The sequence below is a fragment of the Terrisporobacter othiniensis genome (assembly GCF_000808015.1).
Taxonomy (GTDB): Bacteria; Bacillota; Clostridia; order Peptostreptococcales; family Peptostreptococcaceae; genus Terrisporobacter; species Terrisporobacter muris.
Genome location: NZ_JWHR01000099.1, coordinates 1 through 57,671, shown reverse-complemented (window position 1 = coordinate 57,671; position 57,671 = coordinate 1). Strand labels below are relative to the sequence as shown.

At 27.7% G+C, this 57,671-nt stretch carries 64 protein-coding genes, 2 tRNA genes, 2 rRNA genes and 1 pseudogene (1 of these 69 running past the window's edge); 27 read left to right on the top strand and 42 right to left on the bottom strand.

Going from position 1 to position 57,671, the window contains the following annotated elements; all coding sequences use genetic code 11:
• Positions 1–377, bottom strand: the 5' portion of a protein-coding gene (locus QX51_RS11200; protein WP_039679994.1) for a YitT family protein. It extends 283 nt beyond the left edge of the window; 377 of the gene's 660 nt are visible here — the first part of the coding sequence; it begins with the start codon at positions 375–377; its stop codon lies off the left edge, out of view.
• A gap of 188 nt (positions 378–565) precedes the next feature.
• Here QX51_RS11200 and QX51_RS11195 point away from each other — a divergent pair, with 188 nt between their 5' ends.
• Positions 566–934 carry a zinc ribbon domain-containing protein gene (locus QX51_RS11195; protein WP_039679993.1) on the top strand — a complete coding sequence of 123 codons (369 nt, stop codon included), beginning with the start codon at positions 566–568 and terminating at the stop codon, positions 932–934.
• A gap of 65 nt (positions 935–999) precedes the next feature.
• Here QX51_RS11195 and QX51_RS21215 read toward each other — a convergent pair whose 3' ends face one another.
• From QX51_RS21215 to QX51_RS11175, 5 genes and pseudogenes are all read right to left on the bottom strand, one after another.
• Positions 1,000–1,422 (bottom strand): sensor histidine kinase, encoded by a 423-nt coding sequence (locus QX51_RS21215; RefSeq protein ID WP_278246225.1) that lies wholly within the window; start codon positions 1,420–1,422, stop codon positions 1,000–1,002.
• 227 nt (positions 1,423–1,649) lie between these two features.
• A complete protein-coding gene (locus QX51_RS19545) occupies positions 1,650–1,994 on the bottom strand; it encodes a histidine kinase dimerization/phospho-acceptor domain-containing protein (RefSeq protein ID WP_052233013.1) in 345 nt (114 codons plus the stop codon).
• Between the two features lie 170 nt (positions 1,995–2,164).
• Complete coding sequence (locus QX51_RS11185) at positions 2,165–2,761, bottom strand: PAS domain-containing protein (RefSeq protein ID WP_039679992.1); 597 nt, start codon at positions 2,759–2,761, stop codon at positions 2,165–2,167.
• Between the two features lie 180 nt (positions 2,762–2,941).
• Positions 2,942–3,283 carry a zinc ribbon domain-containing protein YjdM gene (locus QX51_RS11180; protein WP_039679991.1) on the bottom strand — a complete coding sequence of 114 codons (342 nt, stop codon included), beginning with the start codon at positions 3,281–3,283 and terminating at the stop codon, positions 2,942–2,944.
• Positions 3,284–3,664: 381 nt separating this feature from the next.
• Positions 3,665–4,024 (bottom strand): annotated as a pseudogene (locus tag QX51_RS11175) (hypothetical protein); the annotation flags it as partial.
• A gap of 70 nt (positions 4,025–4,094) precedes the next feature.
• Between QX51_RS11175 and QX51_RS11170 the strand changes: the two are divergent.
• The gene (locus QX51_RS11170; protein ID WP_242842731.1) at positions 4,095–4,301 is read left to right on the top strand and encodes a hypothetical protein; all 207 of its coding nucleotides are present in this window, start codon (positions 4,095–4,097) and stop codon (positions 4,299–4,301) included.
• Here the strand turns inward: QX51_RS11170 and QX51_RS11165 are convergent.
• The 4 genes from QX51_RS11165 to QX51_RS11150 all read right to left on the bottom strand — a co-directional run bounded on the left by QX51_RS11165 (position 4,298) and on the right by QX51_RS11150 (position 7,090).
• Entirely contained in the window at positions 4,298–5,041 is a 744-nt protein-coding gene (locus QX51_RS11165) for a hypothetical protein (RefSeq protein WP_039679990.1), read from the bottom strand. The genes QX51_RS11170 and QX51_RS11165 overlap by 4 nt on opposite strands.
• A gap of 71 nt (positions 5,042–5,112) precedes the next feature.
• Positions 5,113–5,868: an ABC transporter permease gene (locus tag QX51_RS11160; RefSeq protein WP_039679989.1), complete on the bottom strand. Its 756-nt coding sequence runs from the start codon at positions 5,866–5,868 to the stop codon at positions 5,113–5,115.
• Positions 5,868–6,524 carry an ABC transporter ATP-binding protein gene (locus tag QX51_RS11155; RefSeq protein ID WP_039679988.1) on the bottom strand — a complete coding sequence of 219 codons (657 nt, stop codon included), beginning with the start codon at positions 6,522–6,524 and terminating at the stop codon, positions 5,868–5,870. The genes QX51_RS11160 and QX51_RS11155 overlap by 1 nt, the downstream gene beginning before the upstream one ends.
• A gap of 260 nt (positions 6,525–6,784) precedes the next feature.
• A complete protein-coding gene (locus tag QX51_RS11150) occupies positions 6,785–7,090 on the bottom strand; it encodes a PadR family transcriptional regulator (protein ID WP_039679987.1) in 306 nt (101 codons plus the stop codon).
• A gap of 225 nt (positions 7,091–7,315) precedes the next feature.
• Between QX51_RS11150 and QX51_RS11145 the strand changes: the two genes are divergently transcribed.
• Positions 7,316–8,035: a tRNA 2-thiocytidine biosynthesis TtcA family protein gene (locus QX51_RS11145; protein ID WP_039679986.1), complete on the top strand. Its 720-nt coding sequence runs from the start codon at positions 7,316–7,318 to the stop codon at positions 8,033–8,035.
• Positions 8,036–8,123: 88 nt separating this feature from the next.
• Here QX51_RS11145 and QX51_RS11140 read toward each other — a convergent pair whose 3' ends face one another.
• Positions 8,124–8,756 (bottom strand): biliverdin-producing heme oxygenase, encoded by a 633-nt coding sequence (locus QX51_RS11140; RefSeq protein WP_039679985.1) that lies wholly within the window; start codon positions 8,754–8,756, stop codon positions 8,124–8,126.
• Between the two features lie 326 nt (positions 8,757–9,082).
• Here QX51_RS11140 and QX51_RS11135 point away from each other — a divergent pair, with 326 nt between their 5' ends.
• Positions 9,083–9,694: an acetate uptake transporter gene (locus QX51_RS11135; RefSeq protein WP_039679984.1), complete on the top strand. Its 612-nt coding sequence runs from the start codon at positions 9,083–9,085 to the stop codon at positions 9,692–9,694.
• Between the two features lie 88 nt (positions 9,695–9,782).
• On the opposite strand, the gene QX51_RS11130 is transcribed toward QX51_RS11135, so the two are convergent.
• A complete protein-coding gene (locus QX51_RS11130; protein WP_039679983.1) occupies positions 9,783–10,580 on the bottom strand; it encodes a MerR family transcriptional regulator in 798 nt (265 codons plus the stop codon).
• A gap of 118 nt (positions 10,581–10,698) precedes the next feature.
• On the opposite strand from QX51_RS11130, the gene QX51_RS11125 reads away from it, so the two are divergent.
• From QX51_RS11125 to QX51_RS19535, 6 genes are all read left to right on the top strand, one after another.
• The gene (locus tag QX51_RS11125) at positions 10,699–11,331 is read left to right on the top strand and encodes a GNAT family N-acetyltransferase (protein ID WP_039680033.1); all 633 of its coding nucleotides are present in this window, start codon (positions 10,699–10,701) and stop codon (positions 11,329–11,331) included.
• A 54-nt stretch (positions 11,332–11,385) separates the two neighbouring features.
• Complete coding sequence (locus tag QX51_RS11120; RefSeq protein ID WP_330376071.1) at positions 11,386–11,856, top strand: response regulator transcription factor; 471 nt, start codon at positions 11,386–11,388, stop codon at positions 11,854–11,856.
• Between the two features lie 55 nt (positions 11,857–11,911).
• Positions 11,912–12,907, top strand: a complete 996-nt coding sequence (locus tag QX51_RS11115) for an ATP-binding protein (protein ID WP_039679982.1) — start codon at positions 11,912–11,914, stop codon at positions 12,905–12,907.
• Positions 12,908–13,174: 267 nt separating this feature from the next.
• A complete protein-coding gene (locus QX51_RS11110; RefSeq protein ID WP_278246224.1) occupies positions 13,175–13,825 on the top strand; it encodes an ABC transporter ATP-binding protein in 651 nt (216 codons plus the stop codon).
• A 336-nt stretch (positions 13,826–14,161) separates the two neighbouring features.
• Complete coding sequence (locus tag QX51_RS19540; RefSeq protein ID WP_152607234.1) at positions 14,162–14,377, top strand: hypothetical protein; 216 nt, start codon at positions 14,162–14,164, stop codon at positions 14,375–14,377.
• Between the two features lie 608 nt (positions 14,378–14,985).
• The gene (locus QX51_RS19535; protein WP_052233009.1) at positions 14,986–15,525 is read left to right on the top strand and encodes an FtsX-like permease family protein; all 540 of its coding nucleotides are present in this window, start codon (positions 14,986–14,988) and stop codon (positions 15,523–15,525) included.
• Positions 15,526–15,615: 90 nt separating this feature from the next.
• Here QX51_RS19535 and QX51_RS21210 read toward each other — a convergent pair whose 3' ends face one another.
• The 6 genes from QX51_RS21210 to QX51_RS11080 form a co-directional block, all read right to left on the bottom strand.
• Positions 15,616–16,293 (bottom strand): glycerophosphodiester phosphodiesterase family protein, encoded by a 678-nt coding sequence (locus tag QX51_RS21210; RefSeq protein WP_242842730.1) that lies wholly within the window; start codon positions 16,291–16,293, stop codon positions 15,616–15,618.
• Between the two features lie 50 nt (positions 16,294–16,343).
• Positions 16,344–17,291: a glycerophosphoryl diester phosphodiesterase membrane domain-containing protein gene (locus tag QX51_RS21205; RefSeq protein WP_242842729.1), complete on the bottom strand. Its 948-nt coding sequence runs from the start codon at positions 17,289–17,291 to the stop codon at positions 16,344–16,346.
• A 340-nt stretch (positions 17,292–17,631) separates the two neighbouring features.
• Entirely contained in the window at positions 17,632–19,059 is a 1,428-nt protein-coding gene (locus QX51_RS11095) for a potassium/proton antiporter (protein WP_039679980.1), read from the bottom strand.
• Positions 19,060–19,274: 215 nt separating this feature from the next.
• Entirely contained in the window at positions 19,275–19,754 is a 480-nt protein-coding gene (gene rlmH / locus QX51_RS11090; RefSeq protein ID WP_039679979.1) for a 23S rRNA (pseudouridine(1915)-N(3))-methyltransferase RlmH, read from the bottom strand.
• 108 nt (positions 19,755–19,862) lie between these two features.
• On the bottom strand, positions 19,863–20,654 hold the full coding sequence (locus tag QX51_RS11085) for an MBL fold metallo-hydrolase (RefSeq protein ID WP_039679978.1): 792 nt from the start codon (positions 20,652–20,654) through the stop codon (positions 19,863–19,865).
• An 88-nt stretch (positions 20,655–20,742) separates the two neighbouring features.
• A complete protein-coding gene (locus QX51_RS11080) occupies positions 20,743–22,212 on the bottom strand; it encodes a M1 family metallopeptidase (RefSeq protein ID WP_052233008.1) in 1,470 nt (489 codons plus the stop codon).
• 93 nt (positions 22,213–22,305) lie between these two features.
• Between QX51_RS11080 and QX51_RS11075 the strand changes: the two genes are divergently transcribed.
• Together QX51_RS11075 and QX51_RS11070 are read left to right on the top strand one after the other, a co-directional pair.
• Positions 22,306–23,364, top strand: a complete 1,059-nt coding sequence (locus tag QX51_RS11075; protein WP_039679977.1) for a DnaD domain protein — start codon at positions 22,306–22,308, stop codon at positions 23,362–23,364.
• Positions 23,365–23,379: 15 nt separating this feature from the next.
• Positions 23,380–24,384 (top strand): ATP-binding protein, encoded by a 1,005-nt coding sequence (locus tag QX51_RS11070; RefSeq protein ID WP_039679976.1) that lies wholly within the window; start codon positions 23,380–23,382, stop codon positions 24,382–24,384.
• A gap of 48 nt (positions 24,385–24,432) precedes the next feature.
• On the opposite strand, the gene QX51_RS11065 is transcribed toward QX51_RS11070, so the two are convergent.
• The 24 genes from QX51_RS11065 to rpmH all read right to left on the bottom strand — a co-directional run bounded on the left by QX51_RS11065 (position 24,433) and on the right by rpmH (position 45,720).
• Positions 24,433–25,722, bottom strand: coding sequence for an adenylosuccinate synthase (locus QX51_RS11065; protein WP_039679975.1), 1,290 nt, complete (start codon positions 25,720–25,722; stop codon positions 24,433–24,435).
• 123 nt (positions 25,723–25,845) lie between these two features.
• A complete protein-coding gene (locus QX51_RS11060) occupies positions 25,846–26,151 on the bottom strand; it encodes a hypothetical protein (RefSeq protein WP_039679974.1) in 306 nt (101 codons plus the stop codon).
• A gap of 243 nt (positions 26,152–26,394) precedes the next feature.
• Positions 26,395–27,723: a replicative DNA helicase gene (gene dnaB, locus QX51_RS11055; protein WP_039679973.1), complete on the bottom strand. Its 1,329-nt coding sequence runs from the start codon at positions 27,721–27,723 to the stop codon at positions 26,395–26,397.
• A gap of 22 nt (positions 27,724–27,745) precedes the next feature.
• Positions 27,746–28,195: a 50S ribosomal protein L9 gene (gene rplI, locus QX51_RS11050; protein WP_039679972.1), complete on the bottom strand. Its 450-nt coding sequence runs from the start codon at positions 28,193–28,195 to the stop codon at positions 27,746–27,748.
• Positions 28,196–30,190: a DHH family phosphoesterase gene (locus tag QX51_RS11045; RefSeq protein ID WP_039679971.1), complete on the bottom strand. Its 1,995-nt coding sequence runs from the start codon at positions 30,188–30,190 to the stop codon at positions 28,196–28,198. It lies immediately after the preceding gene.
• A 10-nt stretch (positions 30,191–30,200) separates the two neighbouring features.
• Positions 30,201–31,151 carry a DUF2232 domain-containing protein gene (locus tag QX51_RS11040; RefSeq protein ID WP_039679970.1) on the bottom strand — a complete coding sequence of 317 codons (951 nt, stop codon included), beginning with the start codon at positions 31,149–31,151 and terminating at the stop codon, positions 30,201–30,203.
• A 6-nt stretch (positions 31,152–31,157) separates the two neighbouring features.
• Complete coding sequence (locus QX51_RS11035; RefSeq protein ID WP_039679969.1) at positions 31,158–31,478, bottom strand: MazG-like family protein; 321 nt, start codon at positions 31,476–31,478, stop codon at positions 31,158–31,160.
• A 221-nt stretch (positions 31,479–31,699) separates the two neighbouring features.
• Complete coding sequence (gene rpsR / locus QX51_RS11030; RefSeq protein ID WP_018590090.1) at positions 31,700–31,927, bottom strand: 30S ribosomal protein S18; 228 nt, start codon at positions 31,925–31,927, stop codon at positions 31,700–31,702.
• Positions 31,928–31,944: 17 nt separating this feature from the next.
• Positions 31,945–32,397, bottom strand: coding sequence for a single-stranded DNA-binding protein (ssb, locus tag QX51_RS11025; protein WP_039679968.1), 453 nt, complete (start codon positions 32,395–32,397; stop codon positions 31,945–31,947).
• A gap of 42 nt (positions 32,398–32,439) precedes the next feature.
• Entirely contained in the window at positions 32,440–32,718 is a 279-nt protein-coding gene (gene rpsF, locus QX51_RS11020; protein WP_039679967.1) for a 30S ribosomal protein S6, read from the bottom strand.
• Positions 32,719–33,110: 392 nt separating this feature from the next.
• Positions 33,111–34,331, bottom strand: a complete 1,221-nt coding sequence (locus QX51_RS11015) for an aminotransferase-like domain-containing protein (RefSeq protein WP_039679966.1) — start codon at positions 34,329–34,331, stop codon at positions 33,111–33,113.
• 79 nt (positions 34,332–34,410) lie between these two features.
• Entirely contained in the window at positions 34,411–34,596 is a 186-nt protein-coding gene (locus QX51_RS11010) for a DUF951 domain-containing protein (RefSeq protein WP_018590086.1), read from the bottom strand.
• Positions 34,597–35,052: 456 nt separating this feature from the next.
• The gene (locus QX51_RS11005) at positions 35,053–36,345 is read right to left on the bottom strand and encodes a helix-turn-helix domain-containing protein (RefSeq protein ID WP_039679965.1); all 1,293 of its coding nucleotides are present in this window, start codon (positions 36,343–36,345) and stop codon (positions 35,053–35,055) included.
• A gap of 303 nt (positions 36,346–36,648) precedes the next feature.
• Positions 36,649–37,518 (bottom strand): ParB/RepB/Spo0J family partition protein, encoded by an 870-nt coding sequence (locus QX51_RS11000; protein ID WP_039679964.1) that lies wholly within the window; start codon positions 37,516–37,518, stop codon positions 36,649–36,651.
• Position 37,519: 1 nt separating this feature from the next.
• Positions 37,520–38,293 (bottom strand): ParA family protein, encoded by a 774-nt coding sequence (locus QX51_RS10995; RefSeq protein ID WP_039679963.1) that lies wholly within the window; start codon positions 38,291–38,293, stop codon positions 37,520–37,522.
• Between the two features lie 56 nt (positions 38,294–38,349).
• Entirely contained in the window at positions 38,350–39,135 is a 786-nt protein-coding gene (gene noc, locus QX51_RS10990; RefSeq protein WP_039679962.1) for a nucleoid occlusion protein, read from the bottom strand.
• 149 nt (positions 39,136–39,284) lie between these two features.
• Complete coding sequence (gene rsmG / locus QX51_RS10985; RefSeq protein ID WP_039679961.1) at positions 39,285–40,004, bottom strand: 16S rRNA (guanine(527)-N(7))-methyltransferase RsmG; 720 nt, start codon at positions 40,002–40,004, stop codon at positions 39,285–39,287.
• Positions 39,997–41,892 (bottom strand): tRNA uridine-5-carboxymethylaminomethyl(34) synthesis enzyme MnmG, encoded by a 1,896-nt coding sequence (mnmG, locus tag QX51_RS10980; protein WP_039679960.1) that lies wholly within the window; start codon positions 41,890–41,892, stop codon positions 39,997–39,999. Before mnmG ends, rsmG begins: the two co-directional genes overlap by 8 nt.
• Positions 41,893–41,985: 93 nt before the next feature.
• Positions 41,986–43,365, bottom strand: a complete 1,380-nt coding sequence (mnmE, locus tag QX51_RS10975; RefSeq protein ID WP_039679959.1) for a tRNA uridine-5-carboxymethylaminomethyl(34) synthesis GTPase MnmE — start codon at positions 43,363–43,365, stop codon at positions 41,986–41,988.
• A 133-nt stretch (positions 43,366–43,498) separates the two neighbouring features.
• Positions 43,499–44,164: an RNA-binding cell elongation regulator Jag/EloR gene (gene jag, locus QX51_RS10970; RefSeq protein WP_242842728.1), complete on the bottom strand. Its 666-nt coding sequence runs from the start codon at positions 44,162–44,164 to the stop codon at positions 43,499–43,501.
• Entirely contained in the window at positions 44,100–44,849 is a 750-nt protein-coding gene (locus tag QX51_RS10965) for a YidC/Oxa1 family membrane protein insertase (protein WP_039679958.1), read from the bottom strand. The genes jag and QX51_RS10965 overlap by 65 nt, the downstream gene beginning before the upstream one ends.
• A 22-nt stretch (positions 44,850–44,871) precedes the next feature.
• Positions 44,872–45,114 carry a membrane protein insertion efficiency factor YidD gene (gene yidD, locus QX51_RS10960; protein WP_408645568.1) on the bottom strand — a complete coding sequence of 81 codons (243 nt, stop codon included), beginning with the start codon at positions 45,112–45,114 and terminating at the stop codon, positions 44,872–44,874.
• A 56-nt stretch (positions 45,115–45,170) separates the two neighbouring features.
• Positions 45,171–45,512 carry a ribonuclease P protein component gene (gene rnpA / locus QX51_RS10955; protein ID WP_039679956.1) on the bottom strand — a complete coding sequence of 114 codons (342 nt, stop codon included), beginning with the start codon at positions 45,510–45,512 and terminating at the stop codon, positions 45,171–45,173.
• A 73-nt stretch (positions 45,513–45,585) separates the two neighbouring features.
• On the bottom strand, positions 45,586–45,720 hold the full coding sequence (gene rpmH, locus QX51_RS10950; RefSeq protein WP_039679955.1) for a 50S ribosomal protein L34: 135 nt from the start codon (positions 45,718–45,720) through the stop codon (positions 45,586–45,588).
• Positions 45,721–46,367: 647 nt separating this feature from the next.
• Here rpmH and dnaA point away from each other — a divergent pair.
• The 15 genes from dnaA to QX51_RS10875 all read left to right on the top strand — a co-directional run.
• On the top strand, positions 46,368–47,687 hold the full coding sequence (gene dnaA, locus QX51_RS10945; RefSeq protein ID WP_039679954.1) for a chromosomal replication initiator protein DnaA: 1,320 nt from the start codon (positions 46,368–46,370) through the stop codon (positions 47,685–47,687).
• 241 nt (positions 47,688–47,928) lie between these two features.
• Positions 47,929–49,035 carry a DNA polymerase III subunit beta gene (gene dnaN / locus QX51_RS10940; RefSeq protein WP_039679953.1) on the top strand — a complete coding sequence of 369 codons (1,107 nt, stop codon included), beginning with the start codon at positions 47,929–47,931 and terminating at the stop codon, positions 49,033–49,035.
• 88 nt (positions 49,036–49,123) lie between these two features.
• Entirely contained in the window at positions 49,124–49,330 is a 207-nt protein-coding gene (gene yaaA / locus QX51_RS10935; protein WP_018590072.1) for a S4 domain-containing protein YaaA, read from the top strand.
• Between the two features lie 16 nt (positions 49,331–49,346).
• The gene (recF, locus tag QX51_RS10930) at positions 49,347–50,462 is read left to right on the top strand and encodes a DNA replication/repair protein RecF (RefSeq protein WP_039679952.1); all 1,116 of its coding nucleotides are present in this window, start codon (positions 49,347–49,349) and stop codon (positions 50,460–50,462) included.
• On the top strand, positions 50,463–52,367 hold the full coding sequence (gyrB, locus tag QX51_RS10925) for a DNA topoisomerase (ATP-hydrolyzing) subunit B (RefSeq protein ID WP_039679951.1): 1,905 nt from the start codon (positions 50,463–50,465) through the stop codon (positions 52,365–52,367).
• Between the two features lie 19 nt (positions 52,368–52,386).
• Positions 52,387–54,816, top strand: coding sequence for a DNA gyrase subunit A (gene gyrA / locus QX51_RS10920; protein WP_039679950.1), 2,430 nt, complete (start codon positions 52,387–52,389; stop codon positions 54,814–54,816).
• 70 nt (positions 54,817–54,886) lie between these two features.
• Positions 54,887–55,165 (top strand): YtxH domain-containing protein, encoded by a 279-nt coding sequence (locus tag QX51_RS10915; RefSeq protein WP_039679949.1) that lies wholly within the window; start codon positions 54,887–54,889, stop codon positions 55,163–55,165.
• Positions 55,165–55,422 carry a DUF948 domain-containing protein gene (locus QX51_RS10910; RefSeq protein ID WP_039679948.1) on the top strand — a complete coding sequence of 86 codons (258 nt, stop codon included), beginning with the start codon at positions 55,165–55,167 and terminating at the stop codon, positions 55,420–55,422. Before QX51_RS10915 ends, QX51_RS10910 begins: the two co-directional genes overlap by 1 nt.
• 23 nt (positions 55,423–55,445) lie before the next feature.
• Positions 55,446–55,763 carry an STAS domain-containing protein gene (locus QX51_RS10905; RefSeq protein ID WP_039679947.1) on the top strand — a complete coding sequence of 106 codons (318 nt, stop codon included), beginning with the start codon at positions 55,446–55,448 and terminating at the stop codon, positions 55,761–55,763.
• 2 nt (positions 55,764–55,765) lie between these two features.
• Positions 55,766–56,173 (top strand): ATP-binding protein, encoded by a 408-nt coding sequence (locus tag QX51_RS10900; RefSeq protein ID WP_139045081.1) that lies wholly within the window; start codon positions 55,766–55,768, stop codon positions 56,171–56,173.
• Positions 56,173–56,943, top strand: a complete 771-nt coding sequence (locus tag QX51_RS10895; protein WP_052233007.1) for a SigB/SigF/SigG family RNA polymerase sigma factor — start codon at positions 56,173–56,175, stop codon at positions 56,941–56,943. The genes QX51_RS10900 and QX51_RS10895 overlap by 1 nt, the downstream gene beginning before the upstream one ends.
• Positions 56,944–57,126: 183 nt before the next feature.
• Positions 57,127–57,243 (top strand): 5S ribosomal RNA (gene rrf / locus QX51_RS10890).
• Positions 57,244–57,252: 9 nt separating this feature from the next.
• Positions 57,253–57,342: transfer RNA gene (locus tag QX51_RS10885), tRNA-Leu, on the top strand.
• 8 nt (positions 57,343–57,350) lie between these two features.
• Positions 57,351–57,427 (top strand) — tRNA-Ile (locus tag QX51_RS10880).
• A 119-nt stretch (positions 57,428–57,546) separates the two neighbouring features.
• Positions 57,547–57,671 (top strand): 16S ribosomal RNA (locus tag QX51_RS10875); the annotation flags it as partial.

Sequence of the window (57,671 nt, the reverse complement as noted above, 5' to 3'; positions counted from 1 at the left end):
CCCGCTGCTATTACTACAGTACCCATTACAACTGCTAATAATAAATTATTCGTTAATGCATAAGAATGCATTACCTTCTCCATAAAGTCCATTACAAATGATAATGCAAAACTTGCATATATCGTTTTCATGCCAAAATCTCCACCTACTAGTACAAACGCTATTACAAATAATATTAAGTTACCTAAAAATATAATAGTTCCTACTGATAGTACAGGAACGAAGTTACTAATAACTAAAGCTAATCCACTTAAGCCACCACCTGCTATTTCATTTGGTGCATAAAAATATTGTATTCCAAATGCTACTAATATTACTCCAATTGTTATGGTAATGTAGTCTCTTATAGTTGATATTAAATTATTATTTTTTTTCATATTTTAAATTCCCTTTCATATTAAAAAAGTTATATATTTTTACAACTTAAGAATATATTATACTACATATTTGGATAAAATATATTAGTTTTTTAGTGGTAAATAGTCATTTTATTTACTGTTTTTCATTTTTATATAATTAATTAACAATTTTATCCTATGATATAATTGATATGGGAGTTGATAATATGTTTTTTATTGGTGGTATATCTAATGGAGAAAAGAAGTTAGATTATGTTCAAAGTATAGTTTGCCCTAGGTGTGGTGCCTTTGGAAAAATGGAAGTTTATATGACTTATATGTGTTTTAGTTTTTTCTTTATTCCCATTTTTAAATGGAGCAAAAAATACTTTGTAAAAAATACTTGTTGTAATAGTATTTATATTTTAGATAATGATATAGGAGTAAGAATAAACAGAGGAGATAACATATTAATTTCAGAAAATGATTTGCAACTAGTAAATTATAACCAACCTACTGTGAATAAATGCTCTAATTGTGGATACATAGGTAATGAAGATTTTCAATATTGTCCTAAATGCGGACAAAAATTATAGAATTAGAGTAATAAAAAGATAATGACAGTTGAACTTAATTTGTTCAATTGTCATTATCTTTTATTTTATAAAGAATATACATCTGAAAATTCTATATTGCATTTATCTATCTTTGAGTGATCCTCTATTGAGTGGACAACTACGTCTTCATTATTTATTGTTTTTATGGGAATGTAAAAAATAAATTCTACCCCACTCTCAACATCTGTATTTAACCATATTTCTCCATCATGCATTTCAATTAAGCGTTTAACTAGATATAATCCTATTCCACTACCTTCACTACTTCTTCTTAAATGATTGTCCACTTGAACAAATCTATCAAATATCTTTTTCGAATCTTCTTCTGATATAGCAGGACCATTGTTTTTTAAATGAACAAATAGTTTCTTTTCATTATGATTCACTTTTATATCAATATGAATTTCACCGTCTTCATTTGTAAACTTAAGGGAATTAGAAATTAAATTTAAAATTATTTTTTCTATAGCATCTGGATTACATGCTAGAATTAACTCTTCTTCTTCTGTATCAAATGTTATACTTTTATTTATATCTTTTATATAATCTGCTGTAGATAAGACTATATCTTCAATTATATTAATTATATTATGATTAGTAAGTTGTATTTTCTCATATTTGCTGTCAATCTTCGTTGTATCTAAAATATTATTTACTAGTCTTAATATTCTATATCCATTTTGTTTTAATGTTTTTAAATATTTAATTTTTTTTGTTTATCTAAGTTTATTCCATTATCTTCCATAGATGATATTAGTAGTTTTGCAGTCATCAAAATTATATTTATAGGTGTTCTAAACTCATGAGACATATTTTCTAAAAAGTCTACCTTTATCATTTCAACCCCTATAGCCTCTTCTAATTTTTCATTTTCACTTTGTAAATATTTAGCCTTTTCCTCAAACTTAGTTAATCTATGTCTTAATTTATTTTTATATTCTATATTTACAATTAATATACTAAGTTGACTACACAAATCATTTATAAATCCATCATAGTCACTTGTATATTTTTTTTCATCTTTATAATGTATATACATTAATCCTATTAGCTCTTCCCTAAACTTTAATGGAAATATTTTCAACTTTGACTCAGGATATAATTTATATTTTTCTATATAATTATCTTTAAATTCGTTATTTAAACTATTATCTACATTAATGTCTAATTTATCTTTGTATAGTTTAGAAAATTTCTTATAATCTATATTTATTGGGTATTTTCACAAAATATATCGTTTTCATTACTTAAGTAATTCTTTAAATTATCACCATTTTTATCTACTAAGAATAAATTTATACTTGTACATTTTATCATTGAATCTAGGTTTTTTAATATTCTACTTATAGCTTGAGTACACTCTATATCTTCTAATTCTTCCATATTACTAACAAATAAATTTTCTAATTCTTCATTGATTTTTTTACCATAGCTATATTCATTTGAAAATCCACTTATAAATTTTACATTTTCATCTTTATCTTTTATAGGAAATTTATATACCCTATAAAATTCATCCTTATCGCTATAGTATTCATGTTCATAAAATAGCTCTCTTTTCTCTTCTAAAACTATTTTATCTGTTTCATCACATTTACAACAAAATTCCTTAGGCCTAATTTCCTTATCTGATTTTCCTATTATATCTTCTTTATCTAGACCTATTTTATTAGCACCCCTTTTATTTATGTACACATGTTTTCCCTCTTTATCTTTTATCCAAACTTCATAAGGTATGTGCTCTAATATGCATTCTAAATCCTCTATTGTATATAACCTTTGGTCATCTTTAGATTTTTTGTCCATATTACTCTCCTTCAATACTTTTATATACGCCCTTTTTATTTTACATTTGTATGTTTGTTATTTAAATAATACCAAAATGCGCCTTTCATAAAAAGACTTTATTTTCATTATTTATACATATCAAGTGATTTTTTATAAAATAAAATAGAACTAGGTTTATACCTAGTTCTTATTTTTATACTATGCTTTTTTTACAACACTTGATTTTAGCTTCATAGCTCCAAAACCATCTATTTTACATTCTATATCATGTCCATCAGCAGCATCAGGAACTAAACGTATACTTTTAACTTTTGTTCCTATTTTTATAGAAGATGAAGCACCTTTTACTTTAAGATCTTTTATTACTGTTACAGCATCTCCATCATTTAATATATTTCCGTTTGCATCTCTTATTACATTCTCTTCTATAGCCTCTTCAGTTTGTGACCATTCATGAGCACATTCTGGGCAAACATATAAAGTTCCGTCTTCGTAAGTATATTCTGAATTACATTTAGGGCAATTTGGATAATTTTCCATAATATTATTTCCTCTCTTTCTTATGTCTAATTCTTAAATAGAATTTTTTATTTATATAATAGCTTTATAGCCTTTCATATTGTATCACATTTTTATAACTTAACAATATACCTCTATATAATTAGTTTATCTATTTTATCGTTTTTTATATAATTCCACATAGTTAAATAAGATTTTTATTTTTTAAATATAAATTAGTTTATCTATCTTTTTCATATATAAAAAGATTTATATGAACTTAGCATATTGATATAATTCTCCAGCCAAATCTTTTAATAATATCTGATTAATTACTTTATATTTTCCATTTTCTCGTTTTAATACACCCTTTTTACATAATGTGTTAAACGTTCTAAGCAGGTGTCTATAACTGCATCCTAATCACTCTGCTATATTAATTAAATTTTCATCAAAATCAATATATGTATTTTCTTCATAAACTAATGATTCATTTATATAGCTAGATAATCTATTTTCCAATGGATAAAGTAAATTGATAGATCTATTCATACTGACAGCTGCTAGTTTTTCTGCTAAACTTTCACAAGTAAATTTTAAAAACTTTCTATCTTTAGTTAATTCTAATCTTACCTTTTCCATAGATATAGCTAAACAGTAACAAGTACTAAAAGCTTGAATTGTACCTGTTGAACTTTGATTTTTTACAACCTCTATATCTCCTATTACTCTAAAAGGTTTATAAAAAGCAAGCAGTGAGTTTCTACCATTAGGCAATGTTTTAAATACTTTTGCTTTAAATGCTCCATGGTTTGTTTATACCGGTGGACTTTTAGGTGTTATTATAGTTACTATGCTCTCTTTTTTATCTTCAAAGATTTCATCTTTTTACTTAACTTTATTGTTATTTATTGGTCAACTTTTCACAGGAATAATTATAAATGCTTTGTCTACAGGTAAAATTTCTTTTTACCAAGTAATTGGTGGAACTTTAGTAGTATTAGGTTTAACTTATAATTTATATATTGATAAAATAAATAGCAAAACCGTATCAGCTTAAGATACGGTTCTTTTTATAAAATCTATCATACTTTCTTTATTTTCTTCCAACTGAACTAACCTATTAACATTGGCTCCTGATGGATGAGGAAATCCCATAAGTATCTGATTTTCTTTAATAAATTTTTCATCTTTTAATTTGCATAATACCTCTTCAACAGCTTTTCCTAGTGGTATTAATAATATATCTTCAAAGTCATTTAGTTCATGTATTTCATTTATAAAATTCTCATAGATATATTTCATTAAAAAATCACTTTTTAATAGCTTAGGTGTATGGCCTGTATAGTTTTGCTTTTTCACAAAAACAGGATAAGGTATTAATGACACAGTATGCATTAAATAATCTTTTTTATCAAATAATTCACTACAGCTTTCTAAGCTTAGAGCTTCATTTAATTTTATTTCATCTAACATTGATATAATATTTTTTCTTAAACTTCCACTAAATCTACCTGATACTTTGCACTTATACTGTATATCTTCTATGTCATCATTATTTTCTAATTCTTTTCTTGCAGTAGCTATTGACGTATTCATTTGTATAAATCCTGGTGTTATACCTATAATTAGTATTTTTGCCTTTGGGTTTATGTACTCATTATGTGGAGCGTAATATATTTCTATATTATTTTCTTTCTCTATTAAAAAATCTTCTATCAGCAATTCTTCTTTTGTATATTTATCTTTAATAGGAAGTTTTTCTATTTCCATTTTATAATCGTATAATGTTTTTTTCATGACATCTCCTAAATATATTAATAAATTATTTCCTTCTATTTAAATATTATATCAATAATCTATTAATATATTTAATCTACAATTGATTTTAACTGCTTTCTATCATTAAAGAATTTTTTATAACTTAAATAAGTTGCTATAATTGTAGCTATGGACGAAGATGATAAAATCATAAAAGTAACCATTATCTGAAATTTAACTGCAACCACTGGAGATGAGCCTGCCAGAATTAATCCTGTCATCATCCCTGGTAATGAAACTATTCCTAAAGTTTTAGCAGAATCAATAGTTGGCATTATGGATATTTTAATACTCTCTCTAATTATCTCAGCTGATGCTTCTTTTATGCTTGCTCCTAGGGATAACTTAACTTCGACTGCTATTGAATTATTTTTAAAATTATTAACTAAGTTTCTATAACTTAGTCCTATGGCAACCATTGAATTACTTATTATCATTCCTGCTACAGGTATTACTTCATTAGGAGTATGTTCTATTGCTTTTGATCCAATTAAAATACCTAAAGTAGCGACCGTTCCTATAGAAATAGATATAAATGATATTAAAACTTGATTTGCTATAAGAAATCCTTTTTTCCTTGTATTAATGGCTGCATTAAAAATCATTACTAAGACTAATACAGCTGTATAAATTAACTTGTCTAGCCCAAATATAAAATCTAATACATATCCAATTACTAATAGTTGAATTATTGCTCTTAACATACTAATTATAATATCTCTATTTAATTCTAATTTTTCTTTGTATGAAATCATAATAGGAATTATTAGTAATACTGATGATAAAATTAACGCCTCTGTTTTCATTAGTTAAACTCCTCTAATTTTTCAATTTTTCCTTTTGATACAGTTATCCTTTTATTGAATATAGTTTCACTTTGTTTCTCACTATGAGTAACCCATAATATAGTTACTCCTTCTTTATTTAGTTCTTCTATATAATCTTCTATAATTTTTGTATTTTCAATATCTAAAGCAGATGTTATTTCATCTAACAATAAAACTTCTGGTGTAAAAATAATATTTCTTATAAAAGCTATTCTTTGTTTCTCTCCTCCAGATAATAAATTTATATTTTTATTTATTATATCTTCTTTTAGTTTAAATCTCTTCAACAAATTAATTATTCTTTCATTGTCTATTTCTTTATTTCTTATTTTAAAAGGAAATTCTAAATTATCATAAACTGTATTTCCAAACAAATATGGTATTTGAATAGAATAACTAATTTTTTTCCTTAAGTCCGTTGATTCATAATAAGAGTATTCTTTTCCTTTAAACTTAATACTTCCTTCTTTTACTTCTATCAAATCTCCACATATTTTTAATAATGTACTTTTTCCACTTCCAGATTCACCTATTATAGATATACAATCTCCTTTATTTATATCTATTGTAATTCCATCTAAAATCACATTTTCATTATCTTCATATCTTATATTATCTAGCTGAATTATTTTCATATATTCCTCACTTACCAAACATTATAATGTACTTTTTTTCGTCTACTTTTCTTCTTTTTATATCTTTAGACTGAGCATATCATATTTCTACAAGAGATATTTGTATAATACATTTTCTTATACTCTGTCTATTTTCTATAATGTTCACTTATCCATCCTCTATCAATATCATCTTTCGATATCATAATTTGATATTAACATGTATAATAAATTTTTACAATAAAAAAGATAAGATATTGATTTACAATATCTTACTTCTTTTATAAAACTTCATTTACTAACTCTTTTAAATTTTCCTTTAAATCATTTAATAATTCATTACCTTTATCAGTATTCTTATAGTATTTTCTTATTTTCCCATTAACATTTTTCTCTTCTTTAAGTAAATATCCTTCATCTACCATTGATTTTAATGTTGGATATAATGTTCCAGGGCTTATATTATATCCATGTTCTTTTAATTCTTCAATCATCCAACTCCCATAAAAACATTGCTCATTACCATGATGCAGTATATGAATATATATTAATCCATTAAAAATTTTCCTAATTATTTGATCTTTCAAAAACTCAACTCCTTAGTTATATTTATATAATTCTATTTTAATCCATATATTTTCTCTATCCTAGACTTTTTCAATATGTATATAAAATAGTTTTAAGTTTTTATTGAATTTTATCCAAATTATTATAATTGTTACTATTTTTCAACTTTGTTATAATAATTAAGTTATTTAATTTTAAAATTTGAAAATTGTTAGATTTTAATTTATATATTGGGAGGAATATATATGCAAAAACTACTTAGCAAAACTCGTCAAGCAATTAAAGATTTTAATATGATAGAAGAAAATGATAAAATAGCAGTTGGTTTATCTGGAGGAAAGGATAGTTTAGCATTACTTCATATATTAAAAAGTTATCAAAGATTTTCACCAGAAAAATTTGATCTAATAGCTATAACTTTAAATCCAGGAGGAGTTGACAACACTCCGCTTCATAAACTGTGTAAAGATTTATCAATACCTTATCATGAAGTTCAAACAGATATAAAAGAAATTGTATTCGATATTAGAAAAGAAAAAAATCCATGCTCATTATGCGCAAACTTAAGACGTGGAGCCCTTAATGATACGGCAAAAAAATTAGGTTGCAATAAAGTTGCATTAGGACATCACAGAGATGATGCTATTGAAACTTTCTTAATGTCAATGCTTTATGAAGGTAGAGTAAGTTGCTTCTCTCCTAAAACTCATATGGATAGACAGCAATTAACTATAATTAGACCTATGATTTATGTTGAAGAATATATGACGAAAAAGGCTGCTAAAGATTATAATTATCCAATTATAGAAAATCCTTGCCCAGCTGATGGAAAAACTAATAGACAAAATATAAAAGAACTTGTATCTAGATTAAACGAAGATATGCCTGGTTCTAAAAAGAATATTTTTGGCGCTTTAAATAATCCTGATAAAGTCTTTATTTGGGATAAAGAAAAAATAAGATAAATATTAAGAAGGCTATACCAAAAGTGGTATAGCCTTCTTAATGCATTTTAAATGTATAGTGTCTAGAAAAATACTTTAAAGTATTTTTCTAGTTCATATATAACTTAGCCTCTAATTCTTGGGATATAGCCAAATTATAGATATAAGCATTGCTTACTTCAACTACTAATTTTTCTTCCAATTCTGAAGATAGTTTCATATCATTAATTTTTGCAGCATAGTTCATAACGTATGCTCTTATATTTTTTATTCCATCGCAATTATAATAGTTTAATCCTTCTGCAGGAACTTTATAATTTACACCCAATAAAGATACGAATGTTCTACCTCCAAATAAATCTGCTATAAATCTAGTATATGCATACGCTACTATCAATTCTGGATTTGTGTTACCTATTTCTTTTATTTTTTCTACAAAGGCAATAGTTGATGATAATAATTCATATTTATTTGAGTTTTCACCTAAAAAATATTCTAAATCTTTTTCTATTAATTTATATCTATATAATTCTGGTGTTGCAAACTCTTTAACAACTTCATTATCTTTATTATTTTCTATAGTTTCTTCTATTACCTTGTACATTTCACTAAGGTTAAATAAATATTCTACATAACCATCTACTGATGCATTTCCATCCACTATTCTCTTTAAAATTCCCGAATGCTCTGCTGCACTATGTAAAGCTCCTGTGTTTTTTCTTATTTTAGTTATTAAATCCATAACCGTCACCACCTATAATGTTATATTTTTTATTTGTTTATTACAAAAAGTTTTGTTTTAAGTTTTATTACTACATCTTAATTGATAATAATTATCATTTTCTTTAATATATTTATTCCCCCTTCTTTTTTAACTTAAACATTTTTTTATATTTTTTGTTATTTTTGTGTTATGAATACGATATCCTACCCCTTGGTATCTCTAAGTTGCACCAATTATTAACTATTTAAATTTTTTTGTATACCTGGAGCAAATTTTTTGGTATTATAGATTAGTATGTGTATACAAAATACTTTTTATATAAAACATTTATAGGAGGTCTCATAATGACAAACGAAACAAAAGTTAAAGTTGTAACTGCTGATCCTTCAGCATTAGGACTTTTTGGATTAGCATTAATAACATTTGTTGCTTCATCTCAAAAATTAGGATTAACTTCAGGTGTATCTTACGTTTTACCTTGGGCAATATTCTTAGGAGCTACTGCTCAATTAATAGCTTGTATAAATGATTTCAAGCATGATAATACATTCGGTGCTACAGCATTCGGTGCTTATGCAATGTTCTGGTATGCAGTTGGATTTACTTGGTTAATAAAAGCTGGTGTATTTGGAGCTGAATTAGCAGCTACTGTTGACGTTAAACAATTAGGATTTGCTTACTTAGGATTCTTAATATTCTCTGTAATCATGACTATAGGTGCTATGGAAACTCATAAGGTATTATTTACAATATTTGTTTTAATAGACTTCTTATTCATAGGATTATCATTATCTTCATTCGGTATAATGGAACATGCTATGCACTCATTAGCTGCATACTCTGAAATGGCAATAGCTTTAGTAGGATTCTACGGATGTGGTGCTGCTGTGTTAAATACTCACTTCGGAAGAGTATTCTTACCAGTTGGAAAGCCATTTGGCATATTTAAAAAATAATAACTTATATATATAAATAAATAGCCTTAAACATTTTACTTGAATGTTTAAGGCTATTTTTCACTTTTTATTTTCTTTCATATTTCTATTAACCTAAAAAAATCTGAATTTGGGTACTATAAGTTTTAGTATCAAAAATATCATTAAATAAATCAAATTCTATAATACTATCAACTTTTATATTATTTTCCCTTATATAATTAGATATTTTTTTAATACATTCTTTCTCATTTTCCCTATTGTAAACTATAGTTAAATAGTTACCTTCGGGCAATACTTTTATACTTTCATCAACTTTTATATTTTTATTTTCTTCAATTCCATTAAATACATATTTAACTTCTGTATCTCCACTAGAATTAATATTATATATAATTCCTCTTTGTACAGATATTTTTATATTTTTCTCTAGTACTAATTTTTCTAAATCAGAATAATAAAGTAATTCTTTTAAGCTACCTGCTTCTTTACATGGTAGGACAATTATATAACGAGGTTTAAAAAAACTAATTGATATTTCATTTTCATGCAATATTTCCTTTGATGAATTTATACTTTCCTTTAGCATGTCAATTTTTTCAATCACCTGGTTCATTTTATTTATCTTTTCTTTAGCTTCACATCTTTTTATTTCTAAAAATTCAAGCAACTTATCAGTATTACATTCTCGAAAAATTTCTTGAAGTTCCTTTATACTAGTTTCTAATGATCTACAACCTTTTATAATATCTATATATACAAACTGATCTATAGAATAGTATCTATATCCTGTAGTTTCATCGATATACTTCGGTATAAGAATTCCCATTTTATGATAATATCTTAAAGCTTTTATTGTAATTTCTTTAATTTTAGAAACTTCTCCTATGGAGAATAGTTTTTCCATTTTATCACCATCTTTTTTATTTTTTATTGACTCTGCTCTTAGGGGAGAGATTATTATCATTATACAGTATTTGTTGTATAAATATAAATCAAATTAAATGAAAGGATATTTTATGAATATGAACAAGGTAATTTACAGAGATATAATGAAATCAGATTATGAGACTATTAAAGAATTGATTGGAGAAGCATTTGGATTTTCTGATTTTATTAAAGACAAGCAACTACTAGATATTGTATTAAGTGGGTATCTTCAAGACTGCATTTTAGATACTTCATTTAGTAAAGTTGCCACAAAAGATGATAAAGTAATTGGTTTTATTTTGGGAAATGCTAAAAATGATAAAAATCGTATAATCAATCTTAATGAGTCTTTAGAGTTTGACAATAATACAATTGAATTAATAATGAATAATGCAGAAAATCAAATTTTATTTAAAGAGTTCTTAAAAATTCCAGATGCATATAAAGATATAATAAAAGGAAAAGAAGATATGTTCCAAGGATGTATACAGTTATTTGTTGTATCTAAAGAGTTTAGAGGACTTGGTGTTGGAAAAACTTTAGTTAAATACTTATCTGATTATATGAAAAGTATGGATGTAAAATCTTTATATTTATTTACAGATAGCAGATGCAACTATGGATTTTATGATAGTCAAAATTTCAATAAATTAAATGAAAAAGAAATATATTTTAATTATGTAGATGCTAAATTAAATGTATTTTTATATGGATATAATTTTCAATAAATTTATTAGTTTTATATTAAGAGCCGTATCACTTAATTGTGATACGGTTTTACAATTAATCTATATATTCTTGTTATAAATTTACCTATATATGATGGTTTTTATATATGCAAAAAGTTGAGAAAAGAATTAGACATAACTATTATTGTAGTTACAAGTAGCAAAAGTGATATTGATGAATTAGAAATTATGAATTTAGGTGCAGATGATTTTATTACTAAACTATTTAATCCAAGGATACTTCTTGCACATATTTCTTCTGTATTAAGAAGGTGTTATGGAAATAGCAACTCTCTTATAATAAGTCATAATGGTGCTGTTTTAGATGTTTTAAGGGGGCATGTGTCTCATGATGGTAAAAGCATTGAGCTTACTAAAACTGAGCTTGGCATTTTAAAGCTATTAATTGAAAATAGTGCAAATATAATTCCTAGAAATGCAATACTAAGTTCTTTGTGGGAAATGTCAGAGTTTGTAGAAGACAATACATTAACAGTTAATGTTAATAGACTTAGAAAAAATTAGATAGCATTGTACTTGAAAATTATTTAATCACTAGAAGAGGAATAGGGTATATGGTATGACAATATTAAAATACATAAAAGATAAGTCTATTAGTATTCTCATATTGTTACTTACACTGATTATTACGTTTATGTTTATATTTTTAGTTGAAATAAATATAAACTATATAATTTTCACTGAAATGATATTTTTATTCAGCTTTATATTGATATTAGTAATAGATTTTATAAGAAGAAAAAAATTTTACAATGATTTTATTGATACATTCAGTGAATTAGATGAAAAATCTTATATTACAGAAATAATAGAAATCCCAAACTTTATAGAAGGTCAAATACTGTACCAATCTCTAAAGGTTGAAAGTAAATATATAAATGATATAACATCTGGCTACAATAATAAATTTAAAGAATATCGACAATATATAGAAACATGGGTACATGAAATTAAAACGTCTATTTCTACATCTAAGCTTTTGATTGAAAATAATAAAAACATTACTACCTTAAGTATAGAAGAGGAAATTGATAAAATAGATGATTATATAGAGCAAGTATTTTATGTTACAAAGAGTGATACAGTGGAGAAGGATTATCATATAAAAAAATTATATCTTAAATACATTATAACTAATACTATTAAAAATAAATCAAAAGAAATTATTAATATTGGTATGAAGACTATGCTACATGATTTATATTTTTATATTTTATCAGATTCCAAATGGATAGAGTTTATCATCTGTCAAATTATAAGTAACTCTATTAAATATAGGATTAATAAACCTACAATAGAATTTTACAGTGAAGAGATTAATAATAAAATATGTCTTTATATAAAAGATAATGGTATAGGTATTCCAAAAGAAGATATATCTAGAGTATTTGAAAAAGGATTCGCCGGTGTTAATGGCAGGATAAAATCTACTTCTACGGGAATAGGTTTATATCTATGTAAAAAATTATGTAATAAGTTGGAAGTTGATATTGATATTTCAAGTGAGTTTGAAAAATGCACAACTGTTAAATTGACGTTTATTAAGGATATATAATAGCCTTTTTTTATTGCAAATAATTTTCTATTTGAAACCTTTACTACTTTGATTAATTGTTCATAATATTACAAAGATGTTATATTTCTGTTATATAAATTTGTAGATAGCCTATTTGTATGAATGGTATCATTGATATAAATAAAAGGAGGTAATTATTATGAATAAAATATTAAGAGTCAAAAATACTATAGAAATAAAGGAAGCCTTACTAAGGCTGTTGATAATATAAGTTTTGATGTTGAAAAGGGAGAATATATTGGAATTATGGGAGCTTCAGGTAGTGGTAAAACTACTCTTTTAAACTGTATTTCTACTATAGATAGCATCACTGCTGGAAACATTCATATTTCTGGTCAAGATATTACCAAAATGAGTGAAGATGAATTATCTAAGTTTCGTAGGGAGCAACTTGGATTCATATTTCAGGATTTCAATTTACTAGATACGCTTACTGCTCGTGATAATATTGCATTAGCCCTTGCAATTACAGGTGAATCGCCAAAGAAAATAGATTCTAAAATAAATAAAATTTCAGAAAAACTAGGAATTAGAGAGATACTTAATAAGTATCCTTATGAAATATATGGTGGACAAAAACAAAGAATAGCATGTGCAAGAGCGATAATTACAAAACCTTCATTAATATTAGCAGATGAACCTACTGGTGCATTAGACTCTAAATCTGCAAGGATATTTTTAGAAAATCTTGAATTATTAAATGAAGAATTAAAAGCAACTATATTAATGGTAACACACGGTGCCTTTACTGCTAGTTACTGCAAAAGAATATTATTTATAAAGGACGGAAAAATATTCAATGAACTAGTTCGTGGAGATTATACTCGTAAAGAATTCTTCGACAAAATAATTAGTATAATCTCACTTCTTAGAGGTGACAATCAACATGTTTTCTAGAATAATTCATAAAAAAAGTATGTTTCTCACATTTCATGAGAGTCTTTTAAGCAACTTACAAGAAATAATGCAAAGAAAAGTATTAATGATTATGCTGTTTACTTTATTACACTAGCATTTGGTGTGGTACTTTTATATTCATTTAATGCCTTAGATGATACTTTGTCACTACTAAATGGAAATAGAATTTTGGATTCAAGTATCTATATGTCGAGAATCATTTTAACAACGTTCTCTATAGTAATATGTATTATATTTGGATTTCTAATAGCATATTCTAATAACTTTATCATGAAGAAGCGAAAAAAATAGTTCAGTATTTATATAACTCTTGGCATGGATAAAAGAGATATAAATAAATTAATGTTTAGGGAAACTGTAGTCATAGGCTTATTATCTTCTCAGGGACTCTGTATGATTGCAACTAAAATGTTAACAATTAGTTCTTTAGATTTTAAATTTTCATTTTCATTTGTATCTACGATAAAAACAATAGTATTTTTCGCACTAGTACTATTAATAGTTAACCATTTCAACAAAAAATATGCTTAAGTATAATTTAATACATTTAATAAATTCAGATAAAAAAATGAGTCTTCTGATTCACCATGAAAAGCTTCTAATTTAATATTTTTTACTTTGTCTATAATATGTACCATAGCATCCTATATAGTATTCTTCACTACTGATCCACGTACCTCACTTGGATATATAATGGTGTTTACTACTTGTATAATTCTACTTATTATTGGTACTTATTTATTCTTTCTCTCAGTATCTGACTTCATTATAATATCTTTAAAAAAGGTTAAAAAAATATACTATAATAATTTAAATATAATAATTTCGGTTTAGATAATAATTTTGAACCACTTAATGTTGTTGGAATTAGTAATTATAACTCTGTTAAAAAGCAACGAAGTTTAAATGAAATACATTTAAATAATAATGAATTCTTGATAAACTATGATATAAAATAATATAAACAAGTATATGAAAATTATATAAAAAGTAAACCAAAACCGATAAATATAAATAGTAATATTCTTAAATTAAAAGATTCAAAATTATATAATTTAACATATAGCTCCAATGTAAATGCCACAGACTTTGGTACAATTATTGTTCCCGATATAGTTTTAGATAATCTAAATCCTACTATGACTATTTTAAATGTTAACTATACTGAGTCAAACAATAACTATGATAACATGTTTTTAGATGCTTTTTATAATATAAAAGATAATTCTAATAATTATGAATACATGTTAGACCAAAAATTAGTAATAGATGGAGAAAAAATTGCACTTAATACTACATTTTCTTTCATATCAGTATATTTAGGAATTATTTTGTTAATATCATCAGGCACAGTACTTGCTTTACAACAACTTTCAGAGTCAACTTCAAATAAAGAAAAATTTAATCTATTAAGAAAACTTGGTATAAAAAAGAAACATATAAAGAAAGCTATTTTTATACAGGTGTTAACAATATTTATTACACCACTATCATTAACTATCTTACACTCATTATTCGTAACTAAATTAATTTATGTTATGATACTTGAGCTTGTAGATGTAGGTATATTAAAAAATATGCTATCATCAATTGTAATTCTTATGTATAGCATATATTTATGCATGAGTTACTTCCAAAGTTTAAATATCATAAATAGTAATAAAAATAAAACCATATAAATTAATAAAGGAGTTGCATGTCTAATTAAAATTTAGTCATGCAACTCCTTACTATATAAAAATTAAATATTACTTATCTAAATTTCATTATTATTTATTAAATAAGGCATTAGCTACTTTATTAATATATCCATTTTTCTTCCAAAAAATAGAATCCGAAACTAAATATGGGTTATCTGTAATTATACTATCAACATAGTCCCAATTATAAAGGTTACCATATGCTACTGCAGTTAAATAACATGTTTCAATGCTTGAATCTAATTCCTTAACCCTTTTTAATACATCTTTATCCATGGAAGCTATAATACTCTGATGTTCAATTTTATTGGCTTTAATTAAGTCTAAAACTCTTTTCGTTACATCACTTTTTTCATGACCATTAAGTTTTATCTCTATAACTAATTCCACTTTACCTTTAGCGCTGTCTATTACTTCCTGAAGGGTTGGTATTTTCTCTCCAGAAAAGTCTGAACTAAAGTAACTGCCATCGTATGTTTTAACTTCATCATAATTAACTTCCCAGGTATTTTTATATACACCTGTAGTTCTCTTAAAATTCGAATCATGAATTATAATTAACTCTCCATCCTTTGTCTCTTGCACATCTATTTCTATATATTTTGCATCACCATTAATAGCTTCTTGTAGTGCTGCTAGTGTATTTTCTGGAGCTCTTGCAGCTGAAATTCTATGACCTGTAGCTGTTGTATTGTAAAAAAATGATGTATTAAATGCATCATTTTGGGTTAAGTATGAAAATCCCATGGATTCAAGTTGGAATAAAAATAATATTACTATTAATTTAGAAATAGATTTTAATATTGGCTTTTTATTTTTTTAGGATTAAATTTATGAATATCAATGCCTTTATATTCATAATAAAGTGATGAAATAATACCCATATTAATTATAGCGTTAAATATCATAGAAACAACTACTGCGTATTCATTAATTATGAAACACCTATTTATAAATATGCTTTTTAAATCAGTATCTGAATCATAATACCTTGGAATATAATATTTTGTCCATAACCCTATCAATATAATTGAAGCTTTATAAATTATATATCCTATAATTGAGGTTAATATAAATAACCCAACAGAAACAACAATTAGCTTAATATATTTACCTCTTGTAATTCTTACACTATTTTTTCTAGCCTCTTTAAATGTATTTGTTGATAAAGTAATCTCATGAATACTGAAAATCCATCTGATAACCAATATATATAAAATCAACATAACGAAAAGATAGATTATATTCAGTACATGATTAGAACTTATGTAATCTTGTATGTAATCTGGTAACTTCAACTTTCCTATAAAAGTAGATGTTAAAGTTAAATTAGTTAATGGAATTATTAACAGTACGAATAATACTAATAATATGTTTTTAAATTTAAATATCTCTATACATCTATTTATTGATATTTTAACAAGTTCAAATAATCCAATCTTTTTATACTGAACAGACTCATTTAAACATATAATCAAAGAAATAAATTCAAATATCATATAAAAAGCTAGTACTATCACTATTAATATTACTAAGATTAGTGATATTGGATTAGTTAATAAATTTATAATATTATCTACATTTACATACTTTATATTTGAACTAAACATTGATATATCAACTATATATTTAAAGGTTGGAATCATAAGTAAAGCTATTAATTTGTGAATTAGTTCAAATAAAATTAATGTGCTAAAATTGTACTTAATCATTGTAATAAATTTATTTGAAATTTTATTATTCATAATTTTCTCCATTTGTTTTTATTAAGGTGTATATAAGTTTTTTAATATCCTTATCCTATATAAGAATATTTATTTTAATACTTTAATTATAATCTTTATTTTAATATTATTTATATTATCCATCGATTATATGTTATATAAGTTAATGTGATATAAATTATATTATAATATCTATTACTCCCTAAAGCTATTGCCATTGTTGTAGTTTTTATATTTTAGTTTACTTAGATTATGAAACTATTTTTATGCTTACACAATTTATTCCTAAAAACACAAAAATGAGTTGCCTTGTTTATTTAGCAACCCATAATAATACTTAAACTTAGTCTCATAAACTAATTTATATTAAACTTTTTATATTATTACCACTTAGAACTAGGGTATCTCCACCTTTTATTACAGTAGATCCTTTAGGAACTAATATCTTATTATCTCGTTTTATCATAACAATAAGTATTTCTTCTGGTATATTTGCATCCATAATCATTTTATTTATCCATTTGCTATCATTTGATATGTTGACCTCTAACAAATCAGTATTTATTTCTCCTGTATAATCTGTAAATGTTCTCAGAACTGAACCTTCATATTCTGTATCGACTAAATCTAGTAAGCTAGCAACCTTAGGTATAAGTGTTCCCTGTATCGCAACAGAAAATAAAGCTATAAAGAATATTATATGGAATATATCATTTTCTATATTGACTCCATATGTAACTGCAAATATTGCAAAAACAACAGATGCCGCTCCTCTAAGTCCAACCCATGATATAAATAGTTTTTCCTTAATTGTAAATTTAAATGGGCTAAGAATTATAAATGTAGCTAGCGGTCTTGCAATTAATATCATAAATACAGATATCGATACTGAAGTTGCTGTAATATAAGGTAGTCTTGATGGGAAAGATAGAAGGCCTAGCATAAAAAATAATGCAATTTGCATAATCCATGAAATACCATCAAAGAAATGAAACATACTTTTCTTTTTAGGTATCTTACTATTTCCTATTATTATTCCTGCAATATACACACTTAAATATCCATTTCCTCCAAAAAACTCACTAAATGAATATGAAAGTATTGCAACTGCCGTCACAAAAATTGTATAAAATACATCTACTTCAAAGTTTGAATATCTAAGTATATAAACTGTACCCTTTGCAAATAAAAAGCCCACTATTAAGCCAAATATAATTTGCATAAGTATCATAGGTACTACTGTGCTCAAGCTTAATTCGCCAGAACTCTTCATCATAGTCAATACTATAAGGGTCATCATATAAGCAATCGGATCATTACTTCCACTTTCTACTTCTAAAAGTGATGCTAATGATCCTTTTAAATTTAATTTTTGAGCTCTTAGAACAGCAAATACTGATGCAGCATCTGTAGAGGCAACTATTGCTCCTATTAACAATCCTTCTAATAATGTAGTCTTTATTACTAAATGGCAGAATAAACCTGTAAGACCTGCCGTAATTGCAACTCCTAATGAAGACATCAATATTGATGGAATTGCTATAGGTTTAGCCATATTCCAGTTTGTTCCGAAACCTCCATAAAACATAATAAATACTAAGCCTAGGGAAGATAACTTACTTGCTAATTCATAGTTATCAAAATAAATTCCAACTAATCCATCTGATCCAAATAACATCCCCAGTACAATAAATATAAGAAGCATCGGCACTCCAAATTTATATAAAACCTTAGTCGAAGTTATACAAATAATTAATACTAAACCACTAATTATCATTAGTTCTGTCATAGAATTCCTCCTTTATATATTAATTTTTATTATTTTGAATATGTTTAATTTACATCTAATGTACATTACTAATTCATTTTATAAATAATTTTACATTATTTCACATTTATTGCATAGATACAGTATATTAATTTTATGTTAAAAATAATGTACCATATAGTTTTCTTTTTTGATTAACACGATATACATTTCCATAAAATTAAAAACCGTATCACTTACTTATGATACGGTTCTCCATTATTTATTCTATAAGCTCTATAAACTTGCTCCAACAATATCAACCTCATTAACTGGTGAGGGAAAGTCATCTTAGAGAAAGATAACTTATAATTAGCTCTTCTCATCACATCGTCAGAAAGCCCTAAAGAACCACCAATAACAAATACTATATGACTAGTCCCTCTAACGCCTAGATTGTCTATTGTATCTGCCAACTCTTCAGATGACAAATTCTTTCCATCTATAGCAAGTGCTATCACATGGGAGTTGTCCTTTATTTTACTTAGAATCTTCTTTCCTTCCTTCTCCTTAATCATCATCATTTCTTTATCACTTAGATTTTCAGGAGCTTTCTCATCATCCAATTCTATTACCTCTAACTTGCAATATTTTGATAATCTTTTTGAAAATTCATCTATTCCTAATTTTAAATATTTCTCTTTTATTTTTCCTACACAAACTACACTAATACGCATATTTTTCTCCTCTTATTAACTTTATCTTTTAAACAACAGATGTATCTGAATCAATAGCAAAATAATTTGCCAACACGTCGCTCAAAGATAATATTAGCTAAGCAAATTTTACAGTTCAAAGACTTTTGAAACTGTATCTCTTGATAAAACTTCTAAATCTAAATCTTTTCCTATTATCATATCATTATTTGCCAGTACATTCTTAGATGTTGCAAAAGCTAAGTCTGGAAAATTATTTTCCTTACTTAAATGAGCTAATAATATTGATTCTGTATTATTATTAATTAACTCTACACAGAATTTGGCTGCTTCTTCGTTTGATAAATGTCCACAATCAGACATTACCCTTCTTTTTAAACTATAGGTATAACTTCCCATCATCAACATATTTGGGTCATAATTAGACTCCAGTACTACAAGTTTTGAATTATATAAGTTTTGTCTAATATTATCAGTTATACATCCTATATCCGTAGCAATTGACATTTTTTCTTGCTCTGAAAATAAATTATACCCTACAGCATCACTTGAGTCATGCGGGATTGAGAATGGCTTAATTCCCAAATCTCCTATACTATAAGTTTTATCATTTTCAAAAACTTTCATATTACCTTCTTTTACATTTCCTAATTTATCTTTCATAGCACACCATGTTTTTACATTTGCAAAAATAGGTATGTCCAATTTTCTAGATAATATTCCTGCACCCTTTATATGGTCAGAATGTTCGTGTGTTATAAATATGCCCTTTATCTTTTCTATATCAGCATTTATCTCATCTAAACCTGTCATTATTCTTTTACCACTAAGGCCTGCATCTATTAATATATTAGTATCTTTGTAACTAACAAAGTGACAATTCCCGCTACTTCCGCTTCCTATAGAACAATACTTCAACATGGTGCACCTCTTTTCTCTTTTTCTCATAACTTATATTATACCAAAAAAACAGAGCATTAAATTATTTTTCAATGCTCTGGCAAAAATTTTATTTACATTTTTTTATAATTTTTTCAATATCCACACCTTTACTCTTCCAAAGATCAACAAATTGAGATCCATTAACATTTTTAAATTTATATGTACTATAGTATTCTTTTAAAGTATTAAAAAATACTTCATCTCCAACTTCTTTTCTTATTTCATTAAAAGCTACTGCCCCCTTAGTATAAACACTTAAGCTATACTCTGAGGAATCCCTATACTCTGTTGTTGCCTTAAATATATCACTTGGTTTATAGTTTCTTGATTGAACCTCCATAGTCTTCATTAACTTGTCTCCAGTTTCTTTTCCGTACTTTTCTTCAAAGTAAAGAATAGTAGAGTACTCTGTCAATGCTTCATCTAACCAAGGTTCATTTACTTCATCATTTCCTATAACACTATACCACCATTGATGGGCTGTTTCATGAGCTATTACGTATTCCATTAAAAACTTGTTTTCTTTATTATATAGATTTTCATCTATCATAGATAACATAGGATATTCCATTCCACCAATAAAAAAGTCACTTGCTACTACTGAATATGTATCATATGGATAATCACCAAATAAGTTACTGAAAATCTCTATGGATGACTTAGCCACATCCATAGATTCTTGGCTCATATCATCATTTAAATTATATGTATTTATAACAATATCCTTATAGTTACTCTTATTTACTACAAATTTATCACTTAAAATAAAAGCAAAATCTCTAACCATCTTACCATCTATGGTATATAATATTTTTTCATTATCTGTTTTCTTTTCTGTTATTTCTCCTGTAGTTGCTAGCTTATATTTTACTGGTGCTAGTATTTTTACTTTAAAATTACTCGTGTCACTATAAAATGGATCTCCTACTGTTTCATAACTTTTTAGATTCCATCCTTTGTCATCATAAACACATGCTATAGGAAACCAATTTGTTACATTTACTGTATTATCACCATAACCAAATCTTCCAAGACAATTAGGTAGCTTTACATTATATTTTAAATCTATTTTTACTTGTTCACCTGCTTTTAACAATTTGTCCAATTTGATTTCTAAAATATCATTTTTATCTCCTGTTATTTCATACTTTAATTTATCATTATTGCTCAACACATTTTTAAGATCAATATATCCTTCATTAAATCCATTTGGATAGGCTCTGTTCATCTCTGAATTTTCAAAAGGCACTGATTCTTTTTCACAAAATGCATTGGGGTAAATATGTAAATAAATTTTATCTAATGTGGTTTTCGTATTATTTTGATAAACTAAACTTTCGTTGCATAAAATACGATTAGTTTCATCATCATATATTACATCTATAGTGTATTCATTTTTATTTTTTTCATCTTGAAGAGTAAAAGTTTCTCTTTGGTTAGTAAGTATAAATGTACGTATACTTCCCACTATAATGATTAAAAGGGCTAGTATTATAAAAAATAACCTTCTTCTCTTTTTATCAAATTTAATAACCAATTTATACCTCCTTTTTAATGAATATTTTTTTTTAAAACTTCCAATATAAATTTGTAATAGCTTTTATGTTATAATTGAAGCTGAGGTGATTATATGTTTTTTTATAAAGAAGAAAATGATATAGATTTTGGTGAGACAACCATCCCAAACATCTTCATAGATATATATATGCCTATGGGCGATGGATTATACACAAAGGTATATCTTTTAGCATATAGACAAGTGTGTTCTTCCATACCAGATCCTAAATTTGATAACAGGTCCATTTCTAGAATTTTAGAAGTTCCTTTATCAGATGTTATAAATGCATGGAAGTTCTGGGAAAAGCAAAACATAGTAAAAATGCATAAGAACGACAGTCCAGATGACTTTGATTATTCTATTGAGTTTTTAGATCTAAAAAGATTATATGTTGAAAATCTGCAAATTAATACACCTTCTATTAAATCTAATAGTGATAGAATAGTTTCTGCTGGAGAAAATCCAAGCATAACTAAAATGTTTAATAGTATAAACCGTATAATAGGAAGATTTCTTGATCCATCTGAAAAATTAAGAATATTAGATATTAGGGAAAAATTCAATGTTAATCCTGATGTTATTATTTATGCTTATGAGATTTCAAAACAAAGAAATAACGGTACTCCAAAAAATTTAAATTATATTGAAGGAATACTTCGAAATTGGTATGATTTAGGTCTTTATACTGTTGAAGATATAGAAAATAGTATAATCGAGGATAAGAAACGTTATGATATTCATAAACTTATTTTTAAATCTCTTGGATTTAATAGAAACCCTGGTGCAGAAGAAAAAAGAATTATGGATATATGGATTGATAAGTACAATATGGATATAGAAATTATACTAGAGGCTTGTAGTAAATCTAAAAATACATCTAACCCTTCTATATCTTATATAAATGGTATAATCGAAAGATATAAAAAGAATAATGTTAAAACTTTAGATGACATAGAGAGATTAGAGGAAGAATTTAATCAAAAAAAACAACAGAAAAAAAATACTCCTTCAAATAATAATTCTGCTCCTAAAGTTAAAACAAGATTCCATAATATCAATGAAACATTTAGAAACTACAGCCCTGATGAATTAGAAAAACTTCTAAAGGAAAGTCAAAAGGGTAAATTTTAGTAGGTAGGTGATTAAATGCAGGAGTCAAAATTAAGAGATATACTTATTGGTTATGAAAGAAAAAGAGATAAAGCAGATAAACTGTTAGAACAAAGAAAAAATGATGTTTATAAGCAAATTCCTAAGGTAAGAGAAATAGAGGATGAAATTAGTAAAGTTGGATTAGAAATGATGAAATTAGTTCTTAAAAATCCATCAAATAGAGAAACTCTTACTTTGAAAGCTAAAGAGAGGATTCAAATTTTGACAAATGAAAAACAAGCTTTATTAGACAGCTGGAATGTTCCAAAGGGATACCTTGATATTCAGTATGAATGTAACTTATGCAAAGATAGAGGTTTTCTTCCTAATGGGAAAAAATGCAATTGTCTAAAACAAGCTCTTATTAATGAATCATATAAAATGTCTAATTTATCTAGAATGTTAGAAAAACAAAATCAGTGCACATATGATGATAGCATTTTTTCAGAAGAGGTTGATCCAAGTACCGGAGTTTCTCCTAGACAAAACATGCAACTTATTTTATCTGATTGTGATGAATTTATTTATGATTTTGATAAGGATAATGACAAAAACTTATTATTTTATGGTGATACAGGATTAGGAAAAACATTTATGTCTAGCTATATTGCCAAAGAACTCCTTGATAAAGGATACTTAGTAATATATCAGACAGCTTTTAAAATGTTTGAAATCATAGAAGAGTATAAGTTTAGAAATTCTGATCATCATTTATCAAGAGAAGATTATGAAAACTTATTTGAATGTGATCTTTTAATAATTGATGATTTAGGTACAGAGCTTACTAACTCATTTACTATTAGTGAATTATTCATAATTCTAAATACTCGTTTATTAAATGGTAAGAAAACTATTATTTCTACTAATCTTAATCCCGCACAACTTGGTGAACTTTATTCCCAAAGAATTTTTTCACGTATTTTTGATAAGTTTAAAATGATTAAATTTGTTGGTGCTGATTTAAGATGGCAAAATAAAGTATCTAATGTAAATAAATAAAAGGAGAAAACTTTTGACAGTTTTCTCCTTTTTGTTCTATGTGAAACATTATGCGAATATATTTTTTCTTATTATTGTTTGAGTTCTGTTTGGTCCAACAGAAACTAAATCTATATTAACATCTATTAATTCTTCTATTCTAGCTACATACTTCTTAGCATTTTCAGGAAGGTCATCAAAGTTCTCAACCTTTGTTATATCTTCATGCCATCCATCTAATTCTTCATATACCGGCTCACATTTTGCTAAATCTTCTAATGAAGCTGGGAAGTTATTTATTATTTTATCTCCCATTTTATAAGCAGTACATATTTTGATTTTATCAAATCCTGTTAATACATCTAATAACATGAATGAAATACTAGTTAATCCATTTACTCTAGCTGCATATTTTACTATAACAGCATCGAACCAACCACATCTTCTAGCTCTTCCTGTAACTGTTCCGAATTCATGACCTTGAGTTCTTATTCTATCTCCAGTTTCATCAAATAATTCAGTTACAAAAGGACCTTCTCCAACTCTTGTTGTATAAGCCTTTACTATACCAACAACATCCTTTATCATATTTGGACCTACACCAGCACCTACTGCAAATCCACCTGATATTGGATGAGAAGAAGTTACAAATGGGTATGTTCCAAGATCTAAATCTAGCAATGTACCTTGAGCACCTTCAAATAATACTTTTTTACCAGCTCTTATTGCATCATAAACTATTACAGTTGTATCATCCACATATGGTCTCATTTTTTCTGCATATACTATAAATTCATTGTATACTTCATCAAAATCAAACATAGCTTCTTTTTCATATACACCTGTAACTATCTTATTTTTTGCTTCTATTTGAAGTTTTAATTTTTTAGCAAAAACTTCTTTATTCATTAAATCACAAACTCTGATTCCTGATCTTTCTGTTTTATCCATATAGCAAGGACCAATACCTTTTTTAGTCGTTCCTATTTTGTTATCTCCTCTTGCTTCTTCTGCTAATCCGTCTAATTCCTTATGGTATGGGAATACTATATGCGCTCTATCACTTATTTTAATATTTTTAGTACATATTCCATTGCTTTCAAGCATTTCTATTTCTTCAAAGAATCCTTTTGGGTCAAATACTATCCCATTTCCTATTACATTTATAGTATTTGGATTTAATATTCCTGATGGTATTAATCTTAGCGCAAATTTCTTTCCATCTACTACTAATGTATGGCCTGCATTGTTTCCACCTTGTCCTCTTATTACTACGTCAGCTTGAGTAGCAAGAAAATCAATAACTTTTCCTTTTCCCTCATCTCCCCATTGAGAACCAACAACTGCTACTGTTTTCATTTATTTCACCTCTATTATCTATATACTAAATTTTCTAATATTTAATATATAATTTATTTTCAATTCATTTTCGAACACTTACGTTATATATTTTAACAAATATTCGTTTTAGTTTCAACTTTTTTAATTTTCAATTGAATTTAATATGTATCCTTCTATTTCGTCTAGGTCTTTTCCCTTTATTATATTAACCTTATTACTAATAAATAAATCATTAAATTTATCAATTTCATCTAAGTCCTTACCAGTAAATATTTTATATATATTTCCTGTCATTGTATTTATCATATATATATTATATTGATTTTTTTCTTCCATTAAATAAATTATTAAGGTTTCTTTCAAATTATTATCCACAATTCTGAATAAATTACTTTCTTTATTAACAATCCCCATAATTGGATATACAAAAAACATTTCTATCTTCATTTTATACTCCTCCTTATTAACTTATTTTTGGACATAATTATGAGTTGTTTAAAAGATATCCTTATCTTATAAACAACTCATAATTAACTTTTATACATATTTATTTAGTTATACACATTTATCCACATACAATTTGTGGATACTGTGCATAACATTTTATTGCATCTACTGTATTTAATACTATTTTTTCATAAATATCCACATTTTTCTTAAATATAGAAAGGTTGTTCTGTGGATATGTGTTTATATTTCCCTAACTTTGTCGGCAAATTTTTGAACTTGACCAAACCATACTAATTCTACATTTCCAGTTTCACCATGTCTATTCTTTGCCACTATGACTTCTCCAATATTCTTCTTTTCAGAATCCTCATGGTAATATTCATCTCTATATAAGAACATAACTATATCTGCATCCTGCTCTATAGATCCAGACTCTCTTAAGTCTGATAATATAGGCCTATGGTCTTTTCTAAGTTCTGGAGATCTAGATAACTGTGAAAGGGCAACTACAGGACAATCCAATTCTTTAGCTAATATTTTTAAAGATCTAGAGATTTTAGCTATTTCTTGCTGTCTATTTTCGTTTTTCCCTTCCCCCTCCATTAATTGAAGGTAGTCAATCATGATTAAGTCTAATCCTTTTTCTATCTTTAATCTTCTACATTTTGATCTTATTTCTGATATTTTTATACCTGGGGTATCATCTATAAAAATATTGGCTTCTGATAATACCGCCATGGCATCTATTATCCTTGGCCAATCTGATTCACCAAGTGTACCAGTTTTTATTTTACTTAGTTCCACATTAGATTGTGCAGAAAGTATACGTTGAACAAGCTGTTCCTTAGACATCTCCAAACTAAACACTGCTACAGATGCATCACCTTTTAATGCAGCATTCTGAACAAGGTTTAGTGAAAATGCTGTTTTTCCCATGGCAGGTCTTGCTGCTAGTAAAATCAAGTCTGTTCTTTGTAGTCCATTTATTTTTTTATTTAAATCTGCAAATCCAGTGGTTATTCCAGTAACGTCACTTTTTTGTGTACATAACCTTTCAATCATATCAAAGGTATCTTGTAGTACCAAGTTTATTGGTTGAATATCATCTCCAGATTTTTCTTGAGATATATCAAATATGTTTTTTTCTGCCTTATCTAATATTTCCTGAACATCTGTAGAAGCATCATATCCTAAGTTTATAATCTCATTAGAAGCCTTAATAAGTTGCCTCATGACAGATTTTTCTTTCACTATGTTGGCGTAATACTTTACATTTGATGTCGTTGGAACTATTGTTGAAAGACTTGTTAAATAACTAATACCACCTATATTATCTAAATGCCCTTCTTTTCGTAATTCCTCTATTAATGTTATCAAATCTATAGGCTCATTGTTACTATTTAACTTTAGCATAGACTCATATATTATCTTGTGAGCTTCTTTATAGAAATCGCTTGGATTTATAGTTTCTGCTACAGTTATAATTGCATCTTTATCAAGGATAATAGAGCCTAATATTGATTGTTCTGATTCCACGCTATGTGGAGGAATTCTACTTATATCCTCCATTATTATCACCTCAACCTAGTGCTTATTGTTTTTCTTTAACATCTACTTTTATTTTTGTAGTTACCTTTTGATGTATTTTTACATCAACAAATCTTGAACCTAAAACTCTAATTGGCTCATCAAGTGATACTTTTCTCTTATCCACTTCTACGCCATGTTGTTTCTTTAATTGTTCTGCTATATCTTTAGAAGTTATTGATCCAAATAATCTTCCACCTTCACCAGCTTTAGAGTATATAGTTACTGACATATCTTCCATTTTCTTTCCTAATTCAACAGCCTCTTCATATTCTTTTTGAGCCTTTAATTCTTTTGATTTATTTTTTTCATTTAACTCTTTTATATTTGTATTATCAGCAACTACTGCCATTTTTTTAGGTAATAAGAAGTTTTTTGCATATCCATCGCTTACTTCTTTAACTTCTCCTTTTTTTCCTGTTCCTTTAACATCTTTTAATAATATTACTTTCATTTAGTCTTCCTCCCTTAAGTATTGTTCTATTATTTCATTTACTTTTTCATAGGCTTCCTTGATAGACATGCCCTCCATTTGGGCACCAGCTATATCCATGTGTCCACCTCCACCTAGTTTTTCCATTAAAACATGTACATTTATTTTTCCTAATGATCTTGCACTTATAAATATAGTATTATCTTTCTCACCTAATACAAATGATGCCTCTATTTTCTTTACTGTTAATAGTTCATCTGCAGCCTGTGCAATAACTACATTTATATTTTCAGATTGTGTTTTTGAATAAGATATACATATTCTATTATCAATAATACGTGTATTACCTATAATATCTGCTTTTGTTTTAAAGTCCTCCACATTTGCTCTAAATAGCTTCTTAACTTCTGTAGTATCTGCTCCTGCCTTCTTTAAATAAGAAGCAGCCTCAAAAGTTCTTACTCCTGTTTTAAATGCAAAGAACTTTGTATCTAAACTTATTCCTGCAAGAAGTCCCTCTGCTGTAAGTTTATTTATTTTAACATCATCCTCTAAATATTGGACAACTTCTGTTACCATTTCACAAGTAGATGATACATAGATTTCATGGAATGATAAAACAGTATCTTGAATAAATTCTACACCTTTTCTATGGTGATCTATAACTGCTACTTTTTTACTAATTTCTAGTAATTCTTCACATTCCGTATAACTAGGTCTATGAGTATCTACCACAACTACTAGAGTATCTCTAGTACAGTTCCTTATTGCATCTTCTTTACTTATAAATAAATCTTTATAATATTCACATTTATTAAGCCTACTTACAAACTCATCTATTGATTCATTAACAGTATCTAATACTATATACGTTTCCTTCTTCAAGGATTTACATATATCAAATATACCAACTGCTGCTCCCATAGCATCTAAATCAGGATACTTGTGCCCCATTATATAAATTGTTTTACTTTGAGATACTATTTCTTTTAATGCATGACCTATTAATCTAGATTTAACTTTTGTTGTTTTTTCAACAGCCTTAGACTTCCCTCCGTAGAACTCAAACTTATCTTTTGTTTTTACAATTGCTTGATCTCCACCTCTACCTAGGGCCAAGTCCAAAGCTCCAGCTGCAAGTTTAATATTTTCATAAATAGAATCGCCATCTCTTCCAACACCTATACTTATAGTTACAGGAAGTGTATTTCCATAATCAATATCTCTTATCGTATCTAAAATAGTAAATTTATTTTCTTGCAATTTAGATAAACCTTTTTGATTAGTTATAACTATGTATTTGTCTTTTGACGTTCTTTTTACTGCAGCTTGTAAGGATATTTCTAGTCCAGATAATATTCTTTCTAACTCTACAGAAATTAATGATCTTTTTTCTTCATTAGCACTCTTTAATACTTCGTCATATCCATCTACTTGAATTAGCATTATAATATTTTTTTCTTCCTCATATTTTTGAGTAAGAGCTAAATATTCAGTTTTGTCTATCCAATAAAGCATCATTAAATATTTTACCTGCTTATTTTGTTCATTTTTTATAACATTATAAACAACTGTATACTCCCTATCTTTGTAACTTACTTCAGTATACATTTCTTTATTTTCATTTAATACTTTTCTTAAATTAATATTTTTAATTATATTATCGATGTTTTCACCAAGTAAGTCTGGCGACTGTGTCATATCATAAAACTTTTTATTATACCATGATATATTTCCATCGAACTCTAGAATACAAAGGGGTATAGGTAAATTCATTATAGCCTTTTTTGTTGTTTCATCTATATCTAAAGATAAAGTTTCAATATATCTATTCCACTCTTTTTTTCTAAAATTAGCAATTCTCCAATTATGAAACACTATATAAATAAAGCCAAAGAAAAACAAACTTCCTATATATAAATTATAGAAAAGTAGGATTAAACTTGTTATTCCGATAATCAATATATATATATTTATTTCTGGCATATTTATTTTAAAACTCGGTTTATTCCTCATTTCTATCCTCCTATATAGATTTGTAGGATCTCACATTTCTAAAATCTAATATACTATCTATCATACCTATGAAAGAAATTCCTGTCATTCCAAATATACCTACACACATTGCACCAATAAAAACTTTTTTACCTACACCATTTTTTAACCATTTTTTTATAAAATAAATAGATACAGATATACCTTGTATTATAAACATAAAGTTAAACACTATTTGTAGGTTTAGAAATATTGCATCTGTGTATAGCGGTGTTTTCATATAAGATAGTCCTAACATCAATAAATATAATACAAAAGAAATAGCTATAGCATTTCCCGGTAAATAAAAATTTCTAAACTTTATTTCTCCTAAATCTCCATATTTCATTTTCTTAAGAGCATATATTTCAATCAAATATATAATTATTGATAAAATCATACTCCTAAAAAATAATATAGACGGTACTATATTTCTAAATGTATCTATAATATCTTCTGTACCCAATAACTCATAGTTAGTTGCAGATTGTAGTAAGCTTTTTTGCGCCTCTATACTCTTGTTGAAAACCTGTATTAGTTCGTCTAATATATCAACCCTAAAAGCATATTTAGATATAACATAATATACAACTATTGAAATTATAAATACTATAGAACCAGCAAAAATTGGTTCATATTTATTGCTATCTTGTTTACTTAAAACCCTTTTAGCTATAATACCTATTATTGCTCCTGGAACAATACTGTTTATAAATATATCAACAGCGTATGTAGTTTCAGTAAAAAATATTAAAGCCAATAATGCAATTATTAATGAAATTATGTTATTTTTAATATTTGATAATGTTCCGATTAATGCAAAGGGTATCGGTATTATAAATAATAATAAACTTAACTGAGGAACATTTAAGCTTACTAATATTAATATTATAGCTAAAATGACTATCGGCAATACCCTTGATAGTCTTAAATCTTTATTCAATCCATATCACTCCCTATTGTCTATATGTTTTTCTAATTCTGACAAATCTCCAAACCATGTTTCTATGCTGTGTTCTTCTTTTATTCCTTCTTTTGCTTTTTCTTTTATCTTATAATCTATTTCATCAAAACTAATGCCTAATCTCTTACCTAAAAGATATGACAACATAATTATATTAGCTATTGCATTTTGAAATCCATTGTCAATAGGTTTTACTCCTTTGAATAATAGATTGAACAAATTGCTTACACTTATTAGTATTTCATTTTTTATCCATTCTATTATTTTTACATTTTTTGTAATATCAGAACCCTTTTCTATTCGCACAATCTTCCCCTCCTCAATATATAAACATTATATCATAATTTACAAGATAACATACAATGAAAAAAGGAGGGCTTATACCTTCCTTTTTTCATTATATTATTAAATTATACATATTTATAATTTTCCAAGTAATAATTAGATTTACACATATTTGAGATCAATATAATCTCCTTGCATTAAAAAAAAGCCCACCATTGATAAATCAATGGAAGGCATTTTTATTAATCTAATGTATATGGTAAAAGTGCTATGTTTCTAGCTCTCTTTATTGCTACTGTTAATTCTCTTTGATGTTTAGCACATGTTCCTGATATTCTTCTTGGTAATATTTTACCTCTTTCAGTTACATATTTTTGTAATCTTTGAGTGTTTTTGTAATCTATTCTAGCATCTTTAGAAGCACAGAATTGACAAACTTTTCTTTTTTTACGTCTTTTCTTGTTTATCATTCAAGTCCCCTCCTTTTCTAAAATGGTATTTCGTCATCATCTATTGCTTGGAAACCATTTGGATCTAATCCTTGTGGCGCCTCGAAGTTAGGTTCGAAAGTCGGTTGCGAACCTTGATGACCTTCTCCGTATGGATTTTCAGATCTATTTTTATTGCTCTCTAAAGCTTGTACTGATTTAGCACTTACTTTAGTAAAAGTTCTATTTTCTCCAGATTGTGTTTGATATCTATCAACTCTTAAAGTTCCTTGAACTGCAACTAATCTACCTTTTGAGATATAATTAGCACAGAAATCAGCAGCTTTTCCCATTACTTCTACTGGTATAAAGTCTGTATCTTTAGTACCATCTTTTTTAGCATAATCTCTATCGATAGCTAAAGTAAAGTTAGCAACTGGTGTTCCACTTCCAGGTATATATCTTAATTCTGGATCTTTAGTTAATCTACCAACTAATACTACATGGTTCATAAAAGCACCATCCTATTCATAATAAAACTAGTTATATGCTAATTAAGCACAAACTATCATATGTCTTATTACGTTTTCGTTTATTTTTAAGTTTCTGTCTAATTCTTTTGGAAGATCAGCAGAAGCTTTGAAGTTTACTAACACATAGAAACCTTCAGTGAATTTAGCTATTGGATAAGCTAATTTCTTGTTTCCCCAAGTGTCAACTTTTTCAACTTCACCATTAGCTGAGATTACTTCTTGTATTTTATTTAATACAGCTTCTTTAACTTCGTCTTCAGCGTTTGGTCTTACAACGTAAACTAATTCATAATTTTTCATTAATTTCACCTCCCTTTGGACTTAACGGCTCCTCTTTTCAGAGCAGAGAAATGAGAATAAATTCTCATACTTATGTATTTTATCACTTATAATAAACTATGTCAAATTATTTATACCTATTTTTAGTTTGTATACTTTTATAATTAAGTTTTTTATATTTATTTCAAAATTTCATTTAAATTATTCAATTTATGTATATTTTTATTGATTATGATAAATAATACAAGTATATATAGCCCCCATAACTTAAATATATTTCATCCCAATCTCCCAAATGGATAGCTTAATAGCTATCCATTTTAAATTTAAAGCGGCCAAAGAAAACCTTTGCCCGCTTTTTGATATTTACCTTTATTGTAAATTTAATTTACAATATATTATAAATTATTTTATTATTTATTAGTAGCTAATTGTTTTTCATCATTCTTAGCTAATTCTTCTCTTAATACTTCTCCCATTCTCTTGATACCTTCTACTATTTTTTCTTCAGGCATATTTGAATAGTTAAGTCTACAAGTATTATATACTCCACCATTTGGATAGAATGACTCACCTGGAACGTATGCTACATTTTTCTCTAAGCATTTTTTAGCCATTTCACCAGCATTAATTCCCTCTGGGAATGTAACCCAAGTGAATAATCCTCCTTGTGGATGTGTAAACTCAACACAATCTGGGAATTCTTCTTTCATAGTTTTTAACATTACATCTCTACGTTTAACATAACATGCTTTTATTTTTTCAACATGTTCATCTAAGTCATAAATATCCATAAATTTACTTACTTCCATCTGACTTATTGTAGATGCTTGTAAGTCAGCCCCTTGCTTACAAATATTAAATTTACCTAATATCTCTGGAGCAGCACAAGTCCATCCTAGTCTGTATCCTGGACAGAATATTTTTGAGAAAGTCCCAAGATAAATTACTAACCCCTTAGTATCTAATGATTTTAATGATGGTAAACTTTCTCCATCAAATCTTAATTCACCATATGGATTATCTTCTATTACAGGTATTTCATATTTATTTATTATTTCCATGAACTTAAGACGTCTCTCTAATGGCCATGTTCTACCTGATGGATTTTGGAAATCTGGTATTACATAAATCATTTTAACTCTATCATTTGAAGCTAAAACTTTTTCTAAGTCTTCCATTATCATACCATCATTGTCAGTATTAATTTCAATAAATTCTGGCTCATAAGCTTTCATTGCATTTAATGCACCCATATAAGATGGACTTTCACATAAAATTACGTCACCCTTGTCTATAAATGTCTTTCCTGAAAAATCAAGACCTTGTTGAGATCCACTAGTTATTAATATATCATCTGGACCTACATTTGTTTTAAGTGTTTTGTTCATTCTGTCTGCAATTTTTTGTCTTAATGGAAGATAACCCTCAGTTGATGTATATTGTAATGCTACTCTCCCTTGTTCTTCTAGTACTGCAACTGAAACTTTTTTCATTTCCTCAACTGGGAATAATTCTGGAGCAGGCATTCCACCTGCAAAAGATATTACCTCTGGTCTAGCTGTAAGTTTTAATAACTCACGTATAGCTGACCCTTCAATTTTTCCCATTCTGTCTGCAAATCTAACTGCCATGTTAAAGCACCCCCTATATATTACCTAATTATCTATATGAATTTTATTAGGTTACAACAACTGTTTAACTAAAGCCTTTCTATTTACTTACAATTTTCTTTATTCTTTTTTCTAAAGTTTGTCTATCTAACATAATCAATCTTTTACAGTTAGTGCATTTGATCTTTATATCCATACCTACTCTAACTATTTCAAATTGTTTACATCCACATGCATGTTGTTTTTTTAGTTCTACTATGTCACCTAAATTAAGATCCATTGGCAAAACAATCAACCTCCTAACCAATTTAGATTTTTCTTTTGTTATGTTCTTTTTAACGATATCTAATAAGTCCCCCAACATAATAAATATCATTATTTTGCTTATATTTTCAATTGAAAATTTAATAGATATAATACCGATTTTTATAATATATATTTTAATAAGTAGTATTAATATGAACTTTAATAATTGCTTTGTCTTAATTATTTAGTCTCTTGAAATGAATTAAGACTGATAACATATTTATTCTATATTTTTAATAAAATTATTTAACTTTATTGCTTCAGTCTTTAAATAAAAAATATTTTATTTATTCTATGTAGATATAATCATAGTAAGAAATTACTTTCCTACCATAATTATATCAATCGAGAATACAAAAGTAAATTTGTTATTCTTCTATTTTCATTAATTTATCAAAAAAATGCCTTTAAATACCCATTTTTTTAATATTATATTTTAAATAATATTTAATTCCTTGTACATAACAACGCCTCTTTGGTAACATTCTAGCTCTTTTTCTTTTGATATACTAGAATACAACTTGCCTAATTCTATGTATAAACCAGCTAATATTTTCTCATCTTTTAATCCATTTGCAATTTCTATACATTTATTTAAGTAATCAATTGAGTTTTCTACTTCATTTTTATTCTTATACATATCAGCGTAGAATTTTAATGATTTATACTCATAGTATTTATCTTTATTTTTAATAGATGAAACTAAGGCTAATTTACAATATTTCTGAGCCATATCATATTGACCTCTTGTCACATAAGACTCTATCATATTAAATAAACTTTCCATCATATATTGATTTTCATCCCTCTTTGTAAGATCATATACTTTTTGCGAATATTCTAAGTACTTATCCATATCCCCCATCTCTGAATAAATTTCACTCATAGTAAGATATACTTTAGCCAGTCTACTTTTATTTTCTTCTTTTTCTATTATTTCTAATGCTTTATTAAAACATTCTTTAGACTCTGCATATTTACCAACACTTAATAAGTTTTTAGCTTTTAATACTAAAATACCTACCTCTTCTTTTATGCAATCTTCATTATCCATTCTATCTATTTTCTCCATAAAATCTAATGCTTTTTGCGGTTGGTTTAATTTCATATAACATTCAGATATCTTACTATACAACTCTTTATATATATCAGCATCTTCTATGTTACTTTCGTCTAGTACCTCTTTTGCAAACATAAAATGAGTTAAAGCTCCCTTATAGAATTCATCTAACATATATATATTACCTATGTTAACATAGCTATTGTATATCTCATCTTTATCTTCATTTTTTATAAAATAGTATAATGCTTTTTCATAATAATATACTGCAAAAGAATAATCTTCTCTTTTACAATTAATTTCAGCTAATAGCTTATTACATTTCCCATAATTTTCAGTTAGTTTATATTTTTTACATATATCTATAATTTCGTTTATTTGTTCTTCTGCCTTTTCTAAATCATCACATTTAATATATACTTCACTTTTTAATATAAGGTTATCTGTTATTTTTTTAGATTGCATTTCCTTTGTCTCTAATAGATAATCCACGCTTACTCCAAGCTTATCTGCTAAATACTCTAATAACTCATAACTAGTATGTGATTTATCTCTCTCAATATGACTTATTTGAGCAGCTGTAATTCTATCTCCTGCTAGTTCTTTTAATGTCATATTCTGTTCTTTTCTAAGCTTTTTTATTTTTTCCCCTAAACTTAGTATATTCATTTATTATTTGCACCCCCTTTTTTTAAGTTGTTCTTAATTTATAATATAATTATAACTTATATTAATATTAAAAACATCATTAAAATTTACTTTTTTTTCTAATTATCATTTTTGCTTATAAATATTTAATATTATAAAAATATGCCTTATATATCAAAATTAACCATATTTTGTATTTTTTTATAACTTTTCAAATAATATTTTATTTTATGATTTAACATCAAATTCACTTTTACTTAGGCTCACTTATAATTAATATAAAAAAAGAAGGTAGAAACATACTTAATACCTTCTCAACATATACTACTCTTCATCCATTATCATTGATAATATTTCATTTAATTCATCTTCATTATTGTATACTATTTCTATTTTACCTTTATTCTTACCATTTGATATATTTACCTGTGTTCCAAATATATTAGATAGTTTTTCTTCTGCATCTACTATATAAATATCTTTTTGTTTTTTTTCAGTTTTTTTAACTTCTTTATTTCCAAGATTTTTTTTGGCTATTTCCTCCACAACTCTTACAGATAAATCCTCTTTAACTATTCTGTTAGCTATTTCTAATTGTTTATCATGGTTTTCTATTCTAAGCAATGCCTTTCCATGGCCTGGAGTTATTTCTCCACTTTCAATCATCTTAATTACTTTTTTCTGTAAATTTAATAATCTAAGAGTATTTGTAATATGAGGTCTACTTCTTCCGACTGCTTCTGATAACTCTTCTTGAGTTACCTTATAGTTATCTATTAAACTTTTATAAGCTAAAGCTTCTTCTATAGCATTTAAATCTTCTCTTTGTAAATTTTCTATAAGTGCAATTTCCATTATATCTTTAACTGGTATATCTTTAATTACTGCCGGTATTTCTTCTTTGCCTGCCATAATAGAAGCTCTGTATCTTCTTTCTCCTGCAATAATCATATAGTTATTATCATCTGTAGGTTTTAAAACTATGGGTTGCAATACTCCAACATTTTTTATTGAATTAGATAAAGCTTTTATCCTATCTTGATCAAATTCTTTTCTTGGTTGGTTTTTGTTAGGACGTATATTACTCAATTTAACTTGAACAATATCTTTTTTATCAATTTCTTCATTTATATCAGGTATTAGCGCACTAAGGCCTTTTCCTAATCGTTTACTTCTTCTAGGTGTATTATCCATACTATATTATATCCTCCTCTAATTCGATAAATTCTTCCGCTAAATCTTTATATGCTAATGTTCCCCTACATTTTGAGTCATAATAAATTACTGGTTTTCCATAACTTGGTGCCTCTGCAAGTCTTACATTTCTAGGAATTAACGTAGTATAAACGCTACCTTTAAAGTATTTTTTTACTTCTTCAACAACCTGAATAGATAAATTTGCCCTTCCATCAAACATACTAAGAACTACTCCTTGTATTTCAATCTTAGGATTTAATCTCTTTTTGACAAGCTTATAAGTTGACATCAACTGACTCACACCCTCTAGTGCATAATATTCACATTGTATCGGTATTAAAACACTATCAACAGCAGTCAATGAGTTAATAGTAAGCATACCTAATGAAGGCGGACAATCTATAAAAATATAGTCATATGAATCCTTGATTTTATTGATACTATCCCTTAGTCTATACTCTCTATCATCTTCATTTGCCAATTCTATTTCTGCCCCTGCTAACTCGCTAGCAGCAGCAACAATATGGATATTGTCAAACTCCGTTTCAATAATAGCTTCTCTTATATCTAAACCATCTATTATAACTTCATATATAGTATTTTCTACAGTATTTTTATCAATCCCATAACCACTAGTAGTATTCCCTTGGGGATCCATATCTAGAACTAATACCTTTTTTCCTAATTGTCCAATACTAGCACTTAGATTAACATTTGTTGTTGTTTTCCCTACTCCACCTTTTTGATTAAAAATTGCTATAGATTTTCCCATAAAGGTTCCCCCTTTTTATTTGTTTTAAAAAAAGATTACTGCTGTGCAGTAACCCCTTATTTTTTAGGAATTTTGACTACAATTTCCATGTAATCTCCCTTATCTATTTCATTATACTTTGCTTCAATTCCTGTATTCTTTATGGCATCATATGCTTGTTTTAATGTATTAAGATATATTCTAATCCCCATTGAACATTTTATATTTTGTTTCTTTTCAGGTTCACTATCGGCCTTTAAAGCTTCTAACGTATCATTAATTAATTTTTCTGTTTTCTTAACTGTAAGCTCTTGTTTAACTACTTTTTGGATAATTTCCATCATTAGTTCCTCATTAGGCAACTTAAGTAGTGCTCTTGCATGTCTCTCCGTTAAAGCATTTTCAACAAGATATTGCTTTACAGTGTCAGGAAGTTTTAATATTCTTAGTTTATTAGCTATCGTTGATTGATTTTTACCTAATTTTTCAGCTAATTGTTGTTGAGTAAAATTATGTTCTTTTATTAAGTTCTCATATCCTAGAGATTCTTCTATAAAGTTCAAATCTTCTCTTTGTAAATTTTCTAATAAAGCTAAAACTGCAGAGTATTGATCCGACATATTATTTATTATTGCTGGTATAGTTTTTAACTCAGCCAATTTCGCTGCTCTAAGTCTTCTTTCTCCAGCAACTAACTCATATCCATTTTCTTTTTGTCTAACAGTAATTGGTTGAAGTACACCGTACTCTTTTATAGATTTACTTAATTCTTCTAATGCATTAATCGAAAATACTTTTCTTGGTTGATATGGATTAGGAATTATTTTATCAACTGGTATCTCTTTAACTATTTTTTCTTCCATAACATCCCTCTCTTATTGATAAATATATTTTTACTGCAATTTATGTAAATTTATTTTGATTTTATACTCACGAAGGGAAAATATTTCCCTTTATGAGTATTTATTTCTTCATTTAATATTATTTTTCCTTCTATATTTCTCTATATTATTTATTTTATAGGATTTTTAGATGGTTTGCCTGCTTTTCTTGGATATTTTGATGGGGTATTATTAATTTTTTTAAATACTAATATATTATGATTTAATTCTAAATCTGGTAACTTAATATCTATTTTTTCAACAAATTCTATTCCCAAGGTTTCCATAGCTGCTTTAGATTCTTCTAGTTCTAAATTAGCATTTGGTCCTTTTAAGCATATAAAATATCCCCCAACCTTTACAAATGGAACACAAAACTCCATTAATATTGGTAACCCGGCAACAGCTCTTGCTGTAGCAACATCAAATTTTTCTCTATATTCTTCACTTTTACCAAAATCTTCAGCTCTACCATGAATAAATTCTATCCCTTTTAAATTTAATTCATTAGCTACTTCTTGTAAAAAGTTTATTCTTTTATTTAAAGAATCTAATAACGTTAGATTTAAGTTTTCTAAACAAATTTTTAGTGGCATACCAGGGAAACCTGCCCCAGTACCCACGTCTATTAATGATGTGTCATCATTTATATAATTATTAGTCACAGCAGATATAGAGTCTAAGAAATGTTTTATATATACTTCTCTCTCTTCCTCTATCCCTGTTAGGTTCATTACTTTATTCCATTCAACTAATATTTCTCTATATTTCTTTAAGTTTTGAAGTTTTTCATCAGTAGCTTCTATTCCAAAACCTTCTATACCTGCTTTTAATAATTCTAGATTATTCATTACTTCCTCCTCTAGTTTTTCTCATTTGTTCTAAATAAATAAGTAAAACTGATATATCTGCAGGAGAAACCCCTGAAATACGAGAAGCTTGTCCTATAGATACTGGTTTTATAGCATCTAATTTTTGTCTAGCTTCTAACCTTAATCCATCTATTGAAGAGTAATTTATATCTTCTGGAAGCTTTCTATTTTCTAATTTTTTAAATTGATCTATTTGTTTTAATTGTTTATCTATATACCCTTCGTATTTAGACATAATCACACATTGTTCTTTAACATCATCAGATACTTCATCTCCAGCACCTTTTCCTATTTGTTCTAAGATACTATAAGTCACTTCTGGACGTTTTAAGAACTCATATAATGATAATCCAACTTTTATTTCTGAACCACCAACTTCCGCTAATATATTGTTAACTTCTTTTGGAGTTACTCTTTCTGTTTTTAATCTTTCTAGTTCTTTTTCAACTTCTGCTTTTTTAGCAAGGTATCTTTCGTATCTGTCTTCCTTAACAAGACCTATATCATGACCTTTTTCAGTAAGTCTCATATCAGCATTATCTTGTCTTAAGTATAGTCTATACTCTGCTCTAGAAGTCATCATTCTATATGGTTCATTAGTTCCTTTAGTAACTAAATCATCTATAAGAACTCCTATATATCCCTCTGATCTATCTAGTATGAAAGGTTCTTTTCCTTCTATTTTTAAGGCTGCATTTATACCTGCTATTAGTCCTTGAGCTGCTGCCTCTTCATATCCTGATGTCCCATTGAATTGTCCTGCACTGTATAAGTTTTCAGTTACTTTTATTTCTAAAGTAGCTTTTAATTGCGTAGGATCTATACAGTCATATTCAATAGCATATGCAGGTCTCATAATCTGTGCATTTTCCAGACCTTTCATAGATTTATATATTTGAACTTGTACTTCAAAAGGTAAACTTGTTGATATACCTTGAATGTACATTTCTTTTGTGTCTAATCCTTCTGGTTCAATAAATGTTTGATGTGATTCCTTATCACTGAATCTCACAACTTTATCTTCTATTGATGGACAATATCTAGCTCCAGTAGCATTAACTTTACCACTATACATAGCTGATCTTTCAATATTATCCATTATAATTTTATGTGTGTCTGTATTTGTTCTCGCTAAATAGCAAGGTATTTGATCTATTTCTAAATTTTCACTCATAAATGAGAATGGTGTAATCTTTTCATCCCCTTCTTGAATTTCCATTTTAGAAAAATCTATACTATCTCTGTGTATTCTAGCTGGAGTTCCAGTTTTGAATCTTCTCATATTTAGACCTAAATCAACTAATTTATCTGTTAAAGTAGCTGCATACCCTAGTCCATTAGGACCTTCCTTAAATGTACCTTCTCCTATATAAATTAACGAATTTAGATAAACTCCAGTTGCAAGTATAACTGCCTTAGCATTATAAGCACATCCTAATTTAGTTACTACTCCTGTTACAATTTTACCATCATGAAGTAAATCTACAACTTCATCCATAGCTATATCAAGATTCGGCTCATTTTCAAGAGTTTTTTTCATTTCTGTGTGATACTTAAATTTGTCAGCTTGAGCTCTTAAAGAATGTACCGCTGGTCCTTTAGCTGTATTAAGCATTCTACTTTGTATAAATGTCTTATCTACATTTATACCCATTTCTCCGCCAAGGGCGTCTATTTCTCTAACTAATTGTCCTTTACCTGTTCCACCTATGGACGGATTACATGGCATCATTCCAATTGAATCTAGTGTTAGTGTTATTATTAATGTTTTATGTCCCATTCTTGATGTAGCTAGTGCTGCCTCACATCCAGCATGCCCTGCTCCAACAACAATTACGTCATAACTTCCTGCATTATATGTTTGCATGTTTTCTCCTTTCTTAAATAATGTTTCACGTTAAACGTTAATACCTTATTAATCGTTTCCTTTATAAATTAACTTTATTTAAGTTTATTTTATTTATTTACCTATACAGAAGTTCGCGAATATAGTATCTAGTAAATCTTCCTGTACTGTATCTCCATTTATATATCCTAAATAATCCCATATATTTTTGAAATCAACTTCTATGAAATCATAAGGTAATCTTTGTTCTATTCCAGCTATGGCATCATTAATTGAGTTATATGCTTTTAATAAAGCATCCTTGTGTCTAGAGTTTGTAACAACAACACTTGAATTACTTCTTACATCTCCCTTAAACACCATAGATTCTATTTTATTGTGAACTTCTTCAATTCCTTCGTTCTTTAATGCTGATATTTTTATTATACTATCTTTGTCAACATATTTAGCTATTTCTTCCTCTGATACAACTTGGTTAAGATCATTTTTATTTAATAAAACAATAGTCTTTTTATCTACTGCTTGTTCTAATATTTCTCTATCTTCTTTTGATAATTCCTTTGAACCATCTATCACTATTATTACTAAGTCTGCCGAGCTAAATGACTCTCTTGATTTTTCTACACCTATTTTTTCAACTATATCTTCCGTTTCTCTTATACCAGCTGTATCAACAATTTTTAAAGGAATTCCTTTTATATTAACGAATTCTTCTATTACATCCCTTGTTGTTCCAGCTATTTCAGTAACTATAGCTCTATTTTCTCCTAAAATATAGTTTAGTAATGATGATTTTCCTACATTTGGTTTACCAACTATAACTGTTTTTAGTCCGTCTCTTAAAACTTTTCCACACTCTGCCGAGTCATATAATGCTTTTATTTCATTTCTTAACGATTCTGAACTATCAGTAAGCATTGCATAAGTTATTTCTTCAACATCTTCTTCACTAAAATCTATAGAAACTGTTAAGTGAGCTAAAACTTCCGTTACTTTGAATCTCAATTCTTTTATTTTATTAGCCAATGCACCGCTTAAATGACTTTGAGCTACCTCTTGAGCCTTATCTGTTTTTGCCTTAATTACGTCAATTACAGCTTCCGCCTGAGATAAATCAATTCTTCCATTTAAGAATGCTCTCTTAGTAAATTCACCTTCATCTGCAAGTCTTACATCTTTACTTAATATTAATTCTAATATTTTTTTTACTGAAATAAACCCACCGTGACAATTTATTTCTATTACATCTTCTGCTGTATAAGAATTAGGTCCTTTCATGAAAGCAAGTAGTACTTCATCTATTTTATTTTCGCCATCTAATATATGACCATATATTAGAGTACGAGTATTATAGTCTGTTATATCTTTTCCTGATACAGATTTAAATATCTCTCTAGCTACTGAAAGAGCTCTACTTCCACTAATTCTTATTATGCCTATTCCACCTTCTCCTGGTGCAGTTGCAATTGCTGCTATAGTATCATCTATAAACATAATATCACCTCTATAATTAATCTATTTTAAATTCTTAACTAATAATTAAAATTATAATCTTAATTTTATCATTATATTAAATAAATTACAAAAATTAAACCCCCTAAATATTAGGAGGTTTGAATTTTATCATTTATCTTTTATATTCAATCACTAGTCTTCTATATGGATCTGTTCCTTCACTATATGTAATTACATACTTATCGTTTTGTAAAGCTGAATGAACTATTCTTCTTTCATAAGGATTCATATAGTCTAGTTTTTTTGTTCTTCTAGTCTTAGCTACTTCACGCGCAACTTTTCTAGCATATCTAACTAACGATTCTTCTCTTTTATTTCTATAATTTTCTATATCAACTAATACTCTCATATGTGAATCTTTGTTGATTTTGTTTAAAGCTAGTCCTGTTAAAAATTGTACTGAATCAAGTGTTTCTCCTCTTCTTCCAATTAAGCAAGTAGCTTCTTTTCCTTCAATGCTAATTTTAATTAAATTATCCTTTTGAGTAGCATTAACTTTAGCATTTATCTTAGAGTTTACTAGAATATTTTCTATAAATTCTTTAGCAATTTCTATTTCTTCTTTTTTTATTACAGTTACTTCGTATACTCCATCTTTAGCACCTAAGAATCCTAGGAACCCCTTAGAAGGATTTTGAATAACCTTTACTTCGATGTCTTTTTCTTCAACGCCTAGTTCCAGTAATGCTGATTGAATTGCTTCTTCTTTAGTCTTACTTTTTATTTCTATCTTTTTTGTCTGACTTTGCATTGCTGTTAGGTTTTCCTGATTTTTCATCTTTAACTACTGCCTCCTTAGAATCAGCCAGTTTAGCTTTTAAAGGACTTGTTATTAATTGATATTGAGCTATAGAGAACAAGTTACTTGTTATCCAATATATCGCAAGACCCGCTTGGAAAGTATATCCCCAGAATAATGACATTGCTGCCATTACATATGTCATACTCTTCATCATGTTTGCTGTTTGATCATCGCCTGTAGTCATCATTTTTTGCATGAAGTAAGCACTTACCCCTGAAAGTAATGCTAGAGAAACACTTCCTGTCGCAGAAATATCTTTTATCCATAAGAATCCTGCTTGCGCTGCTTGTGCTGCCACATCTGCATTTTGGAATACGCCATAAAGTACAGGTTCTCTTAACACATTAAATAGACCTATTAATATAGGCATTTGTATTAATAATGGCAAACATCCAGCTAGTGGATTAATCTTTGCTTCTTGATAAATTTTCATTAGCTCTTCTTGCTGTTTTTCTGGCTTATTTTTATATTTTTCTTGAATTTCTTTTATCTTAGGTTGGATGTCTTGCATCGCTTTTTGAGACTTTATTTGTTTTACCATTAAAGGAACTAATAATAATCTTACAAACAGCGTAAATACAACTATAGACAATCCATAATTATTCACAAACTCAAAAATAATTCTAAGTATATGACCTAATAAATTACTTATAATGCTCAATTGTATACCTCCTAAAGTACGCTTATTTTAGAGGATCATATCCTCCTGGATGAAATGGATGACACTTTAAAACCCTTTTTATTGACAAATACATACCTTTAAACATTCCATATTTTTTGAAAGCTTCCATTGCATATTGAGAACAAGTAGGATAAAACCTACAGTGTGGTCCTAACATAGGAGATATATACTTTTGGTAAAATCTTATTAAGTAAATACATAATTTCGATAAGTATGTATTTATTTCCTTCAATATATATACTATTTTATTAAACAATTTTAACCTCCATTAAAAATAGGCGCCATTAATATGTATAGTTTTTAAAATAAATTTGCCTTTTTAATCAAATGCTTCATTGCTTTTTCAATATCTATGTAATTAGCATCCTTTATGGCAATTCTAGCTATAAATACTATGTCGTAGCCAGATTTTATATTACCATCTATATTTAATCTATATGATTCTTTTATTCTTCTTCTAGCTTTATTTCGTACATTGGCTTTACCTACTTTTTTTGAAACAGATATACCAACACGATTATTCTTTGACTTATTTGGAAGCGTATACATAACTAATAATCTGTTTGCAATAGATTTTCCATTCCTATAAACTTTCCTAAAGTCCGAATCTTTTTTTAAGCCTTGTGTTTCTTTAAAGTTCATATTAATATCCTCCGTAAACACAGCTATGTAATAAATTACATAAAAAGGCCACTTAAAGCGGCCTTTTTAATTATTAATGAGTTAATCTATTTCTTCCTTTAGATCTTCTTCTTTTTAAAACATTTCTTCCGTTAGAAGTTTTCATTCTTTTTCTGAATCCATGCTCTTTTTTTCTTTGTCTCTTTTTTGGCTGATAAGTTCTTTTCATTATATTGCACCGCCTTTCACATTTTTTTTCCGTTTATAAAAATAATAACTTTACTGTCAAAGTAAACATAACACATATTATTATAAATCCTTTTATATTTGTTGTCAACGTGTTTTATAGCCATTAAATCTTAAATTAGTCTAGGTATATTTATTCTTTTTTAATCTTAAAATCCATATTTTCCAAAAAAGATATATATTATTCCTACTATAATAAGATGATTTTTTCTATTTTTTTATTGTTGATTAAATTATTCACAGTACGACATAATTGTGGATAATTTGATTATAACATATTGAAGTTTGACATATATTCTGATATTATAAATATACTTGTTGATAATGTTAATAATAAATAATAACATATTAAACTTATTCACAATCTGTGGATTAAATTGTGAATAAGTTTTCATATCTTAGACAATAATTGAGTAAATGAAAAGTTTTTACTATATATTTTGCTATTTATAAGTTTATATACACCCTGTTTATATCTTTTAAATTCTTTTTGATAATTTTATTTATTAATATGTTATCCACATTTTATCCCAAAGTTATATTTTATACTTTTTATTCATTTATCTTTCGTCAATTTTTGTTAATAACTTTGTGGAAAATGTTAATTATTTAGTTCGGAGGTTTATACTTATGGATATAGTTTCTTTATGGGAAAAAACTTTGCAACTAATAAAAGGTGAGGTATCTACTGCAAGCTTTAATGCTTTTTTTAAAGAAATAAAACCTTTAAAACAAATATCTAATGAGCTTATTTTTTTGGCTCCCAACGAATTTATACAAAATATACTTGAAAATAGATACTTAAACTTGATTGAAAGTTGTGTAAGCCAATTATCCCTAAAAAAATATCAGATCAAATTTATTTTAGACGAAAAAGAAATACAAGATACTAACGAAGAAGATAAATCTACTACTATCAAAAAAAGTTATCCAAATTTAAATCCTAAATATACTTTTGATACCTTTGTAATAGGTAATAGTAATAGATTTGCCCATGCAGCTTGTGTAGCAGTAGCTGAATCTCCAGCTAAAGCATATAATCCTTTGTTTTTATACGGAGGAGTAGGTCTTGGAAAGACACATTTAATGCATGCTATCGGACATCATATAATGTGCCAACAAGAAGATCCTAAGGTTGTTTATGTTTCTTCAGAAAAATTTACAAATGAGCTTATTAACTCAATAAAAAATGATAAAAATGAAGAATTTAGAAATAAATATAGAAATGTAGATGTTCTATTAATAGATGATATACAGTTTATTGCTGGAAAAGAAGGTACTCAAGAGGAGTTTTTCCATACATTTAATGCATTACATGAAGCAAATAAACAAATAATCATATCGAGTGATAGACCACCAAAAGAAATACCTACATTAGAAGATAGATTAAGATCGAGATTCGAAATGGGACTCATAACAGATATTCAACCACCTGATTTCGAAACGAGAATAGCTATACTTAGAAAAAAAGCACAATTAGAGAACATCAATGTTCCAAATGAAGTAATGACTTACATAGCTAAGTACATTAAATCAAACATAAGAGAATTAGAGGGTGCTCTAACTAGAGTTGTTGCCTATTCATCTCTTACAAACAAAAACATTTCACTTGAGCTTGCAACTGAAGCTTTAAAGGATATAATATCAAATCCTAAGAGTGAAGAAATAACAGTAAATAGAATAAAAGAAAAAGTTTCAGAAGCTTTTAACATAAAAATGGACGACTTTAATTCTAAAAAAAGAACAAGAACAATAGCATATCCTAGACAAATAGCAATGTATATCTGTCGTGAACTTACTGATTTATCATTACCTAAAATAGGAAGTGAATTTGGTGGAAGAGATCATACAACAGTAATTCACGCTCATGATAAAGTAACTAAGGATATAGAAGAAAATCAACAAATAAAGGACAAAATAGATAAAATAATTTCAGATTTAAAGGGATAAGTTATTAACATTTTGTCTGTTAACAACTTGTGCTGTAATGTTAATAATTTTTTTGTTAAGATTTTATTCACAATGTAATTAAGAAGGTTTTTATAAGATATTAACATTTTGTATACAAGTTAATATCTTTTGCTTTATTTGGATTCATATGGTTATCCACTTTATCCACAGCACCTACTACTACAACTACTATTGTTTTTATATATATTTTTATTAAAATGATGCAAGGAGGTTATCCACATTGAAAATAATTTGCAATCAAAAACTATTAGCTCATAAAATAAGTATTGTGCAAAAAGCTATTAATGGAAAAACAAACTTTGATTTATTAAAAGGAATTTTAATAGTAGCTAAAGGAGATCAAATAGTTTTAACTGGATATGATTTAGAAATTGGTATAGAAACTTATGCACAAGCAGAAATAGCTGAAGAAGGAAGCATTGTAATAGATGCTAGACTATTTGGAGATATAATAAGAAAATTACCTGATTCATTTGTAGAAATTGAAACAGATGATGATAACAATGTTTATATAAATTGTTTAAACTCAAAATTTAAAATCAAAGGAGATAGCCCTGAGGAGTACCCTGTCTTACCTAACGTAAGTAAAGATAACTTATATAGTGTTCCACAAGACATACTAAAAAATATGATTAAACAAACTGTATTTGCTATATCTCAAGATCAAACAAAACCTGTTCTGATGGGAGAATTACTAGAAATTGTTAATGGAGAAGTTAGCTTAGTAGCTATAGACGGTTATAGACTTGCAGTAAAAAGTTGTTCTGTGGAAAACTTAAATGCAAATGCAAAAGTTATAATTCCAGGAAAAACTTTAAATGATGTAAACAGTCTTTTATCCACAGAAGAGCAAGTTCAAATTGGATTTGATGATAAAAATGCTATTTTTATGATAAATGAAACAAAAATAATAACAAGATTATTAGATGGAGAATTTATTGAGTATAAAAAATTACTTCCAAGAGAACATAATACTAGGATTAAATTAAATACTAGGAGCTTACTTAATAGTATAGAAAGAGCATCTTTATTATCACAATCAGAAAGAAATAATCTAATAAAACTATCAATTAGAGATAATACATTGGCAATAACATCTAACACTGAAAAAGGAAATGTTTATGAAGAAGTAGATTTAGAATTAGAGGGAGATTACTTAGATATTGCTTTCAACTCGAGATATTTATTAGAAGGATTAAAAAATATAGAAAGTGAAGAAATATTCATTGAATTTACTACTAATGTTAATCCATGTATAATTAAGCCAGTTGATGGTATTAAATATATATATTTATTACTTCCTGTGAGGATAGCTTCAAATATATAAGACTATGGACCCAACTGCATTTAGTTGGGTTTTTATTATTTTTATGGTATAATAAATACTTAACTAATAAGAAATAGGAGGAGTCAAGATGATAGAAATAGCTATAGATTCAGAATATATTAAGTTAGATCAATTCTTAAAACTTGCTGATATTGCTTCAACTGGTGGTCATGCTAAATTTTTAATACAAGAAGGCGTAGTAAAAGTAAATGGCGAGGTTGAGACAAGAAGAGGTAAGAAAATTAGACCAGGAGATCTTATTGAAGTTGAAGGAAACTCAATAATGGTAGTGTAAAGAAGGAGTCCCCTTAATGCAGCTTAATAGCTTAAAATTAATAAATTTTAGAAATTATGACAATCTGTATATAGATTTTAATAAAAATGTTAATCTCTTAGTAGGTAAAAACGGACAGGGAAAAACAAATATAGTGGAATCTATTTATATGCTATCTTTTGGCAAATCTTTTAGGACGAATAAAGATAAAGAAATTATTAAATTTGATACGGAAAGTCTGTATATTGGAGGAAGCTACACTAAATATGACACAAATAGTTTAATAGAAGTTGCAATTGGAAAAAATAAAAAGGGAATCAAAGTAAATAAGATACACATCCAAAAAATTCAAGAATTACTTGGAAACTTAAATGTAGTAATTTTTTCTCCAGAGGATTTAAGGTTAGTCAAAGATGGACCAAGAGAACGCAGATCATTTATAGATAAAGAAATAAGTCAAATAATGCCCAAATATTATAATTATTTAATAAATTACAATAAAATATTAAGTCAAAAAAATAGGGTTCTTAAAAATAGAAATATAGATAAGAACTTATTAGATGTTTATGATGAAAGCTTATCTAAATATGGTAGCTATATATATATTATTAGAAGAGATTTTATTAAAAAAATTTCTGATATAGCAAATGCAATGCATACTAGATTAACTAATGGTATAGAAGATTTACAAATTACTTATAAGAATCAAATAAATATAAGTGACGAAGATACTGTTATAGAAGTAAAAGAAAGATTCTATAATAAGTTGATTGAAAGTAGAGAACACGATATGGAAGTAAGAACTACAAGATATGGTGTTCATAAAGATGACTTAAATATATTTGTTAATAAATTGGATGTAAGATTATATGGTTCACAAGGGCAGCAAAGAACAGCTTCTATTTCACTAAAGTTATCAGAAATAGAGCTAATTAAAAATGAAGTTGGAGAGAATCCTATATTAATATTAGATGATGTATTTAGTGAATTAGATGAAACAAGACAAAAATTACTAGTAGATAATTTAGAAGATGTACAAATGTTTATAACTACAGCAGAAGTAGCACATAAAAGTATATTTAATAAAGATAATACTACTATTTTTAATATAGAAAAAGGTAAAGTAATTAGTATACAGAATGGAGGTAACTAAATGAAACAACAAGAGTATGGCGCAAGTCAGATTCAGGTACTAGAAGGTCTAGAGGCAGTTAGAAAAAGACCAGGTATGTATATAGGATCTACTGGACCAAGAGGATTACACCATCTAGTTTATGAAATTGTTGATAATAGTATAGATGAGGCATTACAAGGCTATTGTGACAGAATATATGTTAGTTTAAATGAAGATGGCAGTGTAACTGTAAAGGATGATGGTAGAGGCATACCTGTTGAAACTCATCCTAAGACAGGAAAATCTACTTTAGAAACAGTTTTAACAGTACTACATGCTGGTGGTAAATTCGGTGGAGGAGGATACAAGGTATCTGGTGGACTTCACGGAGTTGGTATATCTGTAGTTAATGCATTATCAAAATGGTTAGTTGCAGATGTTTATAGAGATGGAAAAATATATAGACAAAGTTATGAAAAAGGTATGTCAACTTCAGCACTAGATGTAGTTGGAGAATCTCATCATACAGGAACAATAATAAGCTTCATGCCAGATGAAACTATATTTGATGAAGTTGAATTTAAATATGAAACATTAGAACATAGGCTTAGAGAACTTGCTTTCTTAAATAAGGGAGTAAGAATAGTATTTGAAGATAAAAGAGTAGATAGCGAGCGTAAAAAAGAATTCCATTATGATGGTGGTTTAGTAGAGTTTGTTAAATACTTAAACAAAACAAAAACACCTATACATGAAGATATAGTTCATATAGATAAAAAAATAGGCGATTCTATCGTTGAAATAGCAATGCAATATACTGATGGATATACAGAAAATATATTCTCATTTGCAAATAATATTGACACACACGAAGGTGGAACTCATTTAGCAGGATTTAAAGCAGCATTAACTAAAACTGTAAATGACTATGCTAAGCGTAATAAGTTAATAAAAGAAAATGAGGGAAATTTAACAGGTGAAGATATAAGAGAAGGTCTTACAGCTGTTATATCTGTTAAGCTACCAGAACCTCAATTTGAAGGTCAAACAAAGACTAAACTAGGTAATACATATATGAGAGGTAGCGTAGATAGCGTAACAGTAGAAGAACTAGGAGCATTCTTAGAAGAAAATCCAATAACAGCTAGAACTATAGTTGATAAAGGATTAAGAGCTCAAAGAGCTAGAGAGGCTGCAAAAAGAGCTAGAGAATTAACAAGAAGAAAAAGTGTGTTAGAAAGTACATCATTGCCTGGGAAATTAGCAGACTGTGCAGAGAAAGATCCTGCAAAGAGTGAAATATTCTTAGTCGAAGGGGATTCTGCTGGTGGTTCAGCAAAACAAGGTAGAGATAGACACACACAAGCAATACTACCACTTAGAGGTAAAATACTAAACGTAGAAAAATCAAGATTAGATAAAATATTATCTTCTGATGAAATAAAAAATATGATAACTGCTTATGGTTGTGGCGTAGGAAATGATTTCGATATAGAAAAAGCTAGATACCATAAAATAATAATAATGACCGATGCCGACGTAGATGGTGCTCACATCAGAACATTACTATTAACATTCTTCTTTAGATATATGAGACCGCTTATAGAAAATGGATATGTGTATGCAGCACAACCACCTCTATATAAAGTTAAGAAGCAAAAGAAAGAATACTATGTTTATACAGATAAAGAGCTAGAAGTTTTATTAGAAGAGATAGGCAGAACAGGTGTTGAGCTTCAAAGATACAAAGGTCTTGGAGAAATGAATGCAGAACAATTATGGGATACAACAATGAATCCAGAAACAAGAACATTATTACAAGTAACAATAGAAGATGCTGTAATGGCAGACCAAGTATTCTCTATGTTAATGGGAGATAAGGTTGGGCCTAGAAAAGAATTTATAGAAGAAAATGCAACATATGTTACAAACTTAGATATATAAGAAAGGGGATGAGTATAATATGCAAGAAAATAACAGGATACTCCCTATAGAAATAGCAAGTGAAATGAAAAAATCTTATATTGATTATGCCATGAGTGTTATAGTTGGTCGTGCATTACCTGATGTAAGAGACGGATTAAAGCCAGTTCATAGAAGAATACTTTTCTCTATGAGTGAATTAAACTTAACTCCAGATAAGCCTTATAGAAAATCTGCACGTATTGTTGGGGACGTTCTAGGGAAGTACCATCCACATGGAGATACAGCAGTATATTATGCAATGGTAAGAATGGCCCAAGATTTCTCAACTAGAGGGCTTTTAGTTGATGGTCATGGTAACTTTGGTTCTGTAGATGGTGATTCACCAGCCGCAATGCGTTATACAGAAGCAAAAATGAGTAGACTTGCATTAGAATTACTTAAAGATATAGATAAAGAAACTGTAGATTTTGTACCAAACTTTGATGAATCTTTAAAAGAGCCATCAGTATTACCATCAAGATATCCAAACCTATTAGTAAATGGATCTAATGGTATAGCAGTTGGTATGGCTACATCTATTCCACCACATAATTTGGGTGAAACAATTGATGCAACAGTACATTTAATTGATAACCCAGAATGTAGTGTAGAAGATTTAATGAATTATGTTCAAGGGCCAGACTTCCCAACATCAGCAATCATAATGGGAAAAGAAAATATAGCAGAAGCTTATAGAACTGGTAGAGGTAAAGTTAAAGTTAGATCTAGAGCTATAATAGAAGAATTACCAAAAGGAAGACAACAAATAGTTGTTACAGAAATTCCTTACCAAGTAAATAAAGCTAGATTAGTTGAAAGAATAGCTGAACTAGTTAAAGAAAAGAAATTAGAAGGTATTTCTGATTTAAGAGATGAAAGTAACAGAAATGGTATGAGAATTGTTATAGAATTAAAAAGAGATGCTAATGCTAACATAGTGCTTAACAATCTTTACAAACATTCTCAAATGGAAGATACTTTCAGTATCATAATGCTTTCGCTTGTTAATGGCGTACCAAAAGTATTAAATTTAAAAGAAATGATATATTATTATGTTGAACATCAAAAAGATGTTGTTACACGTAGAACAAAATTTGAATTAAATAAAGCTGAGGCTAGAGCTCATATATTAGAAGGACTAAGAATAGCACTAGATAATATAGATGCTGTAATAAGTTTAATTAGAGGATCTAAGACTACTGCAGAAGCTAAAGAAGGATTAATATCTAAATTTGGATTAACAGATATACAAGCTCAAGCCATTTTGGATATGAGATTACAAAGACTTACTGGATTAGAAAGACAAAAAATCGAAGATGAGTACAGTGAGTTAATGAAGAGAATAGAATACTTAAGATCTATATTAGCTGATGAACAATTACTTTTAGGAGTTATTAAAGATGAAATAATAGCTATAAAAGAAAAATATGCAGACGAGAGAAGAACAGAAATCAGACATGCTGAAGGTGAAATCAATATGAGAGATTTAATTGATGATGAAGAAATAGCAATTACTCTTACTCATTTTGGTTACATCAAGAGAGTGCCTCTAGATACTTATAAGAGTCAAAATAGAGGTGGTAAGGGAATCACAGCAATGTCTACTAGAGAAGAAGACTTTGTAAAACATCTAGTTACAACTACTACACATAGTAGATTATTATTCTTCACAAATAAAGGTAGAGTATTTAGAATGGATGCGTTCGAAATTCCAGAAGGAAAGAGAAAAGCAAAAGGAACTGCTATAGTAAACTTATTACAATTAGCTCCAAATGAAAAAATAACTACTCTTATACCTGTTGATGATTCTAGCAATGAAGAATTATACTTATTGCTAGCAACTAAAAAAGGTATAGTTAAGAAGACTAAACGTGAAGAATTTAAAAATATTAATAAATCAGGACTTATAGCAATTGGACTTAGAAGTGATGATGAATTAATAGATGTTAAAATTACAAACGGTAAAAAAGATGTCCTTTTAGTTACTGAAAATGGAATGTCTATAAGATTTAATGAAACAGATATAAGACCTATGGGTAGAACAGCTATGGGAGTAAAAGGTATAACTTTATCAGGAGATGATAGAGTAGTTTCTATGAACTTAACAGATGAAGGTCATGAGCTATTAGTAGTAAGTGAAAAAGGATTTGGTAAGAGAACAGATATTAATGAATATAGAGTTCAAAGTAGAGCAGGTAAAGGAATAAAAACTTATAACATATTTGAAAAGACAGGAAAAATCGTAGGAGCTGAAATGGTTGATGAAAAAGACCAAATGATGTTAATTAACTCTGATGGAATACTTATAAGACTACAAGTTGAAGGAATTTCGATTTATGGTAGAGTAACAAGTGGAGTTAAACTAATGAAGACAGAAGATGAAGTAAATGTAGTTTCAATTGCCAAAATAAATATAGATGAAGAATAGGATTTTATCCTATTCTTTTTCCATATAATTTTGTAAAATATTATTAAAAAGATAAAAAGGAGAAGTTGTTATGAGTTCAAAAAAGGGATTGTACTTAGTAGTAGGAGCATTAGCAGGTTTTGTAGCAGGATTATGTTTAGCACCTAAAGAGGGATCTGAAATAAGAAAAGACGCAAAAGAAAAATTAATGGAAGTAAAGGAAAATCCAAAAGATGTTCTACATGAAACATTTGATGGAGTTAAAGAAAAAATAATATCTATAAAAGATGAAATAATAGAAGATAATAATATAGAAATATCAGAAGAAGATATATTAATAAGCAAGAGCTTTGAAGAGGGAGAGAAATAATGAATGCATTAGGCTGGCAAATAGGGGCAGTTTTATTTGGTGCTAGCTTTTTTATAGTAGCTATATACTTAGCAAAGGTATTAAACAGCGCGAATAAAGTTGTTGAAAGAACAAATAGGTTAATAGACGTTAATGAAAGACATATAACAGATATAGTAGACAATGCAGCACATATAACAAAAAGTGTTAGAGAAATTATGGACATAATAACGAAGATTACTAGCTTATTTAGAGTATTTAAATTCTTCAAAAAGTAATACATTAAATGGGAGGTAGAATAATGTCAATAAAAATAAACTCGATATTAGATGCATCAAATCATTTTTGGAAAGTTTCTCTTGAAGGGGAACTAGATGTATCTACAGCAGATGAACTAAAAAAATACTTACATAAATTAGTTGATGAAAAAAATATAGATATGAGATTGAATCTTGAAGACTTAGACTATATAGATTCAACTGGACTAGGTGTAATGATAGGAATTCTAAAAAGATTAAAGATAGAAGATAAAGAAGTATACATAGAAAAACCTAAGAATAACGTAAGAAAAATATTCAATATAACAGGTTTAGATAAGATTTTTAAATTGGAGGGATAGTTTTGACTTACGAAACAATTAAAATGGAGATTACAGCAAATCCAGAGTATGTAAGTATAATAAGATTAACTACTTCTGGAATTGCAAACAAAGTAGGTTTTTGCATTGATGATATAGAAGATTTAAAGGTAGCTATATCTGAAGCATGTACTAATGCTATAAAACATAGTTCAGATGACCGATTCACAATTATATATTCTATGATAGAAAATGGATTAACTATAGAAATAATAGATAATGGTAAGGGATATGATAGAAGTAGTGTAAGTGAACCGGATATAGATAATCTCAAAGAAAGTGGAATGGGACTATTTATAATAGAATCTCTTATGGACGAGGTAATTGTTGAATCACAAGAAGGAAAGGGAACTAGCATAAAAATGATAAAGTATTTAGGAGTTGATATGTAATGAAGAAGGTAGCTAATGCTACAGATTACCTAAATATGGAAACTAAAGAACTTTTTAAGATTTATAGCAAAGAAAAAAATAGAGAAGTAAGAGATATATTGATTGAAAGACATTTGTATCTAGTTAATATCTTATCAAAAAAATATATTAATAAAGGAGTAGAATTTGATGATATATATCAAGTTGCTTCCTTAGCACTAATATATGCCATAGATAGATATGACATAGAAAAAGGATTTGAATTTTCAAGTTTTGCTACACCTACAATTGTAGGTGAAATAAAAAAGTACTTTAGAGACAAAGTTTGGACCTTAAGAGTTCCTAGGAGGGTTCAAGAACTAAGTAAAAAGGTAAGTGAAGCTAAAGTCGTATTAGAACAACAAAATAAAAAACATCCAAACGTAAAGGAAATTGCTGAGTATTTAGGATGTACAGAAGAAGAGGTACTGGAGTCTCTTGAGGCATCTTATGGATACCAACCGGTATCATTAGATGCTACAACTAATAGTGATTCAGAAGAAAATATATCTTTAATGGATAAAATAGCAGATAAAGAAGAAAGTTTTAATGATATAGAATACAAAGACTTTTTAGAAAAATTTATAGCTACATTAAATGAATTAGAAGTTCGAATCTTTAAAGGCAGGTTCTATTTAGAAAAGACACAATCAGCTCTAGCAAAGGAATTGAATATATCTCAAATGACTATTTCTAGGCTTGAAAGAAAGATAATAGAAAAGCTGAAAAAAGAATATGAAAAAAATATATAAAAAACTATTGACCTATCATCAAATGTGGTGTATATTATTTATTGCGCCAAAGAAATGGAGCAAAAGAAAACTATCACTTAGGTGATAGGTCGATTTTTCTTAAAAAAAGAAAAATAAAAAAACATTTGACAAAATATTTGAAAGATGTTAATATAATACTTGTACTTGAAAAAACAAGTTGAATTTGGTTATTATAGCAAAGAGGATACACCTGTTCCCATTCCGAACACAGAAGTTAAGCTCTTGAGCGCTGATGGTACTTGGAGGGCGACCTCCTGGGAGAGTAGGACGTAGCCAAATTTGGTGCATGCCGAAGTGGCGGAACTGGCAGACGCACAGGACTTAAAATCCTGCGAAACTTATACTTTCGTACCGGTTCGATTCCGGTCTTCGGCACCAAATATAGTGGACCATTAGCTCAGTTGGTTAGAGCGCCCGGCTCATAACCGGTAGGTCTGGGGTTCGAGTCCCTGATGGTCCACCACAAAGAACTTTGAAAATTAAACAGTAGGTTAACAATAAATTAATTCTTTATGAATTAAACTGAAACAACAAACCAAGCCAGATATTCAGATAATGATTAGTCTGAGCAATGGACAACTTTTTTATGAGAGTTTGATCCTGGCTCAGGATGAACGCTGGCGGCGTGCCTAACACATGCAAGTCGAGCGATTCTCTTCGGAGAAGAGCGGCGGACGGGTGAGTAACGCGTGGGTAACCTGCCTCAT

Bases quoted from the DNA above. Each gene is read 5' to 3' on its own strand.
- QX51_RS11180 (WP_039679991.1), bottom strand. From the start codon at position 3,283: ATGGAAAATTATCCAAATTGCCCTAAATGTAATTCAGAATATACTTAC.
- gyrB (WP_039679951.1), top strand. From the start codon at position 50,463: ATGAAACAACAAGAGTATGGCGCAAGTCAGATTCAGGTACTAGAAGGT.
- QX51_RS11085 (WP_039679978.1), bottom strand. From the start codon at position 20,654: ATGTTGAAGTATTGTTCTATAGGAAGCGGAAGTAGCGGGAATTGTCAC.
- QX51_RS10915 (WP_039679949.1), top strand. From the start codon at position 54,887: ATGAGTTCAAAAAAGGGATTGTACTTAGTAGTAGGAGCATTAGCAGGT.
- rpsF (WP_039679967.1), bottom strand. From the start codon at position 32,718: ATGAAAAATTATGAATTAGTTTACGTTGTAAGACCAAACGCTGAAGAC.
- QX51_RS11160 (WP_039679989.1), bottom strand. From the start codon at position 5,868: ATGAAAACAGAGGCGTTAATTTTATCATCAGTATTACTAATAATTCCT.
- QX51_RS11015 (WP_039679966.1), bottom strand. From the start codon at position 34,331: ATGGCAGTTAGATTTGCAGACAGAATGGGAAAAATTGAAGGGTCAGCT.
- QX51_RS11170 (WP_242842731.1), top strand. From the start codon at position 4,095: ATGCTCTCTTTTTTATCTTCAAAGATTTCATCTTTTTACTTAACTTTA.
- QX51_RS10910 (WP_039679948.1), top strand. From the start codon at position 55,165: ATGAATGCATTAGGCTGGCAAATAGGGGCAGTTTTATTTGGTGCTAGC.
- QX51_RS11065 (WP_039679975.1), bottom strand. From the start codon at position 25,722: ATGAAAACAGTAGCAGTTGTTGGTTCTCAATGGGGAGATGAGGGAAAA.
- QX51_RS11135 (WP_039679984.1), top strand. From the start codon at position 9,083: ATGACAAACGAAACAAAAGTTAAAGTTGTAACTGCTGATCCTTCAGCA.
- QX51_RS11145 (WP_039679986.1), top strand. From the start codon at position 7,316: ATGCAAAAACTACTTAGCAAAACTCGTCAAGCAATTAAAGATTTTAAT.
- gyrA (WP_039679950.1), top strand. From the start codon at position 52,387: ATGCAAGAAAATAACAGGATACTCCCTATAGAAATAGCAAGTGAAATG.
- QX51_RS11000 (WP_039679964.1), bottom strand. From the start codon at position 37,518: ATGGATAATACACCTAGAAGAAGTAAACGATTAGGAAAAGGCCTTAGT.
- QX51_RS11115 (WP_039679982.1), top strand. From the start codon at position 11,912: ATGACAATATTAAAATACATAAAAGATAAGTCTATTAGTATTCTCATA.
- QX51_RS10905 (WP_039679947.1), top strand. From the start codon at position 55,446: ATGTCAATAAAAATAAACTCGATATTAGATGCATCAAATCATTTTTGG.
- QX51_RS11130 (WP_039679983.1), bottom strand. From the start codon at position 10,580: ATGGAAAAACTATTCTCCATAGGAGAAGTTTCTAAAATTAAAGAAATT.
- rpsR (WP_018590090.1), bottom strand. From the start codon at position 31,927: ATGATAAACAAGAAAAGACGTAAAAAAAGAAAAGTTTGTCAATTCTGT.
- rnpA (WP_039679956.1), bottom strand. From the start codon at position 45,512: ATGAACTTTAAAGAAACACAAGGCTTAAAAAAAGATTCGGACTTTAGG.
- rplI (WP_039679972.1), bottom strand. From the start codon at position 28,195: ATGAAAGTAATATTATTAAAAGATGTTAAAGGAACAGGAAAAAAAGGA.
- dnaB (WP_039679973.1), bottom strand. From the start codon at position 27,723: ATGGAGGATATAAGTAGAATTCCTCCACATAGCGTGGAATCAGAACAA.
- QX51_RS11125 (WP_039680033.1), top strand. From the start codon at position 10,699: ATGAACAAGGTAATTTACAGAGATATAATGAAATCAGATTATGAGACT.
- QX51_RS11140 (WP_039679985.1), bottom strand. From the start codon at position 8,756: ATGGATTTAATAACTAAAATAAGAAAAAACACAGGAGCTTTACATAGT.
- QX51_RS11110 (WP_278246224.1), top strand. From the start codon at position 13,175: ATGGGAGCTTCAGGTAGTGGTAAAACTACTCTTTTAAACTGTATTTCT.
- dnaA (WP_039679954.1), top strand. From the start codon at position 46,368: ATGGATATAGTTTCTTTATGGGAAAAAACTTTGCAACTAATAAAAGGT.
- QX51_RS11185 (WP_039679992.1), bottom strand. From the start codon at position 2,761: ATGGACAAAAAATCTAAAGATGACCAAAGGTTATATACAATAGAGGAT.
- rsmG (WP_039679961.1), bottom strand. From the start codon at position 40,004: ATGAATAATCTAGAATTATTAAAAGCAGGTATAGAAGGTTTTGGAATA.
- QX51_RS11155 (WP_039679988.1), bottom strand. From the start codon at position 6,524: ATGAAAATAATTCAGCTAGATAATATAAGATATGAAGATAATGAAAAT.
- QX51_RS21205 (WP_242842729.1), bottom strand. From the start codon at position 17,291: ATGAATAATAAAATTTCAAATAAATTTATTACAATGATTAAGTACAAT.
- noc (WP_039679962.1), bottom strand. From the start codon at position 39,135: ATGGAAGAAAAAATAGTTAAAGAGATACCAGTTGATAAAATAATTCCT.
- QX51_RS19535 (WP_052233009.1), top strand. From the start codon at position 14,986: ATGACTATTTTAAATGTTAACTATACTGAGTCAAACAATAACTATGAT.
- rpmH (WP_039679955.1), bottom strand. From the start codon at position 45,720: ATGAAAAGAACTTATCAGCCAAAAAAGAGACAAAGAAAAAAAGAGCAT.
- QX51_RS11165 (WP_039679990.1), bottom strand. From the start codon at position 5,041: ATGAAAAAAACATTATACGATTATAAAATGGAAATAGAAAAACTTCCT.
- QX51_RS11095 (WP_039679980.1), bottom strand. From the start codon at position 19,059: ATGACAGAACTAATGATAATTAGTGGTTTAGTATTAATTATTTGTATA.
- recF (WP_039679952.1), top strand. From the start codon at position 49,347: ATGCAGCTTAATAGCTTAAAATTAATAAATTTTAGAAATTATGACAAT.
- QX51_RS11075 (WP_039679977.1), top strand. From the start codon at position 22,306: ATGTTTTTTTATAAAGAAGAAAATGATATAGATTTTGGTGAGACAACC.
- QX51_RS11045 (WP_039679971.1), bottom strand. From the start codon at position 30,190: ATGAGGAATAAACCGAGTTTTAAAATAAATATGCCAGAAATAAATATA.
- rlmH (WP_039679979.1), bottom strand. From the start codon at position 19,754: ATGCGTATTAGTGTAGTTTGTGTAGGAAAAATAAAAGAGAAATATTTA.
- jag (WP_242842728.1), bottom strand. From the start codon at position 44,164: ATGAAAAATCAGGAAAACCTAACAGCAATGCAAAGTCAGACAAAAAAG.
- QX51_RS10895 (WP_052233007.1), top strand. From the start codon at position 56,173: ATGAAGAAGGTAGCTAATGCTACAGATTACCTAAATATGGAAACTAAA.
- QX51_RS11005 (WP_039679965.1), bottom strand. From the start codon at position 36,345: ATGAATATACTAAGTTTAGGGGAAAAAATAAAAAAGCTTAGAAAAGAA.
- QX51_RS21210 (WP_242842730.1), bottom strand. From the start codon at position 16,293: ATGGGATTTTCATACTTAACCCAAAATGATGCATTTAATACATCATTT.
- yaaA (WP_018590072.1), top strand. From the start codon at position 49,124: ATGATAGAAATAGCTATAGATTCAGAATATATTAAGTTAGATCAATTC.
- QX51_RS10995 (WP_039679963.1), bottom strand. From the start codon at position 38,293: ATGGGAAAATCTATAGCAATTTTTAATCAAAAAGGTGGAGTAGGGAAA.
- QX51_RS19540 (WP_152607234.1), top strand. From the start codon at position 14,162: ATGGATAAAAGAGATATAAATAAATTAATGTTTAGGGAAACTGTAGTC.
- mnmE (WP_039679959.1), bottom strand. From the start codon at position 43,365: ATGTTTATAGATGATACTATAGCAGCAATTGCAACTGCACCAGGAGAA.
- QX51_RS11060 (WP_039679974.1), bottom strand. From the start codon at position 26,151: ATGAAGATAGAAATGTTTTTTGTATATCCAATTATGGGGATTGTTAAT.
- ssb (WP_039679968.1), bottom strand. From the start codon at position 32,397: ATGAACCATGTAGTATTAGTTGGTAGATTAACTAAAGATCCAGAATTA.
- QX51_RS19545 (WP_052233013.1), bottom strand. From the start codon at position 1,994: ATGTATATACATTATAAAGATGAAAAAAAATATACAAGTGACTATGAT.
- mnmG (WP_039679960.1), bottom strand. From the start codon at position 41,892: ATGCAAACATATAATGCAGGAAGTTATGACGTAATTGTTGTTGGAGCA.
- QX51_RS11070 (WP_039679976.1), top strand. From the start codon at position 23,380: ATGCAGGAGTCAAAATTAAGAGATATACTTATTGGTTATGAAAGAAAA.
- QX51_RS11195 (WP_039679993.1), top strand. From the start codon at position 566: ATGTTTTTTATTGGTGGTATATCTAATGGAGAAAAGAAGTTAGATTAT.